The 42,276-nt window shown below is 37.0% G+C and carries 46 protein-coding genes, 1 tRNA gene and 1 rRNA gene; 24 read left to right on the forward strand and 24 right to left on the reverse strand.

Annotated elements, in window-relative coordinates; genetic code table 11:
• Nucleotides 1-33: 33 nt before the first annotated feature.
• Nucleotides 34-145 (forward strand): 5S ribosomal RNA (gene rrf / locus MM213_RS19385).
• 433 nt (nt 146-578) lie between these two features.
• Here the strand turns inward: rrf and MM213_RS19390 are convergent.
• Nucleotides 579-1,415: an endonuclease/exonuclease/phosphatase family protein gene (locus MM213_RS19390; RefSeq protein WP_241414544.1), complete on the reverse strand. Its 837-nt coding sequence runs from the start codon at nt 1,413-1,415 to the stop codon at nt 579-581.
• A gap of 130 nt (nt 1,416-1,545) precedes the next feature.
• On the opposite strand from MM213_RS19390, the gene MM213_RS19395 reads away from it, so the two are divergent.
• A complete protein-coding gene (locus tag MM213_RS19395; RefSeq protein ID WP_241414545.1) occupies nt 1,546-2,430 on the forward strand; it encodes a flavin reductase family protein in 885 nt (294 codons plus the stop codon).
• 278 nt (nt 2,431-2,708) lie between these two features.
• Here the strand turns inward: MM213_RS19395 and sppA are convergent, their stop codons facing one another.
• A complete protein-coding gene (sppA, locus tag MM213_RS19400) occupies nt 2,709-4,469 on the reverse strand; it encodes a signal peptide peptidase SppA (protein WP_241414546.1) in 1,761 nt (586 codons plus the stop codon).
• A 73-nt stretch (nt 4,470-4,542) separates the two neighbouring features.
• Here sppA and folK point away from each other — a divergent pair, with 73 nt between their 5' ends.
• On the forward strand, nt 4,543-5,025 hold the full coding sequence (folK, locus tag MM213_RS19405) for a 2-amino-4-hydroxy-6-hydroxymethyldihydropteridine diphosphokinase (RefSeq protein ID WP_241414547.1): 483 nt from the start codon (nt 4,543-4,545) through the stop codon (nt 5,023-5,025).
• A 27-nt stretch (nt 5,026-5,052) separates the two neighbouring features.
• Here folK and fabD read toward each other — a convergent pair whose 3' ends face one another.
• The 4 genes from fabD to MM213_RS19425 form a co-directional block, all read right to left on the reverse strand.
• Nucleotides 5,053-5,931, reverse strand: a complete 879-nt coding sequence (fabD, locus tag MM213_RS19410; RefSeq protein WP_241414548.1) for an ACP S-malonyltransferase — start codon at nt 5,929-5,931, stop codon at nt 5,053-5,055.
• Nucleotides 5,932-6,090: 159 nt separating this feature from the next.
• The gene (locus MM213_RS19415; RefSeq protein WP_241414549.1) at nt 6,091-6,720 is read right to left on the reverse strand and encodes a carbonic anhydrase; all 630 of its coding nucleotides are present in this window, start codon (nt 6,718-6,720) and stop codon (nt 6,091-6,093) included.
• A gap of 27 nt (nt 6,721-6,747) precedes the next feature.
• Nucleotides 6,748-7,155: a thiol-disulfide oxidoreductase DCC family protein gene (locus tag MM213_RS19420; RefSeq protein WP_241414550.1), complete on the reverse strand. Its 408-nt coding sequence runs from the start codon at nt 7,153-7,155 to the stop codon at nt 6,748-6,750.
• Nucleotides 7,152-9,929 (reverse strand): T9SS type B sorting domain-containing protein, encoded by a 2,778-nt coding sequence (locus MM213_RS19425; protein ID WP_241414551.1) that lies wholly within the window; start codon nt 9,927-9,929, stop codon nt 7,152-7,154. Before MM213_RS19425 ends, MM213_RS19420 begins: the two co-directional genes overlap by 4 nt.
• Nucleotides 9,930-10,187: 258 nt before the next feature.
• On the opposite strand from MM213_RS19425, the gene MM213_RS19430 reads away from it, so the two are divergent.
• The 7 genes from MM213_RS19430 (at nt 10,188) to MM213_RS19460 (ending at nt 17,578) form a co-directional block, all read left to right on the forward strand.
• Nucleotides 10,188-10,868 (forward strand): succinate dehydrogenase cytochrome b subunit, encoded by a 681-nt coding sequence (locus tag MM213_RS19430; RefSeq protein WP_241414552.1) that lies wholly within the window; start codon nt 10,188-10,190, stop codon nt 10,866-10,868.
• Between the two features lie 49 nt (nt 10,869-10,917).
• Entirely contained in the window at nt 10,918-12,852 is a 1,935-nt protein-coding gene (locus tag MM213_RS19435; protein WP_241414553.1) for a fumarate reductase/succinate dehydrogenase flavoprotein subunit, read from the forward strand.
• Nucleotides 12,853-12,881: 29 nt separating this feature from the next.
• Nucleotides 12,882-13,631, forward strand: a complete 750-nt coding sequence (locus MM213_RS19440; RefSeq protein ID WP_241414554.1) for a succinate dehydrogenase/fumarate reductase iron-sulfur subunit — start codon at nt 12,882-12,884, stop codon at nt 13,629-13,631.
• A gap of 279 nt (nt 13,632-13,910) precedes the next feature.
• Complete coding sequence (locus MM213_RS19445; RefSeq protein WP_241414555.1) at nt 13,911-15,335, forward strand: sodium:solute symporter family protein; 1,425 nt, start codon at nt 13,911-13,913, stop codon at nt 15,333-15,335.
• Nucleotides 15,336-15,346: 11 nt separating this feature from the next.
• Nucleotides 15,347-15,787 (forward strand): GNAT family N-acetyltransferase, encoded by a 441-nt coding sequence (locus tag MM213_RS19450; RefSeq protein ID WP_241414556.1) that lies wholly within the window; start codon nt 15,347-15,349, stop codon nt 15,785-15,787.
• Between the two features lie 11 nt (nt 15,788-15,798).
• Nucleotides 15,799-16,872, forward strand: coding sequence for an alanine racemase (locus MM213_RS19455; protein ID WP_241414557.1), 1,074 nt, complete (start codon nt 15,799-15,801; stop codon nt 16,870-16,872).
• A 103-nt stretch (nt 16,873-16,975) separates the two neighbouring features.
• Complete coding sequence (locus MM213_RS19460; protein ID WP_241414558.1) at nt 16,976-17,578, forward strand: porin family protein; 603 nt, start codon at nt 16,976-16,978, stop codon at nt 17,576-17,578.
• A gap of 71 nt (nt 17,579-17,649) precedes the next feature.
• Here the strand turns inward: MM213_RS19460 and ruvC are convergent, their stop codons facing one another.
• Nucleotides 17,650-18,231, reverse strand: a complete 582-nt coding sequence (ruvC, locus tag MM213_RS19465) for a crossover junction endodeoxyribonuclease RuvC (protein WP_241273312.1) — start codon at nt 18,229-18,231, stop codon at nt 17,650-17,652.
• A 21-nt stretch (nt 18,232-18,252) separates the two neighbouring features.
• On the opposite strand from ruvC, the gene MM213_RS19470 reads away from it, so the two are divergent.
• The 9 genes from MM213_RS19470 to MM213_RS19510 all read left to right on the forward strand — a co-directional run bounded on the left by MM213_RS19470 (nt 18,253) and on the right by MM213_RS19510 (nt 26,956).
• Nucleotides 18,253-19,365 carry a glycosyltransferase gene (locus tag MM213_RS19470; RefSeq protein WP_241414559.1) on the forward strand — a complete coding sequence of 371 codons (1,113 nt, stop codon included), beginning with the start codon at nt 18,253-18,255 and terminating at the stop codon, nt 19,363-19,365.
• Nucleotides 19,366-19,673: 308 nt separating this feature from the next.
• A complete protein-coding gene (locus MM213_RS19475; RefSeq protein ID WP_241414560.1) occupies nt 19,674-19,925 on the forward strand; it encodes a hypothetical protein in 252 nt (83 codons plus the stop codon).
• Between the two features lie 8 nt (nt 19,926-19,933).
• The gene (locus MM213_RS19480; protein WP_241414587.1) at nt 19,934-21,145 is read left to right on the forward strand and encodes a PP2C family protein-serine/threonine phosphatase; all 1,212 of its coding nucleotides are present in this window, start codon (nt 19,934-19,936) and stop codon (nt 21,143-21,145) included.
• 4 nt (nt 21,146-21,149) lie between these two features.
• Nucleotides 21,150-21,776 (forward strand): polysaccharide deacetylase family protein, encoded by a 627-nt coding sequence (locus MM213_RS19485; RefSeq protein ID WP_241414561.1) that lies wholly within the window; start codon nt 21,150-21,152, stop codon nt 21,774-21,776.
• Complete coding sequence (locus tag MM213_RS19490; protein WP_241414562.1) at nt 21,773-22,876, forward strand: glycosyltransferase; 1,104 nt, start codon at nt 21,773-21,775, stop codon at nt 22,874-22,876. Before MM213_RS19485 ends, MM213_RS19490 begins: the two co-directional genes overlap by 4 nt.
• A gap of 367 nt (nt 22,877-23,243) precedes the next feature.
• Complete coding sequence (locus MM213_RS19495) at nt 23,244-24,032, forward strand: TatD family hydrolase (RefSeq protein WP_241414563.1); 789 nt, start codon at nt 23,244-23,246, stop codon at nt 24,030-24,032.
• On the forward strand, nt 24,022-25,101 hold the full coding sequence (locus MM213_RS19500) for an asparaginase (RefSeq protein WP_241414564.1): 1,080 nt from the start codon (nt 24,022-24,024) through the stop codon (nt 25,099-25,101). The genes MM213_RS19495 and MM213_RS19500 overlap by 11 nt, the downstream gene beginning before the upstream one ends.
• 179 nt (nt 25,102-25,280) lie before the next feature.
• Nucleotides 25,281-25,370: transfer RNA gene (locus tag MM213_RS19505), tRNA-Ser, on the forward strand.
• Between the two features lie 368 nt (nt 25,371-25,738).
• Nucleotides 25,739-26,956, forward strand: coding sequence for a site-specific integrase (locus MM213_RS19510; RefSeq protein ID WP_241414565.1), 1,218 nt, complete (start codon nt 25,739-25,741; stop codon nt 26,954-26,956).
• 473 nt (nt 26,957-27,429) lie between these two features.
• Here the strand turns inward: MM213_RS19510 and MM213_RS19515 are convergent, their stop codons facing one another.
• Complete coding sequence (locus MM213_RS19515) at nt 27,430-28,809, reverse strand: Fic family protein (protein ID WP_241414566.1); 1,380 nt, start codon at nt 28,807-28,809, stop codon at nt 27,430-27,432.
• Nucleotides 28,810-29,104: 295 nt separating this feature from the next.
• On the opposite strand from MM213_RS19515, the gene MM213_RS19520 reads away from it, so the two are divergent.
• On the forward strand, nt 29,105-29,263 hold the full coding sequence (locus MM213_RS19520; protein ID WP_241414567.1) for a hypothetical protein: 159 nt from the start codon (nt 29,105-29,107) through the stop codon (nt 29,261-29,263).
• Nucleotides 29,264-29,452: 189 nt separating this feature from the next.
• Here the strand turns inward: MM213_RS19520 and MM213_RS19525 are convergent, their stop codons facing one another.
• The 6 genes from MM213_RS19525 to MM213_RS19550 all read right to left on the reverse strand — a co-directional run bounded on the left by MM213_RS19525 (nt 29,453) and on the right by MM213_RS19550 (nt 31,873).
• Nucleotides 29,453-29,968: a PH domain-containing protein gene (locus tag MM213_RS19525; RefSeq protein ID WP_500790163.1), complete on the reverse strand. Its 516-nt coding sequence runs from the start codon at nt 29,966-29,968 to the stop codon at nt 29,453-29,455.
• A 110-nt stretch (nt 29,969-30,078) separates the two neighbouring features.
• Nucleotides 30,079-30,435 carry a hypothetical protein gene (locus MM213_RS19530; protein ID WP_241414569.1) on the reverse strand — a complete coding sequence of 119 codons (357 nt, stop codon included), beginning with the start codon at nt 30,433-30,435 and terminating at the stop codon, nt 30,079-30,081.
• Between the two features lie 6 nt (nt 30,436-30,441).
• Nucleotides 30,442-30,699, reverse strand: coding sequence for a hypothetical protein (locus MM213_RS19535; RefSeq protein ID WP_241414570.1), 258 nt, complete (start codon nt 30,697-30,699; stop codon nt 30,442-30,444).
• 426 nt (nt 30,700-31,125) lie between these two features.
• Nucleotides 31,126-31,305: a hypothetical protein gene (locus tag MM213_RS19540; RefSeq protein ID WP_241414571.1), complete on the reverse strand. Its 180-nt coding sequence runs from the start codon at nt 31,303-31,305 to the stop codon at nt 31,126-31,128.
• A 119-nt stretch (nt 31,306-31,424) separates the two neighbouring features.
• Complete coding sequence (locus tag MM213_RS19545) at nt 31,425-31,706, reverse strand: hypothetical protein (protein WP_241414572.1); 282 nt, start codon at nt 31,704-31,706, stop codon at nt 31,425-31,427.
• Nucleotides 31,703-31,873 carry a hypothetical protein gene (locus tag MM213_RS19550; RefSeq protein ID WP_241414573.1) on the reverse strand — a complete coding sequence of 57 codons (171 nt, stop codon included), beginning with the start codon at nt 31,871-31,873 and terminating at the stop codon, nt 31,703-31,705. The genes MM213_RS19545 and MM213_RS19550 overlap by 4 nt, the downstream gene beginning before the upstream one ends.
• 79 nt (nt 31,874-31,952) lie before the next feature.
• Here MM213_RS19550 and MM213_RS19555 point away from each other — a divergent pair, with 79 nt between their 5' ends.
• On the forward strand, nt 31,953-32,144 hold the full coding sequence (locus tag MM213_RS19555) for a DNA-binding protein (RefSeq protein WP_241414574.1): 192 nt from the start codon (nt 31,953-31,955) through the stop codon (nt 32,142-32,144).
• A gap of 41 nt (nt 32,145-32,185) precedes the next feature.
• Here MM213_RS19555 and MM213_RS19560 read toward each other — a convergent pair whose 3' ends face one another.
• The 6 genes from MM213_RS19560 to MM213_RS19585 form a co-directional block, all read right to left on the reverse strand.
• Entirely contained in the window at nt 32,186-32,761 is a 576-nt protein-coding gene (locus tag MM213_RS19560; protein ID WP_241414575.1) for a hypothetical protein, read from the reverse strand.
• Nucleotides 32,762-32,767: 6 nt separating this feature from the next.
• The gene (locus MM213_RS19565) at nt 32,768-33,721 is read right to left on the reverse strand and encodes an RHS repeat-associated core domain-containing protein (protein ID WP_241414576.1); all 954 of its coding nucleotides are present in this window, start codon (nt 33,719-33,721) and stop codon (nt 32,768-32,770) included.
• Nucleotides 33,722-33,828: 107 nt separating this feature from the next.
• On the reverse strand, nt 33,829-34,482 hold the full coding sequence (locus MM213_RS19570; protein ID WP_241414577.1) for a hypothetical protein: 654 nt from the start codon (nt 34,480-34,482) through the stop codon (nt 33,829-33,831).
• A 111-nt stretch (nt 34,483-34,593) separates the two neighbouring features.
• Nucleotides 34,594-35,214 (reverse strand): hypothetical protein, encoded by a 621-nt coding sequence (locus MM213_RS19575; protein WP_241414578.1) that lies wholly within the window; start codon nt 35,212-35,214, stop codon nt 34,594-34,596.
• A 12-nt stretch (nt 35,215-35,226) separates the two neighbouring features.
• On the reverse strand, nt 35,227-36,594 hold the full coding sequence (locus tag MM213_RS19580; RefSeq protein WP_241414579.1) for an RHS repeat-associated core domain-containing protein: 1,368 nt from the start codon (nt 36,592-36,594) through the stop codon (nt 35,227-35,229).
• Nucleotides 36,595-36,977: 383 nt separating this feature from the next.
• On the reverse strand, nt 36,978-37,571 hold the full coding sequence (locus MM213_RS19585) for a hypothetical protein (RefSeq protein ID WP_241414580.1): 594 nt from the start codon (nt 37,569-37,571) through the stop codon (nt 36,978-36,980).
• A 64-nt stretch (nt 37,572-37,635) separates the two neighbouring features.
• On the opposite strand from MM213_RS19585, the gene MM213_RS19590 reads away from it, so the two are divergent.
• On the forward strand, nt 37,636-37,842 hold the full coding sequence (locus MM213_RS19590; RefSeq protein ID WP_241297342.1) for a DNA-binding protein: 207 nt from the start codon (nt 37,636-37,638) through the stop codon (nt 37,840-37,842).
• Nucleotides 37,843-37,888: 46 nt separating this feature from the next.
• On the opposite strand, the gene MM213_RS19595 is transcribed toward MM213_RS19590, so the two are convergent.
• From MM213_RS19595 to MM213_RS19605, 3 genes are read right to left on the reverse strand one after another with little or no spacing between them, the layout of a single operon-like run.
• Entirely contained in the window at nt 37,889-38,266 is a 378-nt protein-coding gene (locus MM213_RS19595) for a hypothetical protein (protein ID WP_241414581.1), read from the reverse strand.
• A gap of 4 nt (nt 38,267-38,270) precedes the next feature.
• Nucleotides 38,271-38,831 (reverse strand): glycoside hydrolase family 108 protein, encoded by a 561-nt coding sequence (locus tag MM213_RS19600; RefSeq protein ID WP_241414582.1) that lies wholly within the window; start codon nt 38,829-38,831, stop codon nt 38,271-38,273.
• A 59-nt stretch (nt 38,832-38,890) separates the two neighbouring features.
• Entirely contained in the window at nt 38,891-39,592 is a 702-nt protein-coding gene (locus MM213_RS19605; RefSeq protein WP_241414583.1) for an RHS repeat-associated core domain-containing protein, read from the reverse strand.
• Between the two features lie 204 nt (nt 39,593-39,796).
• Here MM213_RS19605 and MM213_RS19610 point away from each other — a divergent pair, with 204 nt between their 5' ends.
• Nucleotides 39,797-41,167 (forward strand): AAA family ATPase, encoded by a 1,371-nt coding sequence (locus MM213_RS19610; protein WP_241414584.1) that lies wholly within the window; start codon nt 39,797-39,799, stop codon nt 41,165-41,167.
• 3 nt (nt 41,168-41,170) lie between these two features.
• Nucleotides 41,171-41,389 (forward strand): hypothetical protein, encoded by a 219-nt coding sequence (locus tag MM213_RS19615; protein ID WP_241414585.1) that lies wholly within the window; start codon nt 41,171-41,173, stop codon nt 41,387-41,389.
• Here the strand turns inward: MM213_RS19615 and MM213_RS19620 are convergent.
• Nucleotides 41,380-41,787: a hypothetical protein gene (locus MM213_RS19620; RefSeq protein ID WP_241414586.1), complete on the reverse strand. Its 408-nt coding sequence runs from the start codon at nt 41,785-41,787 to the stop codon at nt 41,380-41,382. The genes MM213_RS19615 and MM213_RS19620 overlap by 10 nt on opposite strands.
• Between the last annotated feature and the right edge of the window lie 489 nt (nt 41,788-42,276).

Below are 42,276 nucleotides of genomic sequence, written 5' to 3' on the forward strand. Positions count from 1 at the left end.
AGTCGAATATGCTATATCAAAAAGTCCAAAGATTTAGGCGGCCTAGCGCAGGGGTCCCACCTCTTCCCATCCCGAACAGAGAAGTTAAGCCCTGCAGCGCCGATGGTACTGGGGTTACACCCGGGAGAGTAGGTCGCCGCCACATTATTCAAAGCCAGTCACGATAGCATTCGCGACTGGCTTTTTTGCGTTTAAACCCCAGGCTGAAAGATCTCGCCAAGAATGCAGAGGGGCGCAGATTTTTGGGGGAAGGGATGGGGCACGCAGAGGCGCAGAGGCGTGTAAGGTTTTTAATCTGGGAGATGTATGTGATGGTATTGCTTTTTTGGATTGGCCGGTGTGATGAATGATGTTTAGACTTAAAAGTAAAGCAGTAAGACATTGGGGAAAACCTTCGAGGTTTTTGAAACCTCAAAGGTTTATTGACCCAACCTTTAAGGTTTTTTTTAAACCTCGAAGGTTTTTATTTTCTATAATGATGTTAAATTATAAAGAGAGAACCTCTGCTCTAATACCTTTGAGGTTTTTTGAAACCTCAAAGGTTTGATTGTGTAGATGGGAGGTACGTATTTTAAATTTTAATCAAATGTTAGTTCTATCAAAACAGGGAAATGGTCTGATGGATATTTTTTTCCATAATTATCAGTCAAAATACCATATCGCTTAACTGTAATCCCCTTGTTTATAAAAATATGGTCAATGATATTTTCTGGTGTTTTATTCCAGTTATAACCATTGAAAGTACCAATATCTCCATAATGAGGAGTTTGGCTTTCACTTCTGGAATCTTTGAATCCTGTATTTACAATGATCTTATAAGCGTTGTTTTCCATGTCAACGTTAAAGTCTCCCATGAAAACCACTGGTAAATTTTCATTGTTGATCTCATTTATTTTGGACAATACCAATTTGCTACTTTCTTCTCTTGCTTGCTGTCCAACGTGGTCATAATGGATATTAAACACATAGAATTTTTGTCCACCTTCATCCTCAAATTTCGCATATGTACATACTCTATTCAAAGCTGCATCCCATCCTTTGGAAGGGATTTCTGGACTTGTAGAAAGCCAAAATGTTTTGTTCTCTAAAAGTTTGAATTTTTCAGGATTATAAAAAATTGCTGAAAACTCTCCTTTCTCGCCTCCTTCTTCTCTGCTAATTCCTACATATGGGAAATTCAAAGATTTACTAATCTCTTCTAGTTGGTTTTTTAGACCTTCTTGGGTTCCAATAATGTCCATTTGATGGAACTTTATTAAATTAAATAAGTGTTCTGAACGGTCTATCCAAAGGTTTTCTAAATCATTTTTATCGTCAAACTTTATATTATATGTTCCGAAATTATAACTTTGGGACAATGCCAAATTACTAATAACCAATAAAAGCGATAGAATCAGTGAGAATTTCATTTTCATTTGTGAGTAGCGTTTTATTTTTGTTATTTTAAAATTAGTAATAAAAATGTGCTTTTTCTTTAATTTGTCTAATTGAATAGCAATTTGATATAATTATGGCCTTATAATTAATAAATTAAATACAAATATTATGACAATTGACCCTACTACAGTTAATGCATCGGAATTTCAAGCTTATCTCCAAAGTGCCGTTGCACCTAGGCCGATTGCATTTGCCAGTACAGTTGATAAAGACGGTAAGGTTAATTTGAGTCCCTTCAGTTACTTCAATGTTTTCAGTTCCAATCCTCCAATTTTGGTGTTTTCTCCTTCTCGCAGAGTACGAGATAATACTACCAAGCACACATTAGAGAATGTTCATGATGTGAAGGAGGTTGTGATAAATATTATCGATTTTTCCTTAGTAGAACAGATGTCATTGGCAAGTACAGAATATGATAAAGGTGTCAATGAATTTACCAAAGCGGGTCTTACTGAAGTGAAATCGTTGAAGGTTGCTCCTCCGAGAGTGAAAGAAGCACCAGTTTCTTTTGAATGTCTTGTGAAGGAAATAATATCTTTGGGTGATCAAGGAGGTGCAGGGAATTTGATTATTTGCGAGGTTGTGTTAGCCCATATTGATGATGCTATACTCGATCAGAATGGTCTAGTTGATCCCTTTAAATTTGAAGCAGTCGCGAGGATGGGAGGGAACTGGTACTGTAGGGTGACAAAGGAATCTTTATTTGAGATCCCTAAGCCTATTAGAAATAAAGGGATAGGGGTGGATCAGCTTCCTGATGTAGTCAAGAATAGCATGGTACTTACCGGAAACAACCTAGGAAGGCTTGGGAATATTGAAAAGTTACCATCAGATGAAGATGTTTGGGAATATGGGAATAGACCTGAAATTGTAGAGATAAAAGTAAGGTTTCAAAATGACAAAGAGAGTTTGTTGTTTAATCTTCATACTCATGCCAAATCACTCTTGGAATCTGGCAATATTGAGGATGCTTGGAAAGTTTTGTTGCAATAGGAAAAGCAGCCTTCCTTGTAAATGCTTTAAGAAAAGCTTCTTTTTAATTTAATATGATTATCTGCAATGACACACCAGTAGGGAAATAAAGCAATCCGATCAAGCGGATAATCGTGGACTATTGACTGTCGACAGTTGACAACATGATCTTGCCTGAATTCTAGGTGTGTACCTAATTAAACGGTGTGAAAGCGGATATACATATAATTTAAATTCAAATTAGATTAAACACCTGAAAATCAATTAAATAAAAAAAAAGGAGCTCGAAGCTCCTTTTTTTATTCAACTATAATGTCATATGGCATTCTAAGCATAAGACCTTCGTATTTTTTTATCTTTTCAATTTCAGAATAAACTGGGTAAAAGCTACCTAGCTTATGACGCATGTAGCGTGTTTGTACATCGTTAGTTAGATCGGCCATGAGCCTTTCGAAAAACGACTTTTCTTGAGGTAAATAAACTATTCTATAATCATCTTCCACTCCCACTTTTTTTGCGGCAATCTCTATAGCATCCTCTAGATTACCCAATACATCTACAAGCCCATTTTCCTTTGCCTGAATTCCCGACCATACTCTTCCTGAGGCAACTTCCAATACTTCTTCTTTAGTCATATTTCTACCTTCTGACACTCTTGAAATAAAAGTGTCATATCCTTCCTCAACATTACTTTGGTAGATTGACTTTTCCAGATCTGTCAATTTTCTTGAAAAGCTTAAGAAATCAGATAATTCTCCAGTTTTAACTACATCTGTTGTTAGTCCTAGTTTGTTTTTCATAAACCCTTCTGCATTAAACCAAAGGCCAAAAATCCCGATAGAACCTGTAATTGTATTTGGTTGGGCAACGATGGTATCTGCAGGAGCTGAGATGTAATAACCTCCAGATGCCGCATATTCCCCCATAGAAGCAATTACAGGTTTCACTTTTTTAGCTTCAGATAAAGCTCTCCACATTACTTCTGAAGCCAATGCAGAACCTCCAGGTGAGTTTACTCTTATCACTATAGCTTTTACATTTTCATCCTTTTTAGCTTTATTTACTTCTTTGACAAAAGATTCAGAAGCAATGACTCCTTCGCCTGATCCGCTCACTATGTCACCTTGAGCAATTATTACTGCGATTTTATTTTTAGAAAGCTTGTTTTTGCTTTTTGCAGACTTATTAATTGTTGTGACATTTATTGAATTAATATCGTCATCTTCTTCGATTCCTAGTTTTTCCCTAAGTAAATCTTTCACCTGATCTTCGTACCAAAGCCCATCAACCATTTTCAATTCAAGCGCATCTGCATTCTTACGAATAAGCATTTGACTGTTTATTTCTTGGACTTTTTCATAGGGTAAGCTTCTGCTTTCTGATATTTTAGAAATGGCAAAATCATTAAGGTCATTTAAAAAGACACTTGTTTGGAGCCTATTTTCATCACTCATTTTATCAAGTAGAAAAGGTTCCACAGCACTTTTGAATTCTCCAACTCTAAAAATCACTGGCTCTACCTCCAATTTCTCAAATAAACCTTTGAAGAAAACAATTTCAGAAGAAAATCCATTAAATTCCATTCCGCCCAGAGGGTTGAGGTATATTTCATCTGCTGCTGAACTTAGGAAATAGCCACTTTCTGAATAGATTTCACTGTAGGAGACAATGAATTTACCGGATTCTTTGAATGAGATCAATTCTTCCCTTAGCTCTTGAAGCATCGCCTGACCTGCGAAGACCATTCCTGCTTTTAGGTAAATACCTTTTACATTTTCATTTTCTGCAGCTGTTTTGATAGCCTTCTTAAGATTTAGCAAGCCTACGTTTGAAACAGCACTGAAACCTGGGATTGATGATATGTTAAAATCGTCATCACTAGTTCTTTCTACAATATTTCTTCCATCCAAATTCAGGACAAGAACAGTATTTTCTTTGATTTTTACTTCGCTATCTGACGATGAAGCAATAGCTATAATTCCCGCCAAAATGAAGAAACTCAAGACTGAAAATACCAAAAGCCCAACGATTACAGCTAATACATTTCCTAGAAATCTCATATTTATTTTATTTTAAGCTCCTAAAATACCGCTTTTTTCTTTATTGTTGAACCTTGAAATGAATAAATGGAAAATGAGGCAAGTTATTTTAATTATTGGAGGTAATGTAGGGGATAGGATGGCATTACTTTCTGAAGCAAAATCGAAGCTGATGTTTAAAATCGGTCAGTTAAAAGATAAATCCGCAGTTTATGAAACTCAGGCTTGGGGAGGTAAATCAAAAGGAGACTATTTGAATCAAATATTGATATTTGAAACTGATTTTGAAGCAGAGTATATTTTGGATATAGCTTTAAAGGTAGAAAAAGAGTTGGGTAGAGAAAGGGATGTCAAATGGGGAAATAGAACCATGGATATTGATATTCTCTATTTCGGGGAAGAAATTATAAACAAACCCAACCTAATTGTACCCCACCCTTACATTTCAGAAAGGCGTTTTGTTTTAGTCCCCTTGGAAGAGGTTTTGCCTGATTTTGTTCATCCTAAATTCCACCTTACTAATAAAGAATTGTTACGTAAGTGTACAGATTCTTGCAATGTTATTAAGGTGCAATAAAAAAAGCCCAATTTTAAGGGCTTTTTTTTAAATACTTGAGACTTCAGCTTCTCGATGGATTTTCTTCACTAATCCTTGAAGGACTTTTCCAGGCCCACATTCTATAAAGGAAGTTGCACCATCTTCCACCATTTGTTGGACAGATTGAGTCCATTTTACCGGTGCCGTCAATTGTGCAATTAAGTTATTTTTGATTTCTGAAACATCAGAAATACCAGTAGTGCTTACATTTTGATAAACTGGGCACAAAGGATTATTGAAGACAGTATTTTCAATGGCTGCTTGAAGTTTCTCCCTAGCAGATTCCATCAAAGGTGAATGAAAAGCTCCTCCAACAGGAAGCGGTAATGCCCTTTTTGCACCAGCTTCTTTCATTTTTTCACAAGCTATTTCTATTCCTTTGTTTGAGCCAGAAATAACCAACTGGCCTGGACAGTTATAATTTGCAGCAACTACTATTTCTCCTTCGATATCTTTACAAATTTCCTCTACTAAATTATCATCTAAACCCAAAATGGCAGCCATGCCTGATGGGTTGATTTCACAAGCTTCTTGCATTGCTAATGCTCTTTGATAAACAAGTCTAAGGCCATCTTCAAATGATAAAGTCCCATTTGCTACCAAAGCGGAAAACTCACCTAATGAATGCCCTGCAACCATGTCTGGTTTGAAATTTTCTGAAGTCTTAGCTAAAATTACAGAATGTAAAAATATTGCTGGCTGGGTCACTTTTGTTTGTTTTAGTTCCTCGTCACTACCTTCAAACATGATGTCGGTAATTCTGAACCCTAATACTTCATTTGCTTTTTCAAAAAGTGTTTTTGCAAGATCACTATTCTCGTATAGATCTTTCCCCATTCCAGCAAACTGTGCTCCTTGTCCTGGGAAAATATATGCTTTTTTCATTGTTTATTCTATTTTAACGTTATTCTAATTAGGAGTGTATAAATTATCTTCAATGCTATTAGTCTTTTTACTTTAAGATCGAGGGAGTAGAAATGTGTAAACTAGGAAGCAAAACTAATATCCAATTCAAGTTATTTATAAAAAGCAATGAAGTGAAAATTAAAAACCTAAATCATAAATTTCAGTAATTTCTTCGATTATGCTATAAATATCTAATTTTAAGTCAATCAATCTTCCTTGTGAAACATCAAAAACCCAACCATGAACTTTCATTCCTCTTTGTCGAACAGCCTTTTGAACTACAGCAGTTTTTAATAGGTTCACACATTGTTCTTGGACATTCAATTCTACAAGTCTATTATATCTTGTAGATTCGTCTTCTATGGCATTCAATTCGACTCTATGAATCCTATAAACATCTCTGATATTTCTTAACCAAGGATTCAAAATCCCTAAATCTGCAGGGTTCATGGCAGCTTTTACGCCACCACATTCATAATGCCCGCAAATCACAATATGATCTACCTTCAAGTTTTCAACTGCGTAATTTAATACTGACATCACATTGAGATCTATACTGATCACCATATTTGCAATGTTTCTATGGACAAAGACATCACCTGGCTGAACACCCATTAAATCTTCAGCAGTAACCCTACTGTCAGAGCAACCAACATATAAAATATCAGGGTTTTGTCCTTTGGCTAATTCTTTGAAATAATTTGGGTCTTTTTCAAGCTTATTTTCAATCCACTTTTCGTTGTTTTCAAATACTTTTGAAATGTCCATTAAATTGTTTGGTTTATTGGTTTGGTCTTACAAGAATTTAGCTTTTTCTTCTGGGGTTGGCAGCCTACAGGTTTCTTTTTTCCCGTACCATTTATATCTATTTTCAGCAATCCAATCATATATGGAGTCTCTCCAAGATGCAGGCAAAATTATTCCAGCATAAAAGATTTTCCAAATACCCCCTAATTTTTTTGCAATCTTGAGTGCCGCTGTACTTTTATAATAAATTTCGTTCCTTTCAATAAGTACTAAGGAATCTAAGTAATCCTTTTTTACTTTATAATCCACAAGAATTTTTTTTACAGCTTCATCTTGAAGTGCTCCTACCTTGAATTTATCATTTTTGTCCTTTCTGATTATAAAATCAACAGCGTTATTACAAAGGTTACAGACTCCATCGAATAGGACTATACTATATTTGTCTTGAATTCTCATCGGATAATTTGGATTGTTCCTTTTAATTTTTGCTCTTGAAGAGCAGGGTCAAAAGCATCAAACCTTACTACGGCACTGTAGAAATATGTCCCCGCTGGCAGCTCTTTTCCATTTTTATCTTTTCCATCCCATCTGATGTAGATATCAGATTCATTAGCCGTAAAGCTATTGTAGCTAAATACCTCGACGCCCCATCTATTTACGATGAATATTTCTACACCTTCTACAAATCTTGGACATTTTGGAAATGGATTGTCAAAAGCCATAAACGTCTCGTTAACACCATCTCCATTTGGAGTAAAGGCATTTGGCAACTCGTAGTAAGGACAATTGTCCACACATACAATGTTACTAGGATCACTTTCATTTCCAGATCGATCCACTGCAGTTATATAATAACAGCCTTTGTAATCAGGAAGATTTGTGATTCTTCCTGTGGTGTTCAAAGCAGAATATGTCTCTATCAAAGTAAAAACTCCTTCCTCACCTTCGGGACTGAAATATAATCTGTAGCTGCTTAATTCATTGTCACAATCTCCAGAAAAGTCAGGTTCCCAACTTAGGTCATGCTCAAACAAATTAGTCCCACAAGGCTTGTCTGATAGATAAGTCGAGCATTCCGGACCCTCAAAAGTTAAGACTGGTGGGCAAGGCAAACTATTGTCATCTGGACGTGCACAAGTGATTTGGCTTTTGTTATCTAAAGGATAAATCAAATTATCAACATTATAGGAGCCCTTTGTAATTACGTAATAGCAATATTCAATCTCTTTCTGAAGAGGGACCCCATTATGACTTCCATCATCAAAATACGTGAATCCATTTGACGTGACATCCACTTCAGCTATCAAGGTAAAATTCTCTGAGTCTTGGGAATTAGGGTCTGTTCTATTTCTGTAAACCTCATGTCTGAATTCACCTACGGAGTTATTCCAAGGAACATTAAATGTCCAGTTCAATTCTATTGCTTCATTGATGATTACCGGATCTAATCTAACAGATGAAGCAATGCTTGAGCTATCAATTGTAGTATTACCTTCCCTGAGTATTACTTTATAGTTGTAAACAAGGTTTTCTGTATTTAACCCTATATCAGTAAATAGAGTGTCTGTAGTAGTGGTAATTGAAGTACGGTTTTGATTTCCTGTGAAACCTTCTGATCTGATTAGTTCATAAGTAAAAGGTCCCGGGAATTGTTCAGAATCTATGTCATAAGGAGGAGTCCATTTGATAAAGATCTCACCGTTTTCATCATCAGTCTCTTCCACACTTACGTTTGTAATCAACGGTACGTCAACATCAATTGTAACACAGATTTCTTCGGATACAATGCTCTCACCCAATCTTGGAGAAGGAAATGCAGCTACTAACCTATAACAATATGTGTTTCCTGGTGATAGACCTTCCTCTTGATTGTTATCCAAGAAATTAAAGGTAGACATATCTGTCGTTCCAATCAATTCAAAGCCAGCACGAATGCCCGTCTCACAAGAATCAGGTTCATATGGATCACTATTCAATCTTCTCCAGATTTGCATAGTCTCTGCTGAGTTACCACATGAATACGGATCCCAACTTAATTGTACTGTTCTACCAGGAAGTTGTTCAATTTCATCTATGACCGGAGGAGGTGCAATTACCCTTATGTTCCAAGTTTTAATATCCACTAAAGCAGGGCCTGAGCTTGGTTGATCCGTAATTCGAACTCTTACTTGATATGGATTTTCTTGAACATGACTACATACAGTCTGCCAATTGAAATTGACAATACCTGGGCTTGGTTGGAATTCAGATTCAGGATTGTAGCTGGCTTTAGATGTCAAAATCTCAAATGGTCCACCAAATAATTCGATTTTGATTTGATCACCATCAGGATCACTTCCTTGTATGATTTCTTCAATATTTGTCCCTGCTACTACACAAAGATCCTCTGGTAGGACTAGTTCTGGTCTTCGGTTATTTGTGTTTTCGATTATGATTTGCATGTCCCTGACTACATACCCAATCAATCTAAACTGTCCATCTATTTTTCTATATTCTTCAATTCTAAATGCAACATTGAACTGACCTGCTAATCCGGGCGCGTCCCAAATCAAATCGCCTGTAATCGGATCAAGTGTTAAGAATGGGGGTGTCCCTCCATCTTCTCTATTGAAACTGAATTCTGAACTAGCTGGGCTTCTGTAGTTATTTACTGTTCTTTGAAAATCTTGTTTTGGGATATCCATGCTGTATGCCAAACTATCTCCATCGGGATCATAGGCACCTGGGTTGTGGATATATCGGATATTTACACCACCATTATCGACAGGAGGGATTGTTAGTACAGGTGAATTGTTTACCCCCAAAAATGGATCAATCCTAATCATAGTTTCCACATAAAATGGCGTATCTACTGAATTATCCATATTTAGGGTGTTGTCATTACGGTTAAATTCCTTAAACCTAATGGTGTATTGACCAGGTCCCTGATAAGTATGAGTAACCACAAAGGTGTTTTTTTCAATTTGGTTTCCCAAAGGCTCAACCAAAACAATATCACTCTCAGTATTCAGAGACACTTCTCTGCCATCTCCAAAGTTTATTGTCCCAGGTCCAAATACCACATTAGACCTGGTGTCGGTATAACCTACTACAGTTATTCTGTATGTAAGAGTTTGGGTGGAAACTCGCTCTGCAATTATTTCTCCTGCCCGAATATGTGTTGCAGATGCTTGGTGGATATTTGCAAGCAAAAGAGTTATGGCAAATAAAAGTAAATATCTGATTTTCATGAATGTCTGACTTAACAATTACAAGATATACGAAAATAACTAAAGGAAGTAGAAATTATTATCATTTATTCAAACAATAAAATTAATCACTTGGTTAGATTTATGTCAAAACAAGGGGTTTCTGTGATGATTTAAGAGTTATTTAGAACGTTTTAAAATAAGTTTAAACGGTTGCGCTTTGATTGTTTACTAAGCTTTCCGAATGTAAATTTGACCCCAAAGTATAATCTGTAAACATTCTACATTTAATCAAAAAATATGAGTTGGGTATCTAAGACCTTAAATAGCACGCTGGGCCGAAAAGTATTGATGGCTCTTACTGGATTATTTCTAATTTTATTCTTGGTAGTACATTTAGCAGGTAATCTTCAGTTGTTGATCCCAGACGGTGGTGAAGCATTTAATAAATATGCAGCTACTATGGCCAACAATCCTTTCATCAAAGTTGTATCAATTGGGAACTTTGCTTTCATTTTGTTACACGTTATTTATTCAATCATATTGTCACGACATAATAAAAAGTCAAGACCTGTTGGTTATTCAATTACAAAAGCATCCTCAAACAGTACTTGGGCTTCAAGAAACATGGGGATTTTGGGTACTTTGCTTTTAATTTTCATCCTTGTTCACTTAAAAGGTTTCTACTATGAAGTGAAGTTTGGTTCAATACCAATGACTTCCTATGAAGGTGTTGAATTCAAGGATGTATTTGCAATAGTATCAGCTGCTTATAGTAATGTTCTCTATGTTGCATTTTATGTTTTGAGTATGGGGTTCTTGGCATTCCATTTATCCCATGGGTTTGCAAGTGCATTTCAGACTTTGGGGTTGAATCATGTGAAATATTCTCCGCTTATAAGAAAAGTCGGATTAGTATTTTCGATTTTGATACCCGCTTTGTTTGCGTTGATACCCTTGGTGATGTTTTTTCAAAACTAGTAGCCAAATAAATTGTTAATTGATTAATGAAATTAAAATCAACAAATCGATGATACTTGATTCTAAAATACCTGAAGGGCCATTAGCGGAAAAATGGACCAACCATAAATTCAATGTAAAGCTTGTAAATCCAGCTAACAAAAGGAAATATGATGTGATTGTAGTTGGAACTGGCCTTGCTGGAGCTTCTGCTGCCGCATCTTTAGCAGAACTAGGTTACAATGTAAAAGCATTTTGCTTTCAAGATAGTCCAAGAAGAGCGCACTCAATTGCTGCTCAGGGAGGAATAAATGCAGCTAAAAATTATCAAAATGACGGTGATTCAGTTTACCGATTGTTTTACGATACGATAAAAGGAGGTGATTACAGAGCAAGAGAGGGAAATGTATATCGTCTAGCTCAAGTTTCTGTCAACATTATTGACCAATGTGTAGCTCAAGGTGTTCCCTTTGCTAGAGAATATGGAGGGCTTTTGGCCAATAGATCTTTTGGGGGAGCTCAAGTTTCCAGAACATTCTATGCTAAAGGACAAACTGGTCAGCAATTACTGTTAGGTGCATATTCTGCTCTGAGTAGGCAAGTTGCAAATGGCAAAGTGAAGCTTTACCCTAGAACTGAGATGATGGATGTTGTCATGGTAGATGGGAAAGCTAGAGGCATAGTAACTAGAAACCTTATCACTGGAGCTATAGAATCTCATAGTGCGCATGCAGTATTACTTTGTACTGGAGGATATGGAAATGTATTTTTCCTTTCTACAAATGCAATGGGTTCTAACGTAACTGCAGCATGGAGAGCTCACAAAAAAGGAGCGTACTTTGCAAACCCTTCTTTTACGCAAATTCACCCAACTTGTATTCCTGTCTCTGGAGACCATCAGTCTAAGCTTACCTTGATGTCTGAATCGTTAAGAAACGACGGTAGAGTTTGGGTGCCAGCAACAGTTGAGACAGCTGAGAAATTAAGAAAAGGCTTAATCAAAGTGAATGATATCAAGGAAGAGGATAGAGATTATTATTTAGAAAGAAAATATCCTTCTTTTGGTAACTTAGTCCCTAGGGATGTAGCCTCTAGAAATGCAAAATATGTTTGTGATGAAGGGAGAGGTGTGAATGAAACGGGAGAAGCTGTTTTCTTGGATTTCAGAGATGCGATCAAACGAGATGGTGAAGCCACCATCAAAGCAAAATATGGGAACTTGTTTGATATGTATCAGCAAATCACCGGCGATAACCCATATCAAGTTCCAATGATGATCTATCCAGCGGTTCATTACACAATGGGCGGTCTTTGGGTAGATTATAATTTGATGACTACGATACCGGGATTATATGCATTGGGCGAGGCTAATTTCTCTGACCACGGAGCAAATAGACTTGGCGCATCAGCATTGATGCAAGGATTGGCAGACGGATACTTTGTAGCACCATATACTATTGGAGATTATTTGGCTCAAAACCCAAATGATAGAATTTCTACAGATCATCCTGAATTTCAAAAGGCAGAAAAAGAGGTTAGCGATAGGTTACAAAAGCTGCTAAGCATCAAAGGTGATAAAACAGTTGATTACTACCATAAGAAATTAGGAAAGATCATGTGGGATTATTGTGGTATGGCTAGGACCGCAGAGGGACTCACTAAAGCCAAGGCAATGATCAAAGAATTGAAGAAAGAATTTTGGACCAATGTGAATGTTCTTGGTGCAAATGAAGAACTAAACCAATCTTTGGAAAAGGCAAATAGAGTAGCGGATTTCATAGAGTTGGGAGAGTTGATGGTAGATGACGCATTGAGTAGAAATGAATCTTGTGGAGGTCACTTCCGTGAGGAGTATCAGACTCCTGAAGGTGAAGCTCTAAGAGATGATGAAAACTTCGCTTTTGTTTCTGCATGGAAGTACTTGGGTGAAGGGCTTGAGGAAGAATTGAACAAAGAGCCTCTTGTGTTCGAAAATGTGAAGTTGACCCAAAGAAGTTACAAGTAATTTAACAAAGTATTAAACTCATCAGAGCTATGAATTTAACCTTAAAAATCTGGAGACAGAAAAACAACACCGACAAAGGTGGATTTAAAGAATATAAAATTACCGATATTTCTGAAGATATGTCATTTTTGGAGATGTTGGATGTATTAAATGAGCAACTCTCTACCAAAGGTGAAGATCCAGTTCATTTTGACCATGATTGTAGAGAGGGTATCTGTGGAATGTGTTCCCTTTATATCAACGGGAATCCTCATGGTCCTCAGCAGACGACTACTTGTCAACTGCATATGAGATCATTCAAGGATGGTGACACTATTAGCATAGAGCCATGGAGAGCAAAAGCTTTTCCAGTATTGAAGGATTTGGTAGTAGATAGATCTTCTTTTGATAGAATTATCCAAGCAGGTGGCTATGTGTCTGTGAATACAGGTGGCGTCCCTGATGCCAATGAAATTCCAATCCCTAAGTCAATTGCTGATTTGGCTATGGATGCAGCACAGTGTATTGGCTGTGGTGCATGTGTAGCAGCATGTAAGAATGCTTCAGCTATGCTATTCACTTCTGCTAAGATTTCCCAGTTGGCTCTGTTGCCACAAGGTCAGGTGGAAAGAAAAATCAGAGCTGAAAACATGGTTGCTCAAATGGACGCAGAAGGTTTTGGAGCATGTACAAATACAGGAGCTTGTGAAGCAGAATGTCCTAAAGGAATAAGTATTACTAATATTGCAAGAATGAACAGAGAGTATTTCTCTGCAGTATTGAGTAGCGATACAGTTTAACATAGTAGGTATTTGAACATGAGTGACTAGGATGTTTAGGATAGATTCATTTTTGGTATCCTTAACATTCATCTGTGTACCATTTACAAACTATAGAAAAATTAGGAAGCCGGTTTTGCCGGCTTTTTTTTATGTTTTTATAATTATCTGAATCTAAATTTTCAATATATTGGTATTGTTTAAATTAGATGAATTCTATCTTTTAGACTAAATCAATTATCTGTATCTTTGAAAATTACCATTATTTAAAAATTTGTTAATTTAAAAGAAAGGGGATAGATGCATTACATTGACCTAGGCATTTTTGTCGGGTACATGTTGATAATGCTTGGAGTAGGATACTACTTCATGCAGAAGAATAAAAATCAAGATGATTATTATGTTGGTGGAAGAGATATCGGTAGTTGGCATATAGGACTTTCTGTAGTAGCGACAGATGTTGGAGGAGGGTTCTCGGTTGGATTAGGCGGTTTGGGTTTTGTCATGGGGCTTTCTGGTAGTTGGATGCTATTTACTGGATTGTTAGGAGCATGGTTGGCAGCAGTTTTTTTGATTCCTAGAGTTAAACAAGATCCAGCTTTTGCAAATTTTTATACATTTCCCCAGATTTTTAAGCACCTTTTTGATAGGAAAGTAGGGATAGTGGCAGCAGTTATCTGTTTGGTAGGTTATTTGGGATTTACCTCTTCGCAGCTTTTGGCTGGTGCAAAGTTAGCATCAGGAACATTCGAGGAGTTGGATATTAATCAAGCTTTGTGGATTATGGGAGCGATTGCTGTTATCTATACAGTTTTGGGAGGTTTGAAGGCTGTAATTTACACTGATACAGTTCAGTGGATTATTTTGATGCTAGGTTTTATTTTTATTGGATTACCGATAGCATATTTTCATGTAGGTGGATGGGAAGTGATTCGACAGACTTTGCCAGATGAGTTTTTTACTTTGACTAATCTAAGGTGGCAAGACTTTGCCAATTGGGGGATTACAATTTTGCCAATTTGGTTTATAGGGATGACATTGTATCAAAGGATCTTTGCAAGTAGAGATGTGGCATCTGCAAAGAAGGCATGGTTCATTGCGGGGTTATTTGAATGGCCGATCATGGCATTTATGGGGGTTTCCCTTGGGTTGTTATCCAGAGTTGCTTTTGAACAGGATTTGTTGATTTTTGATTTGGAGACTTTGGATCCTGAAATGGGGCTACCGATTTTATTACGGACTATATTGCCTTCAGGGCTTTTGGGATTGATGATGGCAGCCTATTTTTCTGCTGTATTATCTACAGCGGACTCTTGTTTGATGGCAGCGTCGGGTAATTTGAGTACTGATATTTTTGGAAAGTGGCTCAACAAAAAAAGTGAGAAAGTACAAATAAGATATTCGCAACTGTTCACACTTGGTCTTGGTGCGGTAGCCCTTTTTGTTGCACTTCAAATGACAAATGTGCTGGAACTAATGCTTTATTCCTACGCCTTTATGGTTTCTGGACTCTTGATTCCAGTATTGTTTGGCTTGTTTACAAAGAAAAAGGATCCTGATGCTGCATTAGCAGCCATGATTGTCGGGGGAAGTGTAACAGGTGGTCTTGGACTAGCTAATGTGAACCTTCCTATGGAGTTAGACCCAAATTTTTTCGGGGTTTTTGCCTCTTTAGCAACATTTTTGCTAGTGTATAAGTATAAAAAAATGAAAAAATCGAAATAAAATTATAAATAATGGTAAGTATAGAAACACTTTCAGCAATAGACAATGCGACTTATTTACAAAAAAAGGAAATTGCAGACTTCTTATTCACGCATTTAGAACAATATGGAGATCCGCATGCAGATATTATGAAATGTCTTGATTATGCATTGGATCAAGCTGTCGATAAAGGTGGTTTTACTGTCATGGCTAGAGAAGATGGCAAAATCGTAGGAGCAGTCATTATGAATAGAACTGGGATGTCAGGTTATATTCCCGAGAATATCTTGGTCTATATAGCTGTAGATGCGGCTCAGCGTGGAAAGGGGGTAGGTAAGAAACTTATGAAAACTGCAATTGACATGTCCAATGGGAACATTGCACTACATGTCGAACCAGATAACCCTGCCCGAAAATTATACGAAAGTCTTGGGTTTACCAACAAGTATCTCGAGATGAGATTAACGAAATAAAAAAAAAAACAATGGCATTTTTAAATTTACATAGAGAAAAATTAAAGCAAAACTTCGATTATCTCAAAAACTTATTTGAGGAAAACGAGATTTCGTGGGGTGTTGTGTCTAAGCTTTTCTGTGGAAATAGAGCTTATTTGAAAGAACTGATTAATCTTGGAGTAAGAGAAATACATGACTCAAGAATTAGTAATCTTGCAAAAGTAAAAGAGATCAATCCTGAAATCCAGACTGTATATATCAAGCCAGCTTCAAAAAGAAACATTGAGAAAATGGTGAAGTATGCAGATGTCAGTCTCAACAGTGAGTTGACCACGATTAGGTGGATTAGCGAAGAGGCCGTAAAGCAAGACAGAAAGCACAAGATCATCATAATGGTAGAAACTGGAGATCTTCGTGAAGGAGTGATGGGTGATCATCTGATTGATTTTTATGCAAAAATCTTCGAATTGCCAAACATCCAAATAGTGGGTTTGGGAACAAACCTTAATTGTCTGAATGGTGTAATGCCTTCTGCGGACAAGCTGATTCAGCTTTCACTGTACAAACAGATAATCGAACTCAAGTTCAATATTGAGATTCCATGGGTTTCTGCAGGCACCTCAGTTACTATTCCCTTGATGCTTCATCAGCAGTTGCCCAAAGGTGTGAATCATTTTCGAATCGGGGAAACGCTATATTTTGGTGTTGATTTGTTTGAAGAAAAAATCATAGATGGGATGAATGGTGACGTATTCGAACTTTATGCAGAGATCATTGAAATGCAGGAGAAACCTTTACTTCCATCTGGGGCCTTGGCAGCAAATCCCCAAGGTGAGGTAATTGAAATAGATGAATCACTATATGGCAAGTCTTCTTTCAGGGCTATTTTGGATATAGGTCTCTTGGATGTAGATCCTAAATATTTGATTCCAGAAGATGGTGAATTTGAGATCTTAGGGGCTAGTTCTGATATGCTTATTTTGAACTTAGGGCTCAATCCAAAAGGCTATAAAGTTGGAGATCTAGTGAAATTTAATTTGAAATATATGGGTGCATTGGGTATAATGAACTCAAGTTATGTAGATAAAAAAGTAAGTGGTTGATAAATAGGTGATTTACGGTTTTTTGATTAATAATTGTTAAAATATCATAATTTTCTGGCATGATCTTAGCCTACAATCAGGTATAAACCAATTATTATTTACTATGAAAAAGTCAATTTTATTATTAGCTATTGTAGCTTTGTTCTCATTTGATATTCAAGCGCAGAGTGTTCAAAGAAGTGACGCCGCTGGAGGTTTTGGTGTTCGTGGTGGTGTTAACTTTTTCAATTTTGGTGGTGAAGACGCCTCAAGTAATGAATACACAAATAGAGCTGGATTCCATGCAGGTGTATACACAAACCTATTTCTAGGTTCAAGACTCGCTATTGAGCCTGGTGTATATTATTCTGTGAAAGGTACTCAAAATGATGATTTTGCCAATACTAGGGCAATTTTAAATTACATTGATGTGCCTTTGTTGTTAAGATTGTATGTGACTGACGGTTTGAATATTTTTGGCGGACCACAAGCCTCTTTTCTGATGTCGTCGAAGTTTGAAGGAGATTTCTTTGGAAGTTCTTTTTCTTATGATACTGAAGCAATTACAAAAACAGATTTGGGATTTGTAGTTGGATTAGGTTACAATTTACCTAAAGGTATTAATTTACAGGGAAGCTATGATTTCGGAACATCTCCTGTTTTCAAAGATTCCGATGCTGCTATATACAATAGAGGTTTCAAAGTCTCTTTAGGTTATAGTTTCTAATCTGAAAAAAAAATGATTGAAAAAAGCTGTCCTTTGGAAATTGGGCAGCTTTTTCTTTTTTATAAGTGGATTTATTTTAAACCCTTTACCCTATCAGGGTTTTCTTCCAAAAACGATTTCCATCCTGCATTTCTACCTCTTGTTTGGATTCTGCCATCGTGAAAATGGTGGCATAGCGCAACAGCCAAAGCATCCGTAGCATCTAGAAGTTTTGGGATTTCTTTGATTTGAAGCAAAGTTTTGATCATTTCTGCCACTTGTTCTTTTGAAGCATTTCCATTGCCTGTTACGGATTGTTTGACCTTTTTTGGGGAATATTCTGTGATCGGAATTTCTCGTGATAGAGCAGCTGCCATTGCGACTCCTTGGGCTCTACCTAACTTAAGCATGGATTGGACATTTTCACCATAGAATGGTGCCTCCAATGCCATAGAGTCGGGTAGGAATTCATCAATGATACCGGTTACCCTCTCGAAGATTTTTTTGAGTTTCAACTCGTGGGTTTCATACTTTTTCAAATGAATCACACCAAATTGAATAACACTATATTTTTTTCCTTCTATCAAAATCAGCCCATAGCCCATTACATTAGTTCCTGGATCTATGCCTAAAATTATTTTTTCCTTTCCTTCTTTTTTCTCTACTTTACTCATTGATGCAATTTAATTGAATTCATGGTAATATTTTACCTAAGTATTGGCTTTGTTTATGTTTTTGTACTTTTCTTTTTTGGAGGAAAATGGAAAAAAACTGCAGTTTTCGAAATAGCCTCACCTATTGATCAAAAGGTGTCTATTTTAATTCCTTTTAGAAATGAAGAGAAGAATTTGCCCGTTATTTTTCATTCAATAGAAAACTTGAATTTCTTGCAATTAGAGGTTCTTTGGATTGATGACCATAGTGAAGATGATTCAGCTTTGGTTTTGGAAAAACTGCTTGATAACTCCATTCCAACATTTGTTCATAAAATTATCCAATCTCATGGAAGAGGTAAGAAATCAGCGTTAAAATATGGGGTGGAAGCAGCTACTGGAGAAGTGATTCTTACAACAGATGCAGACTGCATATTGCGAGAATCATGGGTGACTGAAATGATAAAACCATTCTCTGATCCACAGATCCAATTTGCAGCCGGACCAGTAATGACAAGAGATAACGCTTCATTTTTTCAAAGATTTCAACAAATTGAATGGGCAAGTATCTTATTGGTGACTAAGGTAGCTTTTGAAAATCAATCTCCATTGATGTGTAGCGGGGCTAATTTGGCTTATAGAAAAGAGGCTTTCCTGAGTGTTAATGGGTATTTGGGCAATGAAGAAATTCTTTCAGGAGATGATGAATTCCTAATGAAAAAAATAGCAGCTTTCTACGGTGCCAAGGCTTTAGTTTACTTGGAGGGTTTAAAAAATCTTGTATTCACAAACTCTTTATCCAATTGGTCTGAGCTATATTCCCAGAGGATTAGATGGGCATCAAAGTGGAGGTCACATTCCTTGATACATTCGGTTTTTTCTTCTGTGCCAGTTTTTTATCAATTGCTTTGGGTTGGCACTATATTTCTCCCTCTTTTTGAAGGCAAACTAGGACTGTTGGCTTTATTTGTTGTTTGGATACTGAAGTTTTGTGTTGAATATTATGTTTTGAAAAAAGTGACAGACTCGTATTATCTTAGTCTGAAATTTGTTGATTTTTGCATCACTAGCTTGATTCATCCAATTTACGTTTTGAGATCTGCATTTGGAGCTATAAAAGGAAGGTTTGAGTGGAAGGGGAGGAGTGTAAACTGAATTGGGTTACAGTTTTGAATTATAGGATGATTTATTGCTTTTATGTTATTCACTAGATAAGAAGAGTTGTTGCTGATGCAACTGTATTTTAATTGTTTACAGAAATTATCTTTCTTGTTCTCGCCAGATTCATTTGGATTGATTTTTAAATCAATTTAACCGATTGTTCAAGTTTTTATTTTCCCAAAACACAAATCAAAAGAGATTGCTAACTTTGGAGAAGCTTATATAATTTTTCGACTTATTCGGAAAACAAAATAAGTTACTACCATTTAAAATGATAATTTAGCTGATAATTCCACACTATTATGACAGAAGAAGAGTTTGATTTATTAGACGAGCTATACTTTGTACAGCACTTTGATTATTTAAAAGATAATCTAGGTTGGGAAGAGGATTTGCTTTTGGCTAACTTGCAGTCTCTTTTGGACAAGGATTATATCAAGTGTCTCTATAAGCCAGATGAAGAGGTTTTTGAAAAAATCAGTTTAAAAGATTCGGGCAAAGCCTATTATTACCTAGCGACCAAAAAGGGGCTAATGAATCACAATTCTATTTGAGCAATCCATTGACTACAGAAACAGTAAAATATCAACGCAAAGAGCTTGAACTTAAGGCCTTGTTGGAAATAACACAGGCAATCAATGAAAATAAAACATCATCGGTTTTATTGAATATTTTTAAATTTACCTGTTTGGTACATCTCAATATCCGATCACTTTTGCTTTATGTGGTTGACCAAGAAGGTTACAAACAAAATATCTCTCATGGTATAAAAGGTGCAGTACCTGACTTTATTCCACTGGACAAAGTAAAAGACAATAAAGAAACAGGGGAGTTGAATATCATAGTTGAAGAAGGTTTTTCATTTAATGAACTGGAGACCTATTTACCTGTTTATCATAAGGAAAAGATGCTGGCGATCTTGTTTTTGATGAAAAAAGATGAGTCGATTGAGCTAGATCTTGATTTTACCCAGGCATTGACCAATATTCTTGTGGTAGCACTTGAAAACAAACGATTTGCAAGGAGGCAATTGGAGCAGGAGAGGTTGAAGAAAGAGGTAGAAATAGCCTCTAATGTGCAGAGGATGCTATTTCCCGCAAATCTTCCCCAAAATGGGAAACTCAAAGCCAAAGTAACCTATATTCCCCATTCAACAGTGGGTGGTGATTACTACGATTTGATCCAAAAATCAGAGGACGAAGTGTTTTTTTGTATAGCAGATGTTTCTGGAAAAGGAATGCCTGCAGCTTTGCTGATGTCTAATTTTCAAGCTGCCTTGAGGACATTGCTAAGAAGCTCATCTGATCTGAAAATGATCGTAGAGCAATTGAATTATACCATTTTTGAAAATACTGCTGGAGAAAGGTTTATTACCTTCTTTTTGGGTTCATACAATTATAAAACTAGGGAGTTGAACTATGTGAACGCCGGCCACAATCCACCAATACTTTATTGGGAAGGGGAAAGACGAAGTGAGATTTTAGAGGCCGGTACCACCATTTTGGGAGCGTTTGATTCTTTGCCTTTTCTGGAAATAGGTAAGCGGTCGCATCTGAAAGGTTTCAGTATACATTTGTATACCGATGGGTTGACAGAAAACTTTAATGACCAAGATGAAGAGTATGGAGAGGAAAGGTTCGGTAAATTTGTGAAGAAACAGGTTGGTGTTGATCCGGATGAATTTCACAAAGCATTTTTTAAAGAGCTAGAAGTCTTTTCAAATGGTGTGGATAGGATGGATGATATTACTTTGATGAGCTTAAGATTTCAGTAGAATTATGGTGATCCATCATGTACCTGATTTGATTCCTAAACTCTTCAAGCACTATACTTGGCACAAAGACAGGTCAAAGAAAAAGATATATTTGACTTTTGATGATGGGCCAGTTCCAGAGGTGACAGAATTCGTTTTGGAACAATTGGATCACTTTGGTATGAAAGCCACGTTTTTTGTAGTAGGGGACAATGTCAGGAAATCACCTAACTTGGCTAAGCAAATAGTAGCAAATGGACACGGAATTGGCAACCATACATATCACCATCTAAATGGGTACAAAACTCCAACAGATTTGTATATCCAAGATGTTTTTTCTTGTCAAAAAGTATTGAATGATGAATTGGGATTGAAATCGAGACTTTTCAGGCCTCCCTATGGCAGAATTACCAAAAACCAATTCAAAGCCCTGAGCGCTGAATTTGAGGTTGTGATGTGGGATGTGCTGTCAGGGGATTATGATCCAAACCAATCTTCCCAAAAATGTCTTCAAAAGACCATTAAATACACCCAAAATGGCTCTGTGGTAGTTTTTCATGACCAGATGAAGACCAAAACTGTATTGAAGGAAGTTTTGGTCGATTATTTGCGATATATTAAGAATTCTGGTTTTGAAACTGATATTCTATGATAGCATTAGAAATAATTGGTGTGATGCTCCTTCTTTCCCAGAATTTACTTTTGGGAATTCTTCTCAAGACAAATTTCAAGAGCTACGCAAAAGGTAAGGGAAGGGGTTTTCCATCGATTACAATTTTGGTAAGCTGTAGAAATGAAGCTAAAAATCTATCTAGGTGTTTAGAAGCTTTGGAAGCTTTGGATTATCCCGAAAATAAGCTGCAAATAATAGTAGGGGATGACAACAGTACAGACCAAACAGCCTTGGTTCTAAAGTCGTGGGTATCTGGTAAAAGCTACGCTGAATTTTATAGTGTAGAAGAAAACCGAGGGCAAAAAAAGATGAATGGCAAGGCAAATGCACTCTCCCAAATGATCAATAAAGCGACGGGTTCACTGTTGTTGTTTACAGACGCTGATTGTAAAGTTCCAAGTACTTGGGCTACCATTATGGTTTCTGCCGCTTTGAATACCGAGGCTGGATTTGTTACGGGTATCACCACAGTGAAGCACGAAGGGAGGTTTTCAACATTGCAGGATGTAGATTGGACTTTCACTTTGGGGGTGCTGAAAGTCCTGTCTGATATTGGTCTATCTGTCACTTCTATGGGTAACAATATGCTTATTTCAAAAGAGGCATACAATGCGGTGGGAGGATTTGAAGGAATTCCTTTCTCTTTGACAGAAGACTTTACAATAGCCTCTTCCATTCAGAAAGAGGGGTTTTATGGATATCATCAAATTTGTAAAGAGAACCTGATAGAAACCAAAGCGCAACCAAGTCTTTCGAGTCTGCTAGAGCAGCGTAAAAGATGGATGAATGGAGCTATGAAATTGCCCATTACAATAAAAATACTTTTGGCACTACAAGCTTTGTTTTTGCCACTTGTACTGCTTTTGATTTACAATTATATTTTTCTAGGGTGGTTGTTTTGGTTTGTTAAATGGTCTTTGCAATCTTATTTTATCTACGAGATGAAAAAGAAAATGAACCAAAGAATCAATCTAAAACACTTAATAGTATTTGAAATATATTATCTTTTTACAGCTTGGGCGACGATACTTTATTATTTTTGGCCTTCCAAAACAAATTGGAAGGGGAGGAAATATTAGAGGATTGAAAAATTGGCAGATTACAAGATTAGGGATTTTAAGATTGGAACGTTTTAAGGTTGTGAAATTGGCTGCTGCAAGATGAGTTGTTTTTCCTTCTTTCGAAATGGCTTTGCTATTATGTCAAAGAAAAAGTTTCGTTTGATGCAATAGTGTTAAACGTTACAAAAGCCTTTTTCCCTCAGGAGGATTAAACTTGCCTTACGTTAAACGTTTAACATTTCACTTTGGTGGACGATGGGAATCGAAATCCAGCTCGCTCATTTGTAAAATCTAGGTTGACATAACACTATTATATGCCTTATATCTCAAGTCCCAAGTCTCACATCTCAAACCTAAAGTTTCATATCTATAAAAATCAATAAAAATGCTACACCCATTTTCAGATACGCATGCACATATATATTCTTCAAAATATGATTCAGATAGAGAAGATGTAATTAGGGAGACTTTTGATAATGGCGTGCAGAGGATATACATGCCAAATGTGGATGTGGAAACGATAGATTCGATGCTTGAAGTTGAACTCAAACATCCCAAAAAATGTATTCCTATGATGGGATTGCATCCATGTGATGTAAAGAAGGATTTTGAAAAATCTCTCTATATCATGGAAGATTGGATCAATAAAAGGGAATTTGCGGGGATAGGAGAAACTGGATTGGATTTGTATTGGGATAAGACTTTTTTTGAACAACAAAAAGAAGCGCTTCGCATTCAAATACAATGGGCAAAAGATAAGAAATGGCCAATCATTCTGCATTGCAGAGAATCTATGGATGAAACTATTGAAATCATCAAAGAAATGAATGATGATAATTTGTTTGGGATATTTCATTGTTTTACAGGAAGTGTCACACAAGCAAATCAAATCATCGAAATGGGGTTTAAGCTTGGCATTGGAGGTGTATCAACCTATAAAAATGGGGGTTTGGACAAAGTTCTACCTGAAATAGGTCTTGATTATTTGGTATTGGAAACCGATGGTCCGTATCTTGCGCCGATCCCTCACCGTGGAAAAAGGAATTCACCTGCCTACATACCAATTATAGCCCAACGAGTAGCGGATCTTTGCCAAACAAGCTTAGAGGAGGTTTCTCGAATTACTCAAAATAACACAAACCTTATATTCCATCATTTCAACCATGAATTATAAGATAGTAAGATTAAATACTGCTGCCAAAAGTGAAATAACATCATCTGTGTTGATAATATATACTGGAGGGACACTTGGGATGGCTTATGATGATAGTGGGTCATTGGTCCCATTTAATTTTGGGCAGATCTTGGATAAAATTCCGACCATGACCAGTATGAATGCTGCTATCACAGTTATATCATTTCCCGAACCTATTGATTCTTCAAATGTCAACATGAGTCATTGGGTGGACATGGCATATATCATTTATGAGAATTATGATAGTTATGATGGATTTGTAGTGCTTCATGGCACTGATACTATGGCTTATTCAGCGTCTATGTTAAGTTATATGCTGAAAGGGTTGAGTAAACCAGTCATTTTTACTGGAGCACAGCTTCCTATTTCTGCCATGAGGTCTGATGCTAGGGAAAATTTGATGACCTCCCTAGAAATAGCAATGGCAAAGGCTAACGGAAAGCCAATAGTGCCAGAAGTATGTATTTTCTTTAATCACTTGTTGTTGAGAGGAAATAGATCCAAGAAAGTTCAAAGTGTACATTTTGATGCTTTTGAGTCAGAAAACTACCCACCGTTAGCCGAGTCAGGAATCATCATAGATTACAATTATGCGGCAATAAAGCCATTTGAAGAGGGAAAGAAATTGAGGTATTTTAATCGTTTGGACAATAGAGTGATGGTATTGAAACTCTTTCCTGGCATTACCCAGAATGTTATTGAGAGCTGTTTTGCAACAAAAGGATTGCGTGGAGTTGTTTTGGAAACTTATGGGTCAGGGAACAGTCCAAGTGAATCATGGTTTATCCAAACAATGGAAAGAGCTGTTAAAAATGGTTTGATTATCCTAAATGTCTCACAATGTAACGGAGGTCGTGTCATTCAAGGTAGGTATGAGACCAGTAAGGATATGAAGCGGATTGGGGTTTTGAGTGGAGGCGATATTACGACAGAAGCGGCTATTACCAAGATGATGTTTTTGCTTGCCAACGAAAGCAATGACTCAGAAATCAGAAGAAAGTTGATAACACCGATTGCGGGAGAGATGTCACTGACAGCCCAGAATTAAATTGACTGTTAATTTCAGAGAGTGAATGATTGAGCAAAGTTTTTATAGTCTTATAAATCAACATGATAGTTTTGGTAATTTGTTCATTTTGAAATTTGGATGAAATTATAAATGGGGAAAAACAGTATAAAGTTTGCTTTGGCTCAAATTTATAATTTTCTTTGCACTCCGAAACAACTAGAGAGGTGTCCGAGTGGTTGAAGGAGCACGCCTGGAAAGCGTGTATACCCGTGAGGGTATCGAGGGTTCGAATCCCTTCCTCTCTGCCAGAATGGCTTTCAAACAGTATAAAATCTCCAAATTCGAAGAGATTTAAAATTTGAAAGACTAACCAAAGATTATTAAAATGTGTGTTTAAAGCGTTTAAAGCGAGATTTTAACCACAAAAACATCAAAATTCTTTATCAAAAGCCTATAATCCGAAGATTGTGGGCTTTTTGTTTTTGGTGCCTAAATCACCAAATTTTTCAAAAATCCCCACAATTTAAATGCGTCATTCGTGTAGTTCTCTATTTTAAAAAAAAAGACGCATTGAAAACGGCATAATCAATTGAATAACAACATGTTCTGTGATAAAACATCTTGTTTGAAGCTAGGTAATTTTCGAAATTTATTCATGTTATTAAACGTCAATACTATGTTAGAAAAGAGCTTTGGAATTATGTTTTTCCTAAAACCCACAAAAAACAAAAAAGTGAATGAAAGATACATTTATGCTAGGGTTACTGTAGATGGCAGTTCAAAAGAGTTATCCACCAAAAGGCTTTGGACTCAGGAAGGCTGGGATCCAAGTAGGGGTAGGGCAATTGGAAATAGGGAGGAGGTAAAGCAATTGAATGGGTTTTTGGATACTTTCCAAATAAAAATCTATGAGGCGAAAAAAATCCTTATGGACAACTATAAAGATGTTACTGCCGAAAGCATAAAAAATTATTTAGTGGGAAAATCAGATGATAGAAGATTTATCCTAGAGATTTTCCAAAAACATAACGATAAGGTTGAGGCATTAGTAGGGACAGATTTTGCATCAGGAACCTTGCAGCGATATAAGACTTCGTTGGATCACACAAGATCATTTATTCAATGGAAGTTCAAAAAGGATGATCTTGAAATAAAAGCATTGAATTATGAATTTATTTCTGATTATGAATTTTGGTTCAAGACTGTACGCAAGTGTAGCCATAATACAACTATGAAGTATTTGGCTAACTTCAAGAAAATAGTGCTTTCCTGTGTCAAAAAAGATTGGTTGCAGAAAGACCCATTCATGGGATACCAATTGATAAAAAAGGATGTTGTCCGCTCAATACTCAGCAAAGAGGAGTTACAGATTATAAACAATAAAGATTTGAGTATGGAACGTCTAAAAATTGTGAGAGACGTATTCCTATTCTGCTGTTATACAGGACTTGCATATATCGACGTCAAAAACCTTAGAAAATCCCATATCCAAATAGGGATTGATGGGGAGCAATGGATATTCACTCAAAGACAGAAGACAGAAACGCCAACAAGATTACCACTACTTCCTCAGGCTTTGGCTATCGTCAATAAATATGAATCTCATCCACAATGTATCAGCAAAGACTGTCTTTTGCCTGTTTTGAGTAATCAAAAGATGAATTCTTATCTCAAGGAAATCGCTGATGTTTGTGGAATCGATAAACCTCTCACATTTCATATAGCCCGCCATACTTTTGCAACAACAATAACCTTGGGAAATGGTGTTCCGATAGAGACTGTCTCCAAAATGCTTGGGCACAAATCTTTGAAGCAGACACAACACTATGCGAAAATCCTTGACACAAAAATCAGTTCAGATATGAAAAAGTTAAGGGGTATATTGGAAGAATGAAAATAGTTGAAAATCTGTATTTTGCTGGGAAATACATGCATTAAGCTACTTAAGAACTTATATTGATGGGAAAAGCCAACATAGATTATGCGAAAATGTCCGAAAGAATCAGTGTTGCACACATCGGTCGCTTTATTGAGTGGATAATAAGTATACAAAATAGCGCACATGCACAACTACCAGAAATGTCGGGTTAAAATAGCTGGATTTTAAGTCAAATAAAAAGTTGTGAATCAGTAACTTTAAATTACTTTGAGTTAAAATATTAGTTGGAAACGTAGTTAGCAGGAAAGGAGGTGTTTTTGTATCAATCTTTAGAATATAAAAAAGAAGCCTACATAAATTAAATTTAACGAATGACCAAAAAGAGGGGGCATATCAACCTCTCTTTTTTATTTGAAATGTAGCGATTCATTAGGATAGGAGGTATGGCTGAAAATCTATTTGTATTTTTCATTTTTCCGATTAATTTTTTAAGATCCCCAGTGCTTTTTCCATGCCGTAAACTCAGAAGGTTTAATTCGATAGCGTACAAAATTCCCTTCATGAAGTCCCAAAATCTCAATGGCAACCACCTCATTGAATTTCAACTGATCTTCGATAGGAAGCTTTTGAGATTCTGTATTAACTAACTTGGATGCTTCTGCTTTTCCAATCGCATTTCTGACAATATTCGCTACAGTATCGCGTATTTCTTCCCGATATTTCATTCGGAATGGATCGGGTTCTCCAATTGATTGACGGATCGCTGCATAGCGTAATGCGGATCGCTGATAAGCCCATAAAAACACATCTTTGAATAACTCGATGCGATTTAATTCATAGATGCCAAGCAACCCTTTGATATAACTTTCTTCAGGAACATCAATAAATGAAAGGGGGGCAAGATTTTGACGGTTAAATGGCAGGTTTGCAGCCAATCTAGAAACGCGCTTATTGACATCATCAAAAGGTTGCAAATAGGGGAGTTGTACAAGTATAAAAAAAGCCTGCTCAAATGGGTTTTCTATCTGTCTTGCTTTTTCTAGGATTAGATCAAAAAACTCTTCAATTAATTGTGGTATTCCTAGTGGAGTGAAAACTGAATTTGTTATTCCCACCCCAAATACTCGAAGTCTTCCTGAGGCAGCTGGATTGGAAAGTAAGTTGTTAGAAAGTAAGGCATGTAAGTTGAGAATTGTGTATCGATTGAAATCCACTTCATTTGATGAATCCACCAAAAGCTCAATGGCCTCCTTGTGATTGAGAATCATTTGTGTCTCTTTGGCAGATTTGTCGGTTGCAACCTGGCCCTCATGAATTAGCAATTCGGTATCGAGTAAGGAATACGTATTACCTTCCAAACGGCTAGAGTTCCATGAAAGGTCGATTAAAAGCCTGCTTAATATTTCACGGGCATAAGTTCCAGCGGGCTGTTCATCATTATGCGTTTTTCCCCATTCTGCTAGCTTTTGCTTTTCTTCGATACTGAGATAGCTGTCAATATTTGGACGATAGTTTTCTAAAAATGAGCGTTCATACCCCACTGGTGTTCTTTGGATTTCAGGACGGGATAACAAGGCTAAAATAGACTTTCCTTCTTTTGAAAGAGGGATAGGCGCTAGGTTTTCCTCTGTTGAATTAATCTTACTTGAATCATGATTTTTTTCAGCAATGTTTGCATGGTATCTTGTGGATCGAGCTTCTCCACTTATATGTATAAGTTTTTTTTCTTTAAGGCTTGAAAGTCTTCTTTGAAGAGTTCTTTTTTCAATTTGAAATGGTAGTAAGATAAGTAGTTCCTCTATTCCTAAACCATTGGAGGATGAGGCAATTGTTTCTTCAATTATCCGCAGTTCATTTTGGTTTCCCATGTCGTGATTTTTATTATTGCGACAAAATTAATAAACAATTGACGCAATAATAGGGTTTTGTCATGATAATTGTCGCGATACAGAATATTGCGACAAAATTGTGTCGTAAAAATTCAATAAAGCCAGTTATTTTTCTTTGAATTATCCCTGCAATATTATTCAATGTGAGCTTATTAAAAATGAAAGAAAAATGTCTTGATTGGGGTTTCTGCATAAGCTTCCAATTATGGTAACTGAAATGTTTTAAATTGTATTAAGGTAGATTACAATTTGAGAAATAAAAAAGTCAATAGGTATGAAAAACACGTTAAGTATTTTTTCATTTTGTCCATCGGATAAATACCCGAGCTATTTGGAACAATTAGAATACATCCTATTTTTCCCAAGCTCAAATGGTTGGCTCGAAAAGAAGTTCCAAGACTTCTTTCAAAAGAACCTGCTTGCTGCCCAATAAAAAATCACAACCAGCACTGATCGGGCTTCCATTTATTTTCTCATTTTGACTATTCAATCGTTCTTCTCGAGAGTCTCGTTGCACCTATACGCCTATGGCGGAAATGAAGACTTTCTTTGCAAAACTTAAAATAGACAAACTACTGCTATGAACGGAAAAATTCAGTCAAATTTTGAGGTTTTTCGATGTTTACTTGTTTTCTAAAATTGGATAAAAACTTTTCTTCAGTTTTATCTTACCGGAATCGATTGGAAGATCCATGTTTGGAACAAGCAGACTAGTAATAATAAATTGCTGACCATTTTTTAATTGAATTATCGAGTAATTGTAATTATCCCAAGGAAACCACTGTATTCTATTTTCAGCTAATGGGTAGGATTTAAACCGCTTTATCAGTTCAATCTCATTGAACGAAAAGCTTGCTGATTCACCCTTGGTGTTTATTACAATTCTTTGATCTAGAGGGTCATAAATAAATACATCACCATTATTTTGCCTATAATAGTTAATATGAAGGATTAATTGCGGAATGAGGAATATCATAAATACAACAAATGAAATCAGCATGACTTTTTCATATTTTATAACCCCATACTTAATACAACTAATGTAAAATGCCCCACCTAATATTACTAAAACATAGTAAAAGATCACCCAGAGGTGTTTGAATTGATGATCGATCGAAATCTTGTAAGTATACATCATTTACCTTGGTTTCCAACCATTCCTTAAGGCATTATCAAAATTATACGAAATTTACATATTTGACATAACAACTTACAGCTGATATTTCTTTACATAAAATTACTCAAATATTAATTTATTAATTCGTCTATATAACCTTCTGATACAAATTGACTCAACGATTCTGAAAATTTTTGATTTGAAAATTGAAGTGCGTCATTATAAGATTCAAATTCAGACACAATTTTGCCATACATATCATCTGGCTCAACGTAACTAAAATCGTATATAGAATCTAATCCCTCTGATTTTTCATCAAAAACATGATGAAAAACGACATAATACATATGTTTCTTATCCCTACCTTTTTCAATCGCTAACCATTGAATAGTGGGATAACCATTAATCTCATATTTTCCGATTATGGCTTCAACCGTCTTTCCTCGACTTAAAGAATCTAAAATTTGATCTTCTGTTAAATATTTCATGAATAATTACTTTGGAGGTTTATTACCCATCTCTTGTACTCTAAGTTGCCAATGCAATTTTGAATTTAGTGAACGCATTTGTGGAACTACTCCCTGATTATTCGTTTGATGCCAAATATTCGAAGAATGATTTAGTCCAACTTCATGTATTGTAGAACCAAGCATGTTATCGGCATGATGCAGTTCTAGTGGCTGCGAACGGTCTGATTTATTATTTTCAGGAGTCATATCAACTGATTCTTTCCCGTTTTTCGCACGTTTCAAATTACCTTCAGTCCTACTTGTTTGTTATCTGAATTAGGATTACATTATGATAGATCGCTCAAAATTTCAATGCCATTTTTTGAAATAAATATTAAGAACATACTTAAATAATTAACAATTTAGTAATTGACTTTGAATCTCTTCTGGAAGCATTTCCCAAAGTGTATCATAATATAGTTTATTAATTAACCCATAATTCTGAGATGCAAATTCTTTTACTTTTTCTGGTTTAAAATTTTTTTTCCTGATGAAAAAAATCATTTAACTTCTCAAAAAGAAGATATATTCTCAATAGCTCTTCCTCTTCAATTTCTAATTTAATGATTAATTATTTCTTTTGAAAATTGGATTTCTATTTGTCAAATCTACATTTCCTTTAATACTATATTCTGTTGCCCTGTCAATTTGTTTTTCACCTTTATAATTTCATTTGGTCACAACTCGGCCTTCATCATGCTGAAGGAACTGCAGGTTGTCGTCTTCATATACAAAGCCTCCTACATAATCGGAGACTTTGGTTGTTCCTCCATCTACCGTTTTTTGTGATAGCTTGCCCCCGCTGGCATCGTAGGTGTATTCTATGTACTTTGTGGTACTGAATGTCACCTTGCTTGGTAGATTGAGGGGATTGTAAGTAATCGATGTGATGCCCTTGTTTTTAAAAGCTAGAACCCGCCCTGCAACCTGGCCCTTCGCTGAAAGCTTTATCAAAGCTTTTTTTACGCTCAGTCCTCGTTTAGGTCATAGAGATATTCATCAGCTACATTTACTCCATCCTTGAAGCCAGAGTCAACACCCGAGGCATCGGTTACCTTGCTGAGCTGATTGCCTTTGGCATAGGTATAGGTCAGGTTGTCTATCAGTTGGTTTGGAGTATCGTTATGGTTACCTCTACGATGTAAGGTCTTTATGTTTCCGTTCAGGTCATAGGTTATTGCTGGGACATTAAAGTTCATGGTATTCCCAGGCGCATTATTGCTATAGGTAGCCTTTGTCAACCTGTTCATTTGGTCGTGTAAGCATAGGTATTCTTCATAGACTCATATGGATTCTTCCATATGTTACCATTGAATCTCCTATTGGCTGTAGGTGCATCGTTGTACTTTAGATCCATCTCAAACATTTTCGGAGTGGCATCCGATGGGTTGTTGATTTTGGTCAGCCAGCCCCGCATGTTGTAGGCATAGTCTATATCCTCATAGCAATTACTTCCCTTGATTGATATAGTAAAACGATTGATTAAAGTGTTTGCCGTGAGTGCCTACAACCATTTGAAAGATAACAAAAATTTTGTGGTAGAGCTTCAGAACCACGAACTAAACGAGCAATTGATGCTGATTAACCAACTTGATGAAGATGAAAAAAATGTCCTTATCAAAATCATCAACTCAATGCTGACCAAAAAGAGGATGATGGATCTGTTGGACAGTAAACCAAATATCTAAGGCATTAAAAAAGCCCTGCATTCTTGCAAGGCTTTCCAAATTCATTGATTTATACGATTCCCTTCCCAGTCCGTCAAATTAGGCTGATGAAGTTCATGCCAACTTTCTACAAAAGAGTCAATATTGGTCAAATCTTTTTCGATTCGTTTACTTAATTCACTTATTTCCCTATCATAACCTGTCTTGGTGTGATAAGACCGTATTTTATGCCCTCCAAACATAAAATGATAATCTAAAAGAGGCATTCCTTTTATATCATCACTTCTCAATCGCATTTTTGTCAAACTATTTGGAGGCAAATGATACTGAAGGCCATCAACTCCTTGTAATTGCTCTAAAGATCTCAAATCTGGTGATAGCTTGAATATGTTTAAAAATATTTTTATCCACTGATCTCCTTTTGAAATATGTGTTACAACAATTTCTAATATTGAATCTTTTCGAACTCTACATAATTCATAAGTCAAATCACCTAAATTGTTTTTCCCAAACCACGCTGTAGAAAATGGTGATTGATCAAACCCATTATTTTTGAGTGATGATAAACCTTTGTCAAGGAATATTCTATCCCGGATTAGAAGGATTTCCTTTTCTGATACTTTGTAAAACAGTCCCATCTTTTATTAATCTCTTTCTTTTTGGGTGACAACACCAGCTCCTGTTCCTGAAGCTGCTGCTCCAGCAGCTTGTCCGACATGCTGACTTGTTGGATTACTTATGATTAAGCCTCCAGAAGTGGTTACATTTCCTGCTGCAGCTTTTTGATTTCCAGTCAGTCCACTTGTGTTAAATTTACTTTCGACAGTCAATTGTTTACCTGTAAAAGGATTTTTAAAAGCGTGGTCGTACTTAGCTACTTGCACTCTTCCAGTGGCTGTTTTCTTACCAGTTTCAACGACTGCTTTACCACTATTTACATATCCTTTTGCACCATATTTCACATTTGTAAGAGCTTCTCCCAGCTTCCCTTTAGCTGCATTTGATAAATCATCTACCACTCCACTAACTGCATTTCCAACCACTTTACCTCCTGCACCAAGTGCACTACCTATTGTGGCATCTAGAGCAACATCTTCAATGGTTGTTCCCTGCCCTTGTATTGCTCGGTTTGCAGTACCTCCCACAGCATTTGCTGTTCCAGCTACGCCTGCTGTAACTACTAAACTCGCTCCTCCTGTAAATCCAGCCGCTCCTCCTGTTATCCCTCCTTGCAAAGCACTACCCCCAACAGCACTCCAATCTGTTACAGAACCACTTTTATAAAGTTGGGCTGCAACTTCTATGCCCCCACCAACTAATGCACCAATTCCTGCACCAATGAGACCTGTAATACAATTCGGACACCTTCCATCAGGATCATTATATCTTATTGGATTGTTCCACATAGCCGCATATGGAGACTTATCGATTTGGTTTGGATGGTCCGCCAATGGATCCACCACTCCCCATCGCCCCAAATCACTCATATACATCCTCGCCCCAAAATCATCCCAGCCTGTAAGTTCTTCCCTTTCTTTTCCGTTAAACTTAAACTTCTGCCTCACTCCACTAGGTGCCGAATAAGAATTAAACGTCATCCCAAATGGAGGGCAAAGACGGGAGTCTTTGAGCCAGCTTGTGCAGAAGGTCCTTCTGGACAATTGGGGTATTGGTATGGGTTACCTTGAATTCATCAAAGAACACTTCAACGGGAGTAGCATTCTCGTTGGAGATAGCTTGTGCGCCGCGGCGTATAAATATACACATATCCCGGTTTTTCTATCGTGATTTGAATAGTTTTTAGGAGCTGGTGTGAGGACGAAGGGGAGTCTTTGGGCCAGGGTGTGTGGCAGGAGCCTGTCTCCTTTGCTGCTGAGGTCACTGGCCTGAAGGTAGACCGATCCTGCTGCAGCTGATAGTTCTGGTCGAAGACTAGGACATTCAGGTAGGCTTTCGGCCCGGTAGAATTGCCTGAACCATAGCCCAGCAGGCCTGCAAACTGCATTGGGTCTGAGCCTGCTGTTGCCCCATCGATGACGACGCTGGAAACATTATTTGAAAGGTCGCTGATCAGCTGGGCAAATGCAGAACCCGGCGTTCCGGAGGTAGCCGGATCCAAGTACTTCACATAAACCTCTGCATCTATTTTATCCCCAGGCTTAACAGCCAGCGATTTTGCCAGGCCATACTTTTCATTGCCAGCCCCAGTGAGCCTGATGGAATAAGAACTTCCTGTTGCAGTGGTTCTATTGAAGATTGGGGCATTGATCCGAGTGACCTCTCCATAGCGGAGGAAGTACTCCTGCTCATAGTCCTTGGTATCCGCATCATTTTCAAGGGTAGCCACATATTCTTGCACATCCGTCTCTGTCTTGAATGTTGCCCTCACATTCCCCAAGTGGTCTTTCAGGTGGTATTGGTACTAGAAACAAATGCATGCTGGCCAAAGCTTAGATTTACTTATCATGTATTAATTTTGTTCACAAATCTCCAGAGTAGAAGGTTCAAAACCTTCAGCAAAATCCCATTTTACTACTTCCATTTGTTTGTTTAAGTATACATAAAACATGTATTGGGATATATTTGGTAGTTCATGTAAACTAGTGACACTTACTTCTACCAGATATGTGCCTTCAAATTCTAAATGATGCTTGACTATCAAAAAGAAACTATTATTTGAGCCCAACTTTGCAAATTCTTTTATTTTTGATTTCTTAACGTCCACAGGAAGTTCATATTCAGCATATTTAATGCCAGTACCTTCCTTGTGTTTTCTGTCTTCATTCAGACCTCTGATCATTTGGATCTTCAGTACGTCTTGGATGGTATATTCATCTTCCATCTCATTCACGCCAGATAAAAGGCATGTACTTCCTGAACCATAAAAGACAGCCTTCCTGTTCAATACATCAAGGTCAACCAAAAACTCCTTCAACAGACCGCTGCTATATTCCAACAATTCTCGCTTCCTGATCAAGGAATCAACGACGAGGGTAACCGCATGGGATTCCGGATTCAATTTTTCTTCCTGGATTGCTGTACAATCCAGGAAGAAAAACATTACAATAAGAAATATATAAATCTGCTTCATAATTGTTCTATTTCATCGTTTTTCAATCTTGACAGATTCCCTTCCGCTTATGTATTCTCTCAGCTTCATAATATACTGAACATTTTCCTGAATGGCAGTAGCATTCCTTTTACTGGCATTAATTTCAAACACTATTACTCCATTTCCACTTCCATTTTGGATGGTAACTCTTGAATAAACCATGCCATTTGCCGCATTCTCTATACCACGATCAGTCTTAATGGAGCGAATACTATTGTCCGAGTTTTGCTCCAATATCTTTCCATTCACGTCACGCCTGACATATACCGTTATTTTCACATATTTTTCCCCGATTTTCCGTTTACCAGAAGTGGAATTTGTAATGGGATCATAACCATATGTATTGCTCAATTTACTACCAGAATCAATGAAATCCTCCAAATATAATCGGGGTGTTGATGGATCATCACCTTTTGCGGTAAAGTAATTTCTCAGGGTTTCTGCCAATTTAATGCCGGCATCAGCTTTTGATAAATCAATCCGTTGTCCGGATTGATCCTTTCTATCCTCTCTTTTTCCATTGCCGTAATTTTGATTGCTGTTATGAACATCTATACCATGCGCTGCCATGGCATCCTCAAATGAAACTACCTTTCCTTCATCCTCATATTTTCCGGTATCCCAATTATATCTAGGTAACATCCCTGTGGGGTCTGTAAAGACAATCGGATTGTTGTAGTTAAAATGATAAGGATTCCAACTTTCTTGTACTTCCGCCAACGGATCCACAACACCCCACCTCCCCAAATCACTCATATACATCCTTGCACCAAAATCATCCCAGCCTGTCAGCTCTTCCCTTTCCTTGCCATTGAATTTAAATTTCTGCCCAACCCCACTAGGTGCCGAGTACGAATTAAACGTCATCCCGAATGGATAGTAGTCATCCTTCTGGACTATCGGGGTATTGGTATGGGTTACCTTGAAGTCGTCAAAGAACACTTCAACGGGAGTAGCATTCTCGTTGGAGAGATAAATATACACATATCCCGGTTTTTCTATCGTGATTTGATTAGTTTTTAGGAGTTGATGGGGAATATTCGTACCTGTCTCTTTGGCTGCCGAGGTCACTGGCCTGAATGAGGAACTCAACAATTGGTAGTTCTGATCAAAAACAAGAATATTCAAGTATGCCTTAGGCCCTGTGGAATTGTCGCCTCCATAGCCCATCAGACCGGCAAATGGCATCGGGTTGGTTCCTGCCGTTGCCCCATCAATTACTACACCTGCAGTATTGTTTGCCAAGTCATTGATCAGTTGGGCAAATACAGAACATGGTGTTCCAGAGGTGTTCGGATCAAGGTATTTTACATAGATTCCGTTCTTTTGATGATTATTGGATTTTACATAAATGATCATTTCCGACTAAAAAAAACTTAATAGAGCGTCTTTGGATAGTTAGTGAAATGGTGAAGATTATCTTGATCAATTCCTCTTACTTTTTGTCTTGACACAAAAAGTAACAAAAAAGTCAAGACGGAGATATCCTATCTACGCTCAAGGCCACCGCCGCCCCGGATCTCCGTCGTCCCACCCGCAAGCATGAAAAACAGTGTGAGGAAATAAAACCAGAGATAGATTGGAATTTAGTACTTGTACTCATAGCTTAGGAATCCACCTGAATCATTCCTTTTGGCCACAACTCGGCCTTCATCATGCTGAAGGAACTGCAGTTTGTTGTCTTCATATACAAAGCCCCCTACATAATCCGAAACCTTGGTAGTTCCTCCATCTACAGTTTTTTAGGACAGCTTGCTACCACTGGCATCGTAGGTGTATTCTATGTACTTTGTGGTACTGAATGTCACCTTGCTTGGTAGATTGAGGGGATTGTAAGTAATCGAGGTGTTGCCTTTGTTCCTATCTACCGTCATGTTGCCGTTGTTATCATAGAGATACTCATCGGCTACATTTACTCCATCCTTAAAGCCAGAGTCAACACCCGAGGCATCTGTGACCTTGCTGAGCTGATTGCCTTTGGCATAGGTATAGGTCAGGTTGTCTATGAGTTGGTTTGGGGTGTCGTTGTGGTTGCCTCTTCGCTGTAAGGTCTTTATGTTTCCATTCAGGTCATAGGTTATTGCTGTGACATTAAAGTTCATGGTATTCCCAGGTGCATTATTGCTATAGGTAGTCTTTGTCAACCTGTTCATTTGGTCATAGGTGTAGGCATAGGTATTCTTCATAGACTCATATGGATTCTTCCATTCGGTCTGACCTATGTTACCATTGAATCTCCTATTGGCTGTAGGTGCATCGTTGTACTTTAGGTCCATCTCAAACAATTTCGGTGTGGCATCGGATGGGTCGTTGATTTTGGTCAGCCACCCCCTCATATTGTAGGCATAATCTACTCCTTATTTAACCATTACTCCCTCTATTGATATTGTGCAACGATTGATGAAGGTGTTTGCCGTAAGTGCCGACAACCTTTTAAACGATAGTGAAAACTCGGTGGTAGAGCTTCAGAACCACGAACTAAACGAACAATTGATGCTGATTAATCAGCTCGATGAAGATGAAAAAAATGCTCTGGTTAAAATCATCAACTCAATGCTGACCAAAAAGCGGATGAAGGATTTATTGGACGGTAAAGCAAATTTTTAGGCATTAAAAAAACGCCAAGCTGTTAAGCCTAGCGTTTGAGTTTTAACTATTCCTTTTCTTTGAAGAACTTAATTTCTTTGACCATAAAAGGGTGATTTTCCTCCTTAAAAGTCAATTTAATAGATTCTTCTTCAAAAACCATCATTATAGCATATTCTAAATCATCATAACAACTTAATAAAGTACCTTCATATTCGGTCTTACCTTTTTTCTGCACATTAAATGATGACTCCTCCTCTACACAGCAATCAATTCTTTCTCCATTAACAGAAACAAAACAGTGATTTCCATAGATTACATTATCATTAATGTCATCTACAGTAATGTATGATTCTTTAGTATAGGTGTAATACTTTCCCGTAAATTCTTCTTGTCCAGTACAAGAACCAAACAAAAATAAAATTTGAAATATTCTTAATACCATCTTCTTAAGGTGTTTGATATTGAAAACGATTCACTCTATTTGTCCAACCTTTTTTAAACGTTTCTAATTTTGGGTTATTCTCAATTATACGGTCAAACCTATTCAACCTTTCTTGTTTGTAAGTATTAAACACATTTTCAGCAGAATTAATCTTTAATATAGAATTCAAAGTGCCTATTGACCTACCACTTTCACCATAAGAGCTAATTGTATTTCCTAATACATTTGAAGCCCCTCCGTGCAAATAAGTATCAAAATGTAACCATCCAAGTTGTTTATCCGAAATATTCCCTGCTCCACTTGGATTCCAATAACCTGCCTCGTAAATCGCTGCCGCTTGGCTATCAGTCAACCTTTTAAGATTGCCTAATGTAGGCTGAACATTTAATAAGTCCTTAGAATATTTTTTAAATGTATTTAATGTGATCCCTTTATTCGTTGCTCCTCCTGGGTCGTTAGGGTGATTTACAAAGCCCCCTTCGTGGCTTAATAGAGTAGGAAAATATTCCTGTAGTTTTGAGTCTGAAATACTATAATTCCATTCTGAAAATTGTGTGTTTTTCAAAACTCCAACACCAAAGGTAATATTACCATTTTGGTCAGCGTGATAAACCCTTCCATCATCTACACGATCACTTGCAATCCAGTTTCCATCTTTATCATAATATTCCCCATCAAGAGCCCATCCGGATCAATTCTTAAAATAGGATTATTCTGCACAAAATTGTACGGTGATACCCATTCTCTAAGGTGAGCCATCGGATCCACAACACTCCATCTCCCTATTGCCGGGTCATACATCCTAGCCCCGTAGTCATAATATCTCAACCCATTTTCTTCTATATATTCCTTCCCGTTATAGAGGTAACGGTTTGTATGGTTATTATAACTATATGCCAAACCAGTCAGCTCACTGCCAAATGGATAGTAGTGCGACTCCTGGACTATGATGGGCGTGCTGCTCATCACAGTAAAGTCATCAAACCACACATTCTCACTTGTCTCATTGACCAGATAGACTTCTATACTTGTGCGCCGTGGCGTATAACCATCTTCTTCCACTTTCAGCGTATCCGAAAGGTATTCGTGCCTGTTTTTGGAGGCTCCAGAAAGCAATTGCTTGCCCCTGCCTATCTCTACACTGTCACTGTTATAGAGGCTGTAGGCCATATATGCCTCTGGGACTTCCTTCTCTCCCAAATCACTAAGGATCAAACCCAGCACATTCAGGACTGCAAGCTGGTTGGTGCCAGGTGTCATACGTGTCCCAATTTCTGTCAATCCCTGAATAAGGGTTTCCCTATTGGCAAAACTGCTCACAGCCATAGGCAATTTAGCAGAATTCTTCCGATCTTCAAATTTATAAGGATTGATGGTAGTTTGAGATTATAGAGAGGGCTGAGTAGGATAGTAAGGTGATTCTATTGCTTTTTACAAAAGGCTAAAAGACACTCAGGCCAAAACAAAATCTCAATAAGTTGGCGTAAGATGTGATTTTTTCACTAAATTTGTAGAATAAACAGCAAAACAATGTTAATTAGATTCACAATTGAGAATTTTTTGTCATTTAGAGAAAAACAAGTCTTTTCAATGATACCAGGTAAAGGCTCTCTTAAGTCACATCATAAATCAACTTCAGCAAAAGGAGTTTCAGCTTTAAAAGCAGGAGTTATTTTCGGGGCAAATGCATCAGGTAAATCTAATCTAATTAAGGCAATAGATTTTGGAAGAAAGACCGTCTTAAATGGAACTAAACCTGAACAGCTAATAAGCACAAATTTTTACAAGCTTGATAAAAAATTCTTTAATGAACCTACATATGTTGAGTATGAAATCCAGCATAAGGGAAAGAATTATGCTTATGGATTTATTCTAAATTCCAAAGAGATTATTGATGAATGGCTGTTTGAAATAATTAAATCAGGTGAAACAAAAATATTTGAGAGAAAAAACACAACTGAATATGACTTGGGTTTCCTTTTTAAGAAGAATAAAACATCAGAGGAAAAACAGTTTTTAGAATTTACTGCAAAAGGAACACCGAGAAACCAACTATTAATTACACAAATTAGAAACACGAATGTCATTGACAATGTTAGTGACATTCAAGACATTTTAAATGTTATTGATTGGTTTCAGAATGCTTTAACCGTTATATATTCAGGAACAAAGAACATTAGTAAAAAATTTGAATTACATAAGGATACTAATCTTCAACAAGTATTCAAAGATATGCTTGAGTATTTTGACACAGGAATTGATGGGATTGAATTTAAAGAGGTTGATTTTGAGAAAATGGATATTCTTACGGAAGTCAAAGAAGACATTAAGAGTGATTTATTAAGTGAAAAATCTGAAAAGACAAGTGCCTTTTTATCAAATCCTCAAGACGACAAATATTATGTGATTTCCAAAATAGACAATCTCACTGTTCAAGCTAAGTTACTCAAAACTAAGCACAAGATTGTTGGTGGTGGATACGAGCTCTTTGATTTGAAGGATGAGTCTGATGGTACAAGAAGAATTATGGACTTAATACCATTAATAATAGATTTTTTTAGAGGAGGAAATGTGTTTGTAGTTGATGAAATCGAAAGGAGTTTACACCCTAACCTAGTTCGAGACTTTTTTGAATTCATTTTGGATAAGTGCGAAAATATAAACAGCCAACTTATTGTTTCCAGTCACGAAGCAACCCTGTTAACTCAAAAACTACTAAGAAAAGATGAAATTTGGTTTGCTGTAAAGAACAAAGAGGGTGCAACAAAACTTCATTCATTGGAAGACTACAATGTCCGCTTTGACAAAGAAATAATGAAAGATTATTTACTTGGACGATTTAAAGGTGTACCAAAACTTGGCAATAGAAATCAATTAAGTATTTTACCAATTAACGAATAAGTTATGCCAAGAGAACCTATTCCATTAGTTCGTGAAGGAGGATTCCTTGAAGCCGAGAAAATGTTTGTTTTGTCTTATGAGGGCAAAGTAAGTGAAAAGAAATATTTTGAAGATTTTAGAATATCCGATTTATTTAATGACAGTGGTTTAATTGAAGTTATCTCATTGAAAAGACCAACAAACAAAGATATTTTTACCTTTTACCAAAACTGCTATAAGTAGAGCAAAAGCACTTGATAATGAAAACCAAGATTACCCAAAAGAACTAGGAACTCATTTTTATAAACTAATTGAAAAATTGCTGACTCATGAATGAAGCCCGAATGCCTAATATTTAGCCCACTAGAGAAAAGCCCTTGATACCGATCCCTATCGTTAAGCCCCGATAGGAGAAAAAATCTATCAGTGCCCCCGATAGGAATAAGGAAGCTAGTGGCTTTTGACTGACATCCGAAGGGTGAAGGGTTTGCTTGGTGGATTTCAGGAAGTGGTTGTTTTAGTTTTTGGATGTATTTAGGAGATTTTGCTTTGATTTGGGTACGACATCCACCACCCATTGCTTTGAGATTTAATTTTTCAGCGTGTCTTGAATCCAATCGTTGATTTCTTAGAGCCTGCATAAGGATCAAGAGGGTGCTGGATTGGGCTTGAAAGGATTTTGTTTTTTTATATTTACATTGGAAATTGGTTCAACCTTAGGTAAACTAGAACCGAAGCGTATTATAAAAATAAAGAGCCCCCGATGCCCGGGGCTGGCAGTGTGAGGCGAGTGTTCTCTTGCCTAGTTCTGTGGAAAGGTGAGGGAGAAATTCCCTTGCCTGACCTGATTAGCGGAAATGGTGAAAACCCGTTTTCAATTGATGGATATTCCGGAGCATGTTGACCCCTCAGAATCGGAATGTTTTTGTTTAGTGAAAGTGGCCTGATTGGCCAGATTCGACTGACATTCCGGCGGATATTGACCCCCTAAAGCAAGAATTTGATAAAGATTCCGGATCATGTTGACCCCCTTTGGTCAAAATTCCGGAGCATATTGACCCCTCTGATTAATGGTTTTGGTTTTTTTAGCGGACACTTTAGATAACCGCTAATTATAATCCTATGGCTGG

Origin of the sequence: Belliella alkalica (genome assembly GCF_022549785.1) — a bacterium.
GTDB classification, from domain to species: Bacteria; Bacteroidota; Bacteroidia; order Cytophagales; family Cyclobacteriaceae; genus Belliella; species Belliella alkalica.

Bases quoted from the DNA above. Each gene is read 5' to 3' on its own strand.
- MM213_RS19390 (WP_241414544.1), bottom strand. From the start codon at position 1,415: ATGAAAATGAAATTCTCACTGATTCTATCGCTTTTATTGGTTATTAGT.
- MM213_RS19395 (WP_241414545.1), top strand. From the start codon at position 1,546: ATGACAATTGACCCTACTACAGTTAATGCATCGGAATTTCAAGCTTAT.
- sppA (WP_241414546.1), bottom strand. From the start codon at position 4,469: ATGAGATTTCTAGGAAATGTATTAGCTGTAATCGTTGGGCTTTTGGTA.
- folK (WP_241414547.1), top strand. From the start codon at position 4,543: ATGAGGCAAGTTATTTTAATTATTGGAGGTAATGTAGGGGATAGGATG.
- fabD (WP_241414548.1), bottom strand. From the start codon at position 5,931: ATGAAAAAAGCATATATTTTCCCAGGACAAGGAGCACAGTTTGCTGGA.
- MM213_RS19415 (WP_241414549.1), bottom strand. From the start codon at position 6,720: ATGGACATTTCAAAAGTATTTGAAAACAACGAAAAGTGGATTGAAAAT.
- MM213_RS19420 (WP_241414550.1), bottom strand. From the start codon at position 7,155: ATGAGAATTCAAGACAAATATAGTATAGTCCTATTCGATGGAGTCTGT.
- MM213_RS19425 (WP_241414551.1), bottom strand. From the start codon at position 9,929: ATGAAAATCAGATATTTACTTTTATTTGCCATAACTCTTTTGCTTGCA.
- MM213_RS19430 (WP_241414552.1), top strand. From the start codon at position 10,188: ATGAGTTGGGTATCTAAGACCTTAAATAGCACGCTGGGCCGAAAAGTA.
- MM213_RS19435 (WP_241414553.1), top strand. From the start codon at position 10,918: ATGATACTTGATTCTAAAATACCTGAAGGGCCATTAGCGGAAAAATGG.
- MM213_RS19440 (WP_241414554.1), top strand. From the start codon at position 12,882: ATGAATTTAACCTTAAAAATCTGGAGACAGAAAAACAACACCGACAAA.
- MM213_RS19445 (WP_241414555.1), top strand. From the start codon at position 13,911: ATGCATTACATTGACCTAGGCATTTTTGTCGGGTACATGTTGATAATG.
- MM213_RS19450 (WP_241414556.1), top strand. From the start codon at position 15,347: ATGGTAAGTATAGAAACACTTTCAGCAATAGACAATGCGACTTATTTA.
- MM213_RS19455 (WP_241414557.1), top strand. From the start codon at position 15,799: ATGGCATTTTTAAATTTACATAGAGAAAAATTAAAGCAAAACTTCGAT.
- MM213_RS19460 (WP_241414558.1), top strand. From the start codon at position 16,976: ATGAAAAAGTCAATTTTATTATTAGCTATTGTAGCTTTGTTCTCATTT.
- ruvC (WP_241273312.1), bottom strand. From the start codon at position 18,231: ATGAGTAAAGTAGAGAAAAAAGAAGGAAAGGAAAAAATAATTTTAGGC.
- MM213_RS19470 (WP_241414559.1), top strand. From the start codon at position 18,253: ATGGTAATATTTTACCTAAGTATTGGCTTTGTTTATGTTTTTGTACTT.
- MM213_RS19475 (WP_241414560.1), top strand. From the start codon at position 19,674: ATGACAGAAGAAGAGTTTGATTTATTAGACGAGCTATACTTTGTACAG.
- MM213_RS19485 (WP_241414561.1), top strand. From the start codon at position 21,150: ATGGTGATCCATCATGTACCTGATTTGATTCCTAAACTCTTCAAGCAC.
- MM213_RS19490 (WP_241414562.1), top strand. From the start codon at position 21,773: ATGATAGCATTAGAAATAATTGGTGTGATGCTCCTTCTTTCCCAGAAT.
- MM213_RS19495 (WP_241414563.1), top strand. From the start codon at position 23,244: ATGCTACACCCATTTTCAGATACGCATGCACATATATATTCTTCAAAA.
- MM213_RS19500 (WP_241414564.1), top strand. From the start codon at position 24,022: ATGAATTATAAGATAGTAAGATTAAATACTGCTGCCAAAAGTGAAATA.
- MM213_RS19510 (WP_241414565.1), top strand. From the start codon at position 25,739: ATGTTAGAAAAGAGCTTTGGAATTATGTTTTTCCTAAAACCCACAAAA.
- MM213_RS19515 (WP_241414566.1), bottom strand. From the start codon at position 28,809: ATGGGAAACCAAAATGAACTGCGGATAATTGAAGAAACAATTGCCTCA.
- MM213_RS19520 (WP_241414567.1), top strand. From the start codon at position 29,105: ATGAAAAACACGTTAAGTATTTTTTCATTTTGTCCATCGGATAAATAC.
- MM213_RS19525 (WP_500790163.1), bottom strand. From the start codon at position 29,968: ATGATGTATACTTACAAGATTTCGATCGATCATCAATTCAAACACCTC.
- MM213_RS19530 (WP_241414569.1), bottom strand. From the start codon at position 30,435: ATGAAATATTTAACAGAAGATCAAATTTTAGATTCTTTAAGTCGAGGA.
- MM213_RS19545 (WP_241414572.1), bottom strand. From the start codon at position 31,706: ATGAACAGGTTGACAAAGGCTACCTATAGCAATAATGCGCCTGGGAAT.
- MM213_RS19550 (WP_241414573.1), bottom strand. From the start codon at position 31,873: ATGCGGGGCTGGCTGACCAAAATCAACAACCCATCGGATGCCACTCCG.
- MM213_RS19560 (WP_241414575.1), bottom strand. From the start codon at position 32,761: ATGGGACTGTTTTACAAAGTATCAGAAAAGGAAATCCTTCTAATCCGG.
- MM213_RS19565 (WP_241414576.1), bottom strand. From the start codon at position 33,721: ATGACGTTTAATTCTTATTCGGCACCTAGTGGAGTGAGGCAGAAGTTT.
- MM213_RS19575 (WP_241414578.1), bottom strand. From the start codon at position 35,214: ATGAAGCAGATTTATATATTTCTTATTGTAATGTTTTTCTTCCTGGAT.
- MM213_RS19580 (WP_241414579.1), bottom strand. From the start codon at position 36,594: ATGATCATTTATGTAAAATCCAATAATCATCAAAAGAACGGAATCTAT.
- MM213_RS19585 (WP_241414580.1), bottom strand. From the start codon at position 37,571: ATGAGGGGGTGGCTGACCAAAATCAACGACCCATCCGATGCCACACCG.
- MM213_RS19590 (WP_241297342.1), top strand. From the start codon at position 37,636: ATGAAGGTGTTTGCCGTAAGTGCCGACAACCTTTTAAACGATAGTGAA.
- MM213_RS19595 (WP_241414581.1), bottom strand. From the start codon at position 38,266: ATGGTATTAAGAATATTTCAAATTTTATTTTTGTTTGGTTCTTGTACT.
- MM213_RS19605 (WP_241414583.1), bottom strand. From the start codon at position 39,592: ATGGCTGTGAGCAGTTTTGCCAATAGGGAAACCCTTATTCAGGGATTG.
- MM213_RS19610 (WP_241414584.1), top strand. From the start codon at position 39,797: ATGTTAATTAGATTCACAATTGAGAATTTTTTGTCATTTAGAGAAAAA.
- MM213_RS19615 (WP_241414585.1), top strand. From the start codon at position 41,171: ATGCCAAGAGAACCTATTCCATTAGTTCGTGAAGGAGGATTCCTTGAA.
- MM213_RS19620 (WP_241414586.1), bottom strand. From the start codon at position 41,787: ATGCAGGCTCTAAGAAATCAACGATTGGATTCAAGACACGCTGAAAAA.